The organism is Streptomyces sp. NPDC111802 (assembly GCF_055634335.1).
In genome coordinates this window covers 55009-112679 of record NZ_JBVKCZ010000030.1, presented here as the reverse complement: position 1 = coordinate 112679, position 57671 = coordinate 55009, and the positions used below count along the sequence as shown (strand labels likewise).

General features: G+C 69.9%; 47 protein-coding genes and 1 pseudogene (2 of these 48 only partly in view). 24 read left to right on the top strand and 24 right to left on the bottom strand.

The annotated features are described in order from the left end of the window. On the top strand, positions 1-385 hold the 3' end of the coding sequence (gene hutH, locus ACZ7NC_RS29730) for a histidine ammonia-lyase (RefSeq protein ID WP_471492584.1). The gene continues 1154 nt to the left of window position 1, outside the view; the window shows 385 of its 1539 coding nt (coding positions 1155-1539); its start codon lies off the left edge, out of view; it ends in the stop codon at positions 383-385. Positions 386-439: 54 nt separating this feature from the next. On the opposite strand, the gene ACZ7NC_RS29725 is transcribed toward hutH, so the two are convergent. Continuing rightward, positions 440-1204: a hypothetical protein gene (locus tag ACZ7NC_RS29725; RefSeq protein WP_471492568.1), complete on the bottom strand. Its 765-nt coding sequence runs from the start codon at positions 1202-1204 to the stop codon at positions 440-442. Positions 1205-1246: 42 nt separating this feature from the next. Continuing rightward, positions 1247-1585, bottom strand: a complete 339-nt coding sequence (locus ACZ7NC_RS29720) for a hypothetical protein (RefSeq protein WP_471492567.1) — start codon at positions 1583-1585, stop codon at positions 1247-1249. Between the two features lie 109 nt (positions 1586-1694). Here ACZ7NC_RS29720 and ACZ7NC_RS29715 point away from each other — a divergent pair, with 109 nt between their 5' ends. The 6 genes from ACZ7NC_RS29715 (at position 1695) to ACZ7NC_RS29690 (ending at position 11040) form a co-directional block, all read left to right on the top strand. Then, entirely contained in the window at positions 1695-2048 is a 354-nt protein-coding gene (locus ACZ7NC_RS29715; RefSeq protein ID WP_471492566.1) for a hypothetical protein, read from the top strand. A 221-nt stretch (positions 2049-2269) separates the two neighbouring features. Further along, positions 2270-3514, top strand: coding sequence for a L,D-transpeptidase (locus tag ACZ7NC_RS29710; protein WP_471492565.1), 1245 nt, complete (start codon positions 2270-2272; stop codon positions 3512-3514). 131 nt (positions 3515-3645) lie between these two features. Next, a complete protein-coding gene (locus ACZ7NC_RS29705; protein WP_471492564.1) occupies positions 3646-5088 on the top strand; it encodes an ABC transporter permease in 1443 nt (480 codons plus the stop codon). A gap of 859 nt (positions 5089-5947) precedes the next feature. Then, complete coding sequence (locus tag ACZ7NC_RS29700) at positions 5948-6631, top strand: ABC transporter ATP-binding protein (protein ID WP_471492563.1); 684 nt, start codon at positions 5948-5950, stop codon at positions 6629-6631. Between the two features lie 198 nt (positions 6632-6829). Continuing rightward, the gene (locus ACZ7NC_RS29695; RefSeq protein WP_471492562.1) at positions 6830-10141 is read left to right on the top strand and encodes a S8 family peptidase; all 3312 of its coding nucleotides are present in this window, start codon (positions 6830-6832) and stop codon (positions 10139-10141) included. A gap of 128 nt (positions 10142-10269) precedes the next feature. Beyond that, the gene (locus tag ACZ7NC_RS29690; protein ID WP_471492561.1) at positions 10270-11040 is read left to right on the top strand and encodes a globin domain-containing protein; all 771 of its coding nucleotides are present in this window, start codon (positions 10270-10272) and stop codon (positions 11038-11040) included. Positions 11041-11256: 216 nt separating this feature from the next. On the opposite strand, the gene ACZ7NC_RS29685 is transcribed toward ACZ7NC_RS29690, so the two are convergent. The 3 genes from ACZ7NC_RS29685 to ACZ7NC_RS29675 form a co-directional block, all read right to left on the bottom strand. Continuing rightward, positions 11257-12024, bottom strand: a complete 768-nt coding sequence (locus ACZ7NC_RS29685) for an SDR family oxidoreductase (RefSeq protein ID WP_471492560.1) — start codon at positions 12022-12024, stop codon at positions 11257-11259. A gap of 109 nt (positions 12025-12133) precedes the next feature. Beyond that, complete coding sequence (locus tag ACZ7NC_RS29680) at positions 12134-12517, bottom strand: VOC family protein (RefSeq protein WP_471492559.1); 384 nt, start codon at positions 12515-12517, stop codon at positions 12134-12136. 246 nt (positions 12518-12763) lie between these two features. Further along, complete coding sequence (locus ACZ7NC_RS29675; protein ID WP_471492558.1) at positions 12764-13807, bottom strand: NAD(P)-dependent alcohol dehydrogenase; 1044 nt, start codon at positions 13805-13807, stop codon at positions 12764-12766. Positions 13808-14006: 199 nt separating this feature from the next. Here ACZ7NC_RS29675 and ACZ7NC_RS29670 point away from each other — a divergent pair, with 199 nt between their 5' ends. Together ACZ7NC_RS29670 and msrA are read left to right on the top strand one after the other, a co-directional pair. Continuing rightward, positions 14007-14927 carry a helix-turn-helix domain-containing protein gene (locus tag ACZ7NC_RS29670; protein WP_471492557.1) on the top strand — a complete coding sequence of 307 codons (921 nt, stop codon included), beginning with the start codon at positions 14007-14009 and terminating at the stop codon, positions 14925-14927. Positions 14928-15302: 375 nt separating this feature from the next. After that, complete coding sequence (gene msrA / locus ACZ7NC_RS29665) at positions 15303-15815, top strand: peptide-methionine (S)-S-oxide reductase MsrA (protein ID WP_471492556.1); 513 nt, start codon at positions 15303-15305, stop codon at positions 15813-15815. Between the two features lie 378 nt (positions 15816-16193). On the opposite strand, the gene ACZ7NC_RS29660 is transcribed toward msrA, so the two are convergent. Continuing rightward, positions 16194-17312: a hypothetical protein gene (locus ACZ7NC_RS29660; protein ID WP_471492555.1), complete on the bottom strand. Its 1119-nt coding sequence runs from the start codon at positions 17310-17312 to the stop codon at positions 16194-16196. A 179-nt stretch (positions 17313-17491) separates the two neighbouring features. On the opposite strand from ACZ7NC_RS29660, the gene ACZ7NC_RS29655 reads away from it, so the two are divergent. Then, the gene (locus ACZ7NC_RS29655; RefSeq protein ID WP_471492554.1) at positions 17492-18646 is read left to right on the top strand and encodes a cystathionine gamma-synthase; all 1155 of its coding nucleotides are present in this window, start codon (positions 17492-17494) and stop codon (positions 18644-18646) included. A gap of 21 nt (positions 18647-18667) precedes the next feature. On the opposite strand, the gene ACZ7NC_RS29650 is transcribed toward ACZ7NC_RS29655, so the two are convergent. From ACZ7NC_RS29650 to ACZ7NC_RS29640, 3 genes are all read right to left on the bottom strand, one after another. Beyond that, positions 18668-18916 (bottom strand): hypothetical protein, encoded by a 249-nt coding sequence (locus ACZ7NC_RS29650; RefSeq protein WP_471492553.1) that lies wholly within the window; start codon positions 18914-18916, stop codon positions 18668-18670. Beyond that, positions 18913-19425 (bottom strand): sigma factor-like helix-turn-helix DNA-binding protein, encoded by a 513-nt coding sequence (locus ACZ7NC_RS29645; RefSeq protein ID WP_471492552.1) that lies wholly within the window; start codon positions 19423-19425, stop codon positions 18913-18915. Before ACZ7NC_RS29645 ends, ACZ7NC_RS29650 begins: the two co-directional genes overlap by 4 nt. A 201-nt stretch (positions 19426-19626) precedes the next feature. Continuing rightward, complete coding sequence (locus ACZ7NC_RS29640; protein ID WP_471492583.1) at positions 19627-20133, bottom strand: MarR family winged helix-turn-helix transcriptional regulator; 507 nt, start codon at positions 20131-20133, stop codon at positions 19627-19629. Between the two features lie 163 nt (positions 20134-20296). Here ACZ7NC_RS29640 and ilvA point away from each other — a divergent pair, with 163 nt between their 5' ends. The 3 genes from ilvA to ACZ7NC_RS29625 all read left to right on the top strand — a co-directional run bounded on the left by ilvA (position 20297) and on the right by ACZ7NC_RS29625 (position 23543). After that, entirely contained in the window at positions 20297-21526 is a 1230-nt protein-coding gene (gene ilvA / locus ACZ7NC_RS29635; protein WP_471492551.1) for a threonine ammonia-lyase, read from the top strand. Between the two features lie 182 nt (positions 21527-21708). Beyond that, the gene (locus tag ACZ7NC_RS29630; RefSeq protein ID WP_471492550.1) at positions 21709-22689 is read left to right on the top strand and encodes an ATP-binding cassette domain-containing protein; all 981 of its coding nucleotides are present in this window, start codon (positions 21709-21711) and stop codon (positions 22687-22689) included. Beyond that, the gene (locus ACZ7NC_RS29625) at positions 22686-23543 is read left to right on the top strand and encodes an ABC transporter permease (RefSeq protein WP_471492549.1); all 858 of its coding nucleotides are present in this window, start codon (positions 22686-22688) and stop codon (positions 23541-23543) included. Before ACZ7NC_RS29630 ends, ACZ7NC_RS29625 begins: the two co-directional genes overlap by 4 nt. A gap of 95 nt (positions 23544-23638) precedes the next feature. On the opposite strand, the gene greA is transcribed toward ACZ7NC_RS29625, so the two are convergent. Together greA and ACZ7NC_RS29615 are read right to left on the bottom strand one after the other, a co-directional pair. After that, positions 23639-24139, bottom strand: coding sequence for a transcription elongation factor GreA (greA, locus tag ACZ7NC_RS29620; protein WP_471492548.1), 501 nt, complete (start codon positions 24137-24139; stop codon positions 23639-23641). Between the two features lie 211 nt (positions 24140-24350). After that, positions 24351-24749, bottom strand: coding sequence for a DUF4307 domain-containing protein (locus tag ACZ7NC_RS29615; protein WP_471492547.1), 399 nt, complete (start codon positions 24747-24749; stop codon positions 24351-24353). A 167-nt stretch (positions 24750-24916) separates the two neighbouring features. On the opposite strand from ACZ7NC_RS29615, the gene mca reads away from it, so the two are divergent. Both mca and ACZ7NC_RS29605 read left to right on the top strand, forming a co-directional pair. Further along, complete coding sequence (gene mca, locus ACZ7NC_RS29610) at positions 24917-25777, top strand: mycothiol conjugate amidase Mca (protein ID WP_471492582.1); 861 nt, start codon at positions 24917-24919, stop codon at positions 25775-25777. After that, positions 25770-26027, top strand: coding sequence for a hypothetical protein (locus ACZ7NC_RS29605; RefSeq protein ID WP_471492546.1), 258 nt, complete (start codon positions 25770-25772; stop codon positions 26025-26027). Before mca ends, ACZ7NC_RS29605 begins: the two co-directional genes overlap by 8 nt. 31 nt (positions 26028-26058) lie before the next feature. Here ACZ7NC_RS29605 and ACZ7NC_RS29600 read toward each other — a convergent pair whose 3' ends face one another. After that, entirely contained in the window at positions 26059-29259 is a 3201-nt protein-coding gene (locus ACZ7NC_RS29600) for a tetratricopeptide repeat protein (protein ID WP_471492545.1), read from the bottom strand. Between the two features lie 261 nt (positions 29260-29520). Between ACZ7NC_RS29600 and ACZ7NC_RS29595 the strand changes: the two genes are divergently transcribed. The 5 genes from ACZ7NC_RS29595 (at position 29521) to ACZ7NC_RS29575 (ending at position 38301) form a co-directional block, all read left to right on the top strand. Next, complete coding sequence (locus tag ACZ7NC_RS29595) at positions 29521-31554, top strand: thioredoxin domain-containing protein (protein ID WP_471492544.1); 2034 nt, start codon at positions 29521-29523, stop codon at positions 31552-31554. A 210-nt stretch (positions 31555-31764) separates the two neighbouring features. Beyond that, positions 31765-33042 (top strand): glycosyltransferase, encoded by a 1278-nt coding sequence (locus tag ACZ7NC_RS29590; protein WP_471492543.1) that lies wholly within the window; start codon positions 31765-31767, stop codon positions 33040-33042. Beyond that, positions 33039-34688, top strand: a complete 1650-nt coding sequence (locus ACZ7NC_RS29585; protein ID WP_471492542.1) for an ArnT family glycosyltransferase — start codon at positions 33039-33041, stop codon at positions 34686-34688. Before ACZ7NC_RS29590 ends, ACZ7NC_RS29585 begins: the two co-directional genes overlap by 4 nt. Further along, entirely contained in the window at positions 34685-35887 is a 1203-nt protein-coding gene (locus ACZ7NC_RS29580; protein WP_471492541.1) for a glycosyltransferase, read from the top strand. Before ACZ7NC_RS29585 ends, ACZ7NC_RS29580 begins: the two co-directional genes overlap by 4 nt. Further along, positions 35884-38301, top strand: coding sequence for a galactose oxidase-like domain-containing protein (locus tag ACZ7NC_RS29575; protein ID WP_471492540.1), 2418 nt, complete (start codon positions 35884-35886; stop codon positions 38299-38301). Before ACZ7NC_RS29580 ends, ACZ7NC_RS29575 begins: the two co-directional genes overlap by 4 nt. 2 nt (positions 38302-38303) lie before the next feature. Here the strand turns inward: ACZ7NC_RS29575 and ACZ7NC_RS29570 are convergent, their stop codons facing one another. The 4 genes and pseudogenes from ACZ7NC_RS29570 to trhA form a co-directional block, all read right to left on the bottom strand. Beyond that, on the bottom strand, positions 38304-39032 hold the full coding sequence (locus tag ACZ7NC_RS29570; protein ID WP_471492539.1) for a Mut7-C RNAse domain-containing protein: 729 nt from the start codon (positions 39030-39032) through the stop codon (positions 38304-38306). Positions 39033-39065: 33 nt separating this feature from the next. After that, positions 39066-39695: a TetR/AcrR family transcriptional regulator gene (locus tag ACZ7NC_RS29565; protein ID WP_471492538.1), complete on the bottom strand. Its 630-nt coding sequence runs from the start codon at positions 39693-39695 to the stop codon at positions 39066-39068. A gap of 5 nt (positions 39696-39700) precedes the next feature. After that, a pseudogene (locus ACZ7NC_RS29560) lies at positions 39701-41243 on the bottom strand (DHA2 family efflux MFS transporter permease subunit). A 123-nt stretch (positions 41244-41366) separates the two neighbouring features. After that, complete coding sequence (gene trhA, locus ACZ7NC_RS29555) at positions 41367-42113, bottom strand: PAQR family membrane homeostasis protein TrhA (RefSeq protein WP_471492537.1); 747 nt, start codon at positions 42111-42113, stop codon at positions 41367-41369. A gap of 339 nt (positions 42114-42452) precedes the next feature. Here trhA and ACZ7NC_RS29550 point away from each other — a divergent pair, with 339 nt between their 5' ends. Both ACZ7NC_RS29550 and ACZ7NC_RS29545 read left to right on the top strand, forming a co-directional pair. Next, entirely contained in the window at positions 42453-44276 is a 1824-nt protein-coding gene (locus ACZ7NC_RS29550) for a phosphoenolpyruvate carboxykinase (GTP) (protein WP_471492536.1), read from the top strand. A gap of 316 nt (positions 44277-44592) precedes the next feature. After that, a complete protein-coding gene (locus tag ACZ7NC_RS29545) occupies positions 44593-46326 on the top strand; it encodes an Ig-like domain repeat protein (RefSeq protein ID WP_471492535.1) in 1734 nt (577 codons plus the stop codon). On the opposite strand, the gene ACZ7NC_RS29540 is transcribed toward ACZ7NC_RS29545, so the two are convergent. The 6 genes from ACZ7NC_RS29540 to ACZ7NC_RS29515 all read right to left on the bottom strand — a co-directional run bounded on the left by ACZ7NC_RS29540 (position 46316) and on the right by ACZ7NC_RS29515 (position 52619). After that, positions 46316-46954 (bottom strand): hypothetical protein, encoded by a 639-nt coding sequence (locus tag ACZ7NC_RS29540; protein ID WP_471492534.1) that lies wholly within the window; start codon positions 46952-46954, stop codon positions 46316-46318. The genes ACZ7NC_RS29545 and ACZ7NC_RS29540 overlap by 11 nt on opposite strands. Next, positions 46941-48479, bottom strand: coding sequence for a substrate-binding and vWA domain-containing protein (locus ACZ7NC_RS29535; RefSeq protein ID WP_471492533.1), 1539 nt, complete (start codon positions 48477-48479; stop codon positions 46941-46943). The genes ACZ7NC_RS29540 and ACZ7NC_RS29535 overlap by 14 nt, the downstream gene beginning before the upstream one ends. Then, positions 48476-49645, bottom strand: coding sequence for a toxic anion resistance protein (locus ACZ7NC_RS29530; protein ID WP_471492532.1), 1170 nt, complete (start codon positions 49643-49645; stop codon positions 48476-48478). Before ACZ7NC_RS29530 ends, ACZ7NC_RS29535 begins: the two co-directional genes overlap by 4 nt. Before the next feature lie 14 nt (positions 49646-49659). Then, positions 49660-50721: a hypothetical protein gene (locus tag ACZ7NC_RS29525; protein ID WP_471492531.1), complete on the bottom strand. Its 1062-nt coding sequence runs from the start codon at positions 50719-50721 to the stop codon at positions 49660-49662. A gap of 166 nt (positions 50722-50887) precedes the next feature. Next, the gene (locus ACZ7NC_RS29520) at positions 50888-51310 is read right to left on the bottom strand and encodes an SCO4983 family protein (RefSeq protein ID WP_471492530.1); all 423 of its coding nucleotides are present in this window, start codon (positions 51308-51310) and stop codon (positions 50888-50890) included. 97 nt (positions 51311-51407) lie between these two features. Continuing rightward, positions 51408-52619: a pyridoxal phosphate-dependent aminotransferase gene (locus ACZ7NC_RS29515; RefSeq protein ID WP_471492529.1), complete on the bottom strand. Its 1212-nt coding sequence runs from the start codon at positions 52617-52619 to the stop codon at positions 51408-51410. A gap of 126 nt (positions 52620-52745) precedes the next feature. Between ACZ7NC_RS29515 and ACZ7NC_RS29510 the strand changes: the two genes are divergently transcribed. Both ACZ7NC_RS29510 and ACZ7NC_RS29505 read left to right on the top strand, forming a co-directional pair. Continuing rightward, the gene (locus ACZ7NC_RS29510; protein ID WP_471492528.1) at positions 52746-53534 is read left to right on the top strand and encodes a hypothetical protein; all 789 of its coding nucleotides are present in this window, start codon (positions 52746-52748) and stop codon (positions 53532-53534) included. A 237-nt stretch (positions 53535-53771) separates the two neighbouring features. After that, positions 53772-54701 carry a trypsin-like peptidase domain-containing protein gene (locus ACZ7NC_RS29505; RefSeq protein ID WP_471492527.1) on the top strand — a complete coding sequence of 310 codons (930 nt, stop codon included), beginning with the start codon at positions 53772-53774 and terminating at the stop codon, positions 54699-54701. Positions 54702-54742: 41 nt separating this feature from the next. Here the strand turns inward: ACZ7NC_RS29505 and ACZ7NC_RS29500 are convergent, their stop codons facing one another. Beyond that, the gene (locus tag ACZ7NC_RS29500; RefSeq protein ID WP_471492526.1) at positions 54743-56368 is read right to left on the bottom strand and encodes an N-acyl-D-amino-acid deacylase family protein; all 1626 of its coding nucleotides are present in this window, start codon (positions 56366-56368) and stop codon (positions 54743-54745) included. Between the two features lie 38 nt (positions 56369-56406). Further along, positions 56407-57671, bottom strand: the 3' portion of a protein-coding gene (locus tag ACZ7NC_RS29495; RefSeq protein ID WP_471492525.1) for an amino acid deaminase. Its footprint extends 7 nt past the window's final position; only the last 1265 of its 1272 coding nucleotides appear in the window; its start codon lies beyond the right edge, outside the window; its stop codon occupies positions 56407-56409.

Here is a 57671-nt window from a genome sequence, read left to right as displayed (position 1 = left end):
CGCCCAGTACACGCAGGCGGCGCTGGTGAGCGAGCTGAAGCGGCTGGCCGTGCCCGCCTCCGCGGACTCCATTCCGTCGTCCGCCATGCAGGAGGACCATGTCTCCATGGGCTGGTCCGCCGCCCGCAAGCTGCGCACGGCCGTGGACAACCTCACGCGGGTCCTCGCCGTCGAGCTGTACGCCGCCACGCGCGCCATAGAGCTGAGGGAGGGCCTCGCCCCGGCCCCGGCCTCGCGGGCGGTCATCGACGCCGTACGGGCCGCCGGTGTCCAGGGCGCGGGACCGGACCGGTTCCTGGCGCCCGACCTCGCCGCGGCCGACGCGTTCGTACGCGGTGGGGAGCTCGTCACGGCGGCGGAGAAGGTCACCGGGCCGCTCCGATGACATGGCAGGGGCCCTGTCGTACGACCGACAGGGCCCCGATACGGCACGTGCGGTTTACTTCAGCTTGGCGGCCTGCGCGTCGATGACGGCGGCCGGGACATCGTACGGCTTGTCCGTGATCATCAGGCCGAGGTTCATCGTGTAGTACGTGGCGATCGTGCTGCCGTGACGCACCACCTCGACGTGTGTGGTGGCCACGTCGCCGTCCTCCGCGTCGCTCTTCGCGGTGAACCCGACCGACTCGTCACCTGCTCCGGACGCCTTCTCCGCGGTGATCCCGGTCAGCTTCTGGTCGGTGCCCTGCATGGTGACCGGGAAGCCCCCGGAGCAGTTCTTCACCGCGTCCGACACGGACTTGAACGTCGTCTCGGCGCCGTCACCGTCGTACGAGGAGAGTCCGACGACCGTCAGGGTCATGTCCATCGCGTCGGTGAGCGAGTCCTCGATCTCGCTCTCCGTGAGGTCCTCAAGGGACTTGGAGGCGTTGTCGGTGGGCTTCTTCTTCTCCTGCGTGACCATGACGGCCGCGCTCGATGCCGAGTCGCCCGGTGCCTGGCCGCCCATGGCGTAGGCCAGCGGTGCGCACCGCTCCTCGCCGCTCTTGACCTGGTCCTTGGACTTCGGCAGCTGCTTGCCGGTGGCGTCCACCTTGTAACCCTCGACATCGCCCTGGGCGATGATCGACTTCTTCAACTCCGTGGCGCTGAGGGCCTTTGCGTCAGAACCGCCGGAGTCACCCCCGCAACCCGTGACAAGGGCGAGCGACAGCGCGCTCACGGCAACCGTGGCGGCTACTCGCACGCCCGATGATCTCTTCATGGGCGGACTATGAAGCCCGGGTGAAGGGAGCGTCAAGTCAATTCAAAATCCGAGGCGTTCACGGCGCATCGAGTAGGCGACGAAGCCCGCGCCCACCCCGAGGAAGACGGTCCCGCCGACGATGTACGGAGTGGTGTCGAAGCTTCCGGTGTCGGCGAGCCGGGTGTCGTCCGCCGTGGTGCCGCCCGTACTCTCGGAGGCGGCCCGCGCCTGCTGGGTGACCTGCGTCGTCGGGGTCGCCGACGGGTCCGTTCTCGCCGGCTCATCGCCCGTCGCGTTCGCGGAGGGTACGAACCACAGGGCGCCAAGCAGGGCCCCCGCGGCGGTGGCGGTCAGCAGCGATCGGCGTGCGGTGGACGACGATCGGTGAGCGGCGGACACGGAATATCGATCCCCTTGTGGTGCTGGCGAATTGGCCGTGTGGGGCGATGTTAGTGAAAGTCGCGGGTCACGGGAAAGTCACGGGAGAAATGAGCCGTACGCTCCGGGCATGAGTACTCCAGAAACATCACGTTTTGTACGGCTTCGCGTGGAACTCGTTCTTGAAGTGGACGACGCGGACGCCGTGACCGAGGCCGCCCAGCGGCGGATTGCCGACGACAGCACCGTGCCCGTCGATGAACGGGCACACGCGGAGAGCGCTGTGACGGAAGACACTGCGGAGGCGGTCGCGTATCTCGTCGATCCGTTCGACCTGGTCAGTGAGGTACCGGGGGTCGAGCTCGCGCAGGCCTCCTGGTCCAGCGAACGCATCGAGTACGACCCGGATTCGCCGGACTGGGATATCGACGAGGATGATGGTGAGGAGGACTTCGACGGCGAAGGGGCCGTGCGGGCCGGCTGAGGCGTCTTGGGGAATTCGTGACCCCGGGCGGCAACCGCCGCCCGGGGTTTCGTCGTCTCATGGTGCGCACTGACCGACATCCGCACCACCCGCCCCGGCGGACGTGGTGTGCCCCACACATACATGGGATGTGGAACGGGACGAACCGGTCGTAGCGTTGAAGATCCTTGACGGGGACTCTTGGGGTTTTGGGGATTCGGGAAAGTATGGAGAAGCGTGTGATGACGAACAGTAGGCGGCGCAAGGGCCTGACGGTCGCGTCCGCACTGCTCGGCGGTGTCCTGGTGCTCTCTGCCTGCTCCGGGGGCGACGACGCCTCCGCGAGCGACGGCGACACCTCGCAGGCCAAGGTCGACGAGGCGGCCGCCAAGAAGACCTCCGAGGCCCAGATCAAGATCACGCCAGAGGACGGCACCGACAACGCCTCCATCAACAGTTCCGCCGCCGTCACCGTGAGCAAGGGCTCGCTCACCGAGGTGACGATGACGACGGCCGAGGGCGCCGCGGTCCAGGGCGAGATATCCGCGGACAAGACCAGCTGGAAGCCCAGCGCCCAGCTGGACCGCTCCACGACCTACAAGATCGCGGTGACCGCGAAGGACTCCAAGGGCCTGGAGGCGCACGAGAACGCCTCCTTCACCACGGTCTCCCCGGACAACAGCTTCCTCGGCTACTTCACGCCGGAGGACGGCTCCACGGTCGGCGTGGGCATGCCGGTCTCGATCAACTTCGACAAGTCGATCAGCGACAAGGCGGCCGTCCAGAAGGGCATCACCGTCTCCAGCACCAGCGGCCAGGAAGTCGTCTGCCACTGGTTCAACGACACCCGCATGGACTGCCGGCCCGACGACTACTGGAAGGAGGGCTCGACCGTCACCATGAAGATGGCCCTGGACGGCGTCGAGGGCTCCGACGGTGTCTACGGCGTCCAGGAGAAGACGGTCACCTTCAAGATCGGCCGCAACCAGGTCTCGTACGTCGACGCGAAGACCAAGCAGATGAAGGTCACGCAGGACGGCAAGACGATCAAGACCATCCCGATCTCCGCCGGCTCCCCGGAGAACAAGACCTACGAAGGCACCATGGTCATGTCCGAGAAGTTCAAGGAGACGCGCATGAACGGCGCGACCGTGGGCTTCACGGACGACGACGGCAAGGGCGAGTACGACATCAAGGACGTGCCGCACGCCATCCGCCTGTCCAGCTCCGGCACCTTCATCCACGGCAACTACTGGGGCGCCAAGTCCATCTTCGGCAGCGTGAACACCAGCCACGGCTGTGTGGGCCTGTCCGACACCAAGGGCGCCAACGACAAGGGCGTCGCGGGCTACTGGTTCTACAACAACTCGATCGTCGGTGACGTCGTGGTCGTCCAGAACACCGGCGACAAGACCATCGCGCCGGACAACGGCCTCAACGGCTGGAACATGGACTGGGCGCAGTGGAAGGCCGGTTCGGCCGTCTGACAGCCGCCTCACAGCCAACTGATGCCGCCCCCAGGGGCGGCATCGGTGTTCCGGGGCAGGTCCCAGCCTTCTCATCCATCTCTTATTTCGGCCTTATCCCTTCATCACGCGCCGTGCCTACCTTGCGGCGCATGTTCTTCACCTACCTGAGGCGCGAGCTGCGCCGCCGCAGAAAGGCGGCCCTCGTCGTCGCCTCCGGACTCGCGCTGGGCATCGCGCTCGTCATCGTGGTCAACTCCGTGTCCTCCGGCATGAGCAAGGCCCAGGACAAGGTCCTGCAGTCGCTGTACGGCCTGGGCACGGACATGACCGTCACCAAGGCCGCCGAGCCCGCGGCGAGCAACTCCGAGCGCCCGCGCTTCCAGTTCGACGCGCAGGACGACGGCTTCGACGAGGAGCAGTCCACCGACCGCGTCATGGTCCAGGGCTTCCAGACACTGTCGGCCTCGACCGTCACCGAGGTCGGCGCGCAGAGCGGTGTCTCCGACGTGGTCGGCGGGTTGAGCCTTCAGGTCATCAAGGTCAGCGGGCAGTTCACGCGGGGCCAGTTCCAGCAGGGCGGCGGCCCGGGGCAGGGCGGCGGCACCGGGCAGCCGCGGGGCGAAGTGCGCGGCGGCGGCGCCGACTTCGACGTCAACAACTACTCCGTGTACGGCGCCGATGTCACCAAGCCCGCGCTCGGCCCGCTGACCTCCTCGAAGATCACCAGTGGCCGTACGTTCAAGACGACGGAGACGAACGCCAAGGTCGTCGTCGCCGACACCTCCTACGCCAAGGAGAAGAAGCTCAAGGTCGGCTCGACCGTCACCGTCAAGGGCACCAAGTTCAAGGTGATCGGCATCGCCACGCCCGACAGCGGGGACGCGGCCGCCAACCTCTACATCCCGCTGAAGCAGGCGCAGACGCTCGCCGACGCGAAGGACAAGGTCACCACGATCTACGTCAAGGCGACCGACTCCCAGCGGATCGACTCCGTCAAGTCGGCCATCCAGAAGAACATCTCCGGTATGACGGTGACGACCTCCGCCGACCTCGCGGACACGGTGTCCGGCTCGCTGTCCACGGCGTCGTCGCTGGCGACGAGTGTCGGCAAGTGGCTGTCGATCGCGGTGCTCGTGGCGGCGTTCCTGGTCGCCGGCCTGCTCACCTCCTCGGCCGTCTCGCGCCGGGTGCGGGAGTTCGGCACGCTGAAGGCGCTGGGCTGGAAGTCGGGGCGGGTGACCCGGCAGGTGGTCGGCGAGGCGATCGTCAACGGGCTGCTCGGCGGGGCACTGGGTATCGCGCTGGGTCTCGGGGGCGCGTATGTGGTCACGGCGATCAGCCCGACGCTGGAGGCACAACTCGGTGGTGGCGGCGGCACCGGCGGCGGCCCGGGTGGCGGTGCCTTCGGCGGCGGCCCCGGTCGGCAGACGGCGAGCACGACGCTCGACGTGGCTCTGACGGCACCGGTCAGCCTTACGACGGTCACGCTCGCGGTGGGCCTCGCGGTGACCGGCGGCCTGATCGCCGGCGCCTTCGGCGGCTGGCGCGCCTCCCGACTCCGCCCGGCGGACGCACTACGACGCGTCGAGTAGCCGACGCCGACGCCGACGCCGACTGCGGCTGCGGCTGCGGCTGGGAGCAGACGGGCAGGCGGTCCGACGCGACGGGGCACCGCTCACTCCGGGGGACCGCGCCGACGGCCCGGCGCCCGCAGCTGGGCAGGCCGCGACGATCTGCGGCTGCGCCGACTGTGGCGGCTCGCGGCTTCGCAGGCGGTGGCCGGCGGCTTGGCACGCGGCGGCCCGCAACTACGCAGGCTGCGCCGGTCTGCGGCTTCGCAGGCGGTGATGGCTCGCGGCTTTGCGGACGGCGAAGGCCTGAAGCCACGCGCTGTGATGGCCCGCAGCTATACGGACTGTGGCGGCTCACGGCTCCGTAGACGGTGGCACGCGGCTTCGTACGCGGCGGACCGCAATTACGCAGGCTGCGACCATCTGCGGCTTCGCCGGCGGTGATAGCTCGCGGTTTCCGCAGGCGGCGAAGGCTCGAAGCTACGGGGCGGCGATAGCCCGAAGCCATACGGGCTGTGGCGGCTCGCGGCTTCGTGGGCTGCGACGACCCGAAGCTACGCAGGCTGCGAGAACCCGAGGCCACCCAGACCACAACGACCCGCGACTACCCGGGCCGCAACAACCCGCAGCGCCGGCACCTGCGTTACCTCGCAGCTGAGGCCAACGGGACCGCATCCCTCAGGTGGCGTCGCAGCTAAGGCCAACGGGACCGCACCCCCCATGCGGCGTCGCAGCCACAGCCAACGGCACCGCAACCCCCCCAGGGGCGCGGGGAACTGCGCGACCAGCCCCCACCCACCCGCAGCCGAACACGACTCGCGCCCCCCACCCCCGCCGAACACCACTCGCACCACCCGCGAACCCCACCCAGGAGCCCACCATGTACGAACTCAGAAACGTCACCAAGCGCTACACCCGAGGCAAGGACACCGTCCACGCCCTCGACGGCGTCGACCTCACCATCGCCGACGGCGACCGTCTCGTCATCCAGGGCCCCACCGGCGGCGGCAAGTCCACCCTCCTCCAGATGCTCGGCGCGCTGGACCGCCCCACCGCCGGTGAAGTCGTGCTCGGCGGCACCGACTTGGCCAAGCTCTCCGAGACCCGGCTCACAAAGGTCCGCAGTGAGAACATCGGCTTCGTCTTCCAGTCCTTCAACCTGATCCCGACCCTCACCGCACAGGAGAACGTCGAGACCGCCCTCGTCCCCCTCGGCGTCAAGGCGAAGGAACGGCGCGAACGTGCCGCCGAGGCCCTGACCTCCGTAGGCCTGGGAGAGCGGCTCGGACACCTGCCGTCCGAGATGTCCGGAGGACAGCAGCAGCGCGTCGCCATCGCCCGCGCACTCGTCAAGGAGCCGAAGGTACTGCTGGCCGACGAACCCACCGGAAACCTCGACGAGTCGATGCGCGACGAGATCATGGACGTACTCGAACGCATGTGGAAGGAACTCGGGTTGACCTTCATCATGGTCACCCACGACTCGGCGATCGCGAAGAAGGCCCCACGGCTGGCCACCATCCGCAAGGGCCGGATCACTGTCAAGGAGAACGCGGGGGCGTAACCCGGCGACTGGGTAACGGAGTTCGCGCCGTCGCGTAACAGTCGGCGGGCGCGCTTCTCATCTCCGACTCAACTATTGAGGCGTCTGATCGCCCCTCGGCATACTGCGTATTCCGGGGGGCCGGCGCGCATGCGTACGGGACCTCCCCCGGCCGGGTGAAGGGGGAAATCTCACCCGGACCTTCTGCAAGGGGGAAACTTGCGCAGACAAGTCAAAAGAGTATGCGCGGCCTCTGTCGCCACAGCGGCCGCCGTCGCCCTCGCCGCGGGCATGACCAGCCCGGCGTCGGCGGAACCGGAGCAGCGCCCGGCCGGCGCCGCCGCCTCGCTCACGTCCCCCCACCGCATCACCCTGATCACGGGTGACCGGATCTCCGTCGACTCCAAGGGCCGCGTGGTCGGCCTGGAGCGGGCGAAGGGGCGCGAGCACATACCCGTACAGATACGCAAGGCCCACGGGCACACCCTGGTGATCCCGGCCGACGCGGCCCGGCTGGTCGCCACCGGCAAGGTCGACCAGCGGCTGTTCGACGTCACCGAGCTGAGCAAGTCCGCCACCCGCACCTCCCAGGCCAAGGGCCCCAAGGTCATCGTCGGCTACCAGGGCGCGGCCGCCGGCGCCAAGGCGGACGTCCGGGACGCGGGCAAGCTCCGTCTGACCCTGAAGTCCCTGAACGCGGACGCGGTGCAGACCACGCACCAGGACGCGGCCGAGCTGTGGGACGCGCTCACCAACGGCGACAAGACGGCCTCCGGCATCGCGCACGTCTGGTTCGACGGCGTCCGCAAGGCCAGTCTCGACAAGTCCGTGCCGCAGATCGGTGCCCCCAAGGCATGGGCGGCCGGATACGACGGCAAGGGCGTCAAGATCGCCGTCCTGGACACCGGCGTCGACGCCACCCACCCGGACCTCAAGGACCAGGTGATCGCGGCCAAGAACTTCAGCCCGGCCGCCGACACCACCGACAAGGTCGGCCACGGCACCCACGTCGCCTCCATCGCGGCGGGCACCGGCGCCAAGTCCGGCGGCAAGTACAAGGGCGTCGCACCGGGCGCCGACATCCTCAACGGCAAGGTCCTCGACGACGAGGGCTTCGGCGACGACTCCAGCATCGTGGCCGGCATGGAGTGGGCGGCCGAGCAGGGCGCCGACGTCATCAACCTCAGCCTCGGCGGGCCGGACACGCCCGAGATCGACCCAATGGAGGCGGCGGTCAACAAACTGTCCGCCGAGAAGGGCGTCCTCTTCGCCATCGCGGCCGGCAACTCCGGCCCGGAGACGGTCGGTTCGCCCGGCAGCGCCGAGGCCGCGCTCACCGTCGGCGCGGTCGACGACAAGGACGCGCTCGCGCCCTGGTCCAGCACCGGCCCGCGGGTCGGCGACGGCGGCATCAAGCCGGACGTGACCGCGCCCGGTGTGGCGATCACGGCCGCGTCCGCCAAGGGCAGCCTCATCGAGCAGGAGGTCGGCGAGAACCCGCCCGGCTATCTGACGATCGAGGGCACGTCCATGGCGACCCCGCATGTCGCGGGCGCCGCGGCGATCCTCAAGCAGCAGCACCCGGACTGGAAGTACACCGAGCTCAAGGGCGCCCTGACCGGCTCCACGAAGGGCGGCAAGTACACGCCGTTCCAGCAGGGTTCGGGCCGGATCCAGGTCGACAAGGCCATCAAGCAGACCGTGATCGCCGACCCGGTGTCGGTGAGCTTCGGCGCCCAGCAGTGGCCGCACACCGACGACAAGCCGGTCACCAAGGAGCTGACGTACCGCAACCTCGGCACGAAGGACGTCACGCTCCAGCTCTCCGCGACGGCCACCAACCCCAAGGGCCAGGCGGCTCCCGCGGGCTTCTTCAAGCTCGGCGCGACCAAGGTGACGGTCCCGGCTGGCGGCAAGGCCGCCGTCGGCCTCACCGTGAACACCAAGCTGGGCGGCACGCTCGACGGCGCCTACTCCGCGTACGTCACGGCGACGGGCGACGGGCAGAACGTCCGTACCGGCGCCGCGGTGCAGCGTGAGGTGGAGTCGTACGACGTCACCGTCAAGCACATCGACAAGGACGGCAAGCCGGCCCCCGAGTACAACACCGCCCTCCTCGGCTACGCGGGCCTGGCGACGAACCGGGGCTTCCAGGTGCCGGTCGTCGAGTCCGGCACCACCAAGATGCGGCTGCCCAAGGGCACGTATCTGATGGACGCCTGGATCGCCAAGGACTGGGTGAGCCTGGAGGGCGGCCTCGACTGGGTGGTCCAGCCGAAGCTGAACATCACCAAGAACACCTCCGTGACGATCGACGCCCGTACGGCGAAGTCGGCCGACATCACCGTCCCGGACGCGCAGGCCAAGCCGGTCCTCGTCGGCAGCAACTACTTCTACGAGGCGGCCGGCATCGGCATCGGCGTCGGTATGGAATCCTTCGCCGACCTGCGCATGGCGCACCTCGGCCCGGAGATCCCGAGCGGTCTGACCCAGACCTGGAGCGGCCAGTGGACCAAGGGCGACAAGGCCGAGTACGACGTGGGCACGACCGCCAAGGTCAAGAAGATCCAGGGCAACAAGGTCCGTCACTTCAAGGCGGGCGAGCTCGCCAAGGTGACGAACCACCTGGGTGCCTCGTCCGCCGACAAGACCGGCGGGCTGCTGCCCCTGGGCGTCTTCCCCGAGGACGTCGTGATCGGCACGCCGATCGAGCAGAAGCTGCCGGGCTCACGGACGCTGTACCTGTCGACGTCCGACAAGATCCAGTGGACGTTCGACTTCGAGCAGTACGGCGGCAAGGACGCGGACGGCTTCCCGATCCCGGACGCGTACTACACGCTGGGCCTTCCGCAGACCTTCAAGGCGGGCCAGAGCTACTCGAAGACCTTCAACACGGCGGTCTTCGGACCGCACGTCAACAAGGACTTCGGCCTGTTCCGTGAGGGCAACGACATCTACGGCCTGCTGCCGCTGTTCGCCGACGGCAACAAGCACGCCGGCTCGTCCGACTTCACGGCGGTGACCACGAGCCTCTACCGCAACGGCACCAAGCTCGCCACCAACGACGATCCGCTGTTCGGCGACAAGATGTTCCGGGTCCCGGCCGCCGACGCCGAGTACAAGCTGACGACCTCGGTCAAGCGCAGCGTCAAGGTCGCGGCCGCCTCCACGCGGGTCGACGCGAGCTGGACCTTCCGCTCCAAGAAGTCGACCGCCGACCGGGTCTCGCTGCCGGCCTCCACGGTCCGCTTCAATGCCGTGACCGGGCTGGACAGCCGGGTCGAGGCCGACAAGAAGGTGACGTTCCCGGTCACCGTCGTCGGTGCGGCCGCGGGCGCCAATCTCAGGTCGCTGCACGTCTACGTGTCGTACGACTACGGCCAGACCTGGAAGAAGCTGGAGGTCAAGGACGGCAGGATCACCGTGCAGAACCCGGCGAAGGGGAAGGGCATCTCCTTCCACGCCAAGGTCGCCGACAAGAAGGGCAACAAGTCGACGATCTCGATCTACAACGCCTACTACGGCAAGTAGGAAGCGCTGAGCGAAAGCCCCGCCGGAGGTGTCGCCTCCGGCGGGGCTTTCCCGTGGCCGACGGGACCCGCTTCGAGTGAATTGGCGGAGGACGAGCGTCCGGTCGGATTTCGTGTTTCCGTGAGGCCATGACGGCTCACACGGTCGAATACATCCGGTACCGCATCCCCGAGCAGAAGTCGGCGGAGTTCCTGGCCGCCTACACCCGCGCGGCGGCCCAGCTCGCCGCGTCGCCCCACTGCGTCGACTACGAACTCGCCCGCTGCGAGGAGGACTTCGAGCACTACGTCCTGCGTATCACCTGGACGTCGACGGAGGATCACATGGAGGGCTTCCGCAAGTCGGAGCTGTTCGCCGACTTCTTCGCGGAGATCCGCCCGTACGTCACGCACATCGAGGAGATGCGCCACTACAAGCCGACGGTGGTCCGCGGCGCGGGCGCGGCCGTGCCGACGCTGTACGCCTGGGCGGGCGGGGCCGAGGCATTCTCCCGTCTGACGTCGGTCTTCTACGACAAGGTGCTCAAGGACGACCTGCTGGCCCCGCTGTTCGCGCACCTGGACCCGGACCACGCCGAGCACGTGGCGATCTGGCTCGGCGAGGTCTTCGGCGGCCCGCCCGCCTACTCCGAGACCCAGGGCGGCCACGGCCACATGGTCGCCAAGCATCTGGGCCGCGGGATCACCGAGCCCCAGCGCCGCCGCTGGGTCAACCTCATCCAGGACGCGGCCGACGAGGCGGGCCTGCCGACGGACGCGGAGTTCCGCTCGGCGTTCGTGGCGTATGTGGAGTGGGGGACGCGGCTGGCGGTGTACTTCTCGGGCCCGGACGCGGTGCCGCCGGCGGAGCAGCCGGTGCCGAAGTGGAACTGGGGGTCGGCACCGCCGTATCAGGGATGACGGGGCCTAGGCCGTGTCCGCAAAGTCCCGCCTGCCCCGCGACGCCTGGCACGCTCCCCCACTGCCTTAAGGGCGTGGGAGGTGCCCCCACTCGCCGCACCGGGCGAAGCCCCGAGTACATCCAGTACAAGGGGCTCCGCCCGGCACGCCGAGAGCACGCACCAGACGCCGCGGGGCCCGCCCTCCGGGCGGACGCCGGGACTTTGCGGACACGACCTAGTGCCGCACCGTCTCCGCCAGGAACTCCTCCCACGTACGCTTCCCCACCTCGGCCCCCTCCAGCGTGAGGTTCGCCCCCGCCCGGTACGCGCGGCCCGCCTTGCCGGGGATACGGATCGGCAGGGTGGGGCGGCGGCGCCTTCCGCTGAGGTCCAGATACGGGCGGACCAGGGAGGGGATGTCGTACAGCTTGGGGCCGGTGATGTCGGGGACCAGGCCGGACGGGGTGCCGAGCGTCAACTCGGCCAGGCGGGCGGCCACTTCGCGGGAGTCGACCGGCTGGAGGCGGAGGCCGCCGGGTGACGGGAGGACCGGCAGCCTGGTCATCTGCCGCACCGTCTTCAGCGTCAGCTCGTGGAACTGGGCCGCCCGCAGGGTCGTCCACGGGATCCCGGAGTCGGCCACCGTCCGCTCCGCCGCCAGTTTCATCCGGAGCCAGGCCAACGGGACCCGGTCCGCGCCGACGACGGAGATGTACACGAGGTGGCCGACGCCGGCCCGCGCCGCGGCGCGCACCAGATTGCGGGTCGCCACGTCGTCGCCCTTCGGGCCGCCCGCCAGATGCAGCACCGTCCCGGCGCCCGCCACGGCCGCCTCGACGCCCTCGTCCTTCATCAGGTCGCCGGTGACATGGGCGAGGCCGGGCTCGGGTGCGCGCTCCCGGCGGCTGAGGACGCGTACCTCGTGGCCCGCCGCCCGCAGCAGCGGGACGACGTGGCCGCCCAGGGTGCCCGTACCGCCGGTGACCAGGATCGTCGATGTCATGACCGCTCCGCTCTCATCGTGCTCAGGTGTGCCTGCGCCGGTATGACGCCGGGCGGAGCGCAGATGTGACGGGCGGGCGGGAGCGGATCCGCGGACGGACGCGGGTTCCTCAGTCGCCGCTGCCGTACGGCCTTGTCAGGATCTCCAGGTTGTGGCCGTTCGGGTCATCGAAGTACGTGCCGCGGCCTCCGTCGTTGTGGTTGATCTCGCCGGGCCGGCGGTGGTAGGGGTCGGCCCAGTACGTCAGGCCGGCTTCCCGTATCCGGCCGAAGATCGTGTCGAAGTCGTCCTCCGACACCAGGAACGCGTAGTGCTGCGGGGTGATCGCGCCGTTCGAGTCCACGTAGTCCAGGGTCACACCGTTGGGGATCTCGACCGGGATGAAGGGGCCGTACCGCGGGCTCACCTCCAGGCCCAGGATGTCGGCGAGGAACTGGGCCGACTCCTGCTTGTCGCGCGCGGCGACGATGGTGTGGTTGAGCTGGACGGTCATCGGGGCTGCCTCCTCGTGTGCACGGTTCGGACGTGCTCCGTCGTTCTTCACGCTAGGCAGGGCCGCCGCATGGCACATCGGTCGCAGGGAGGGGGTGGGGCTACTCCTTCGGTACTCCGACCTCGGTCGTCCCGCATTCCGGCCTCGGTCGTCGAGTACCCGGTGAGGGCCCCGGAGCAGTGCGGCTCCGGGGCCCTCGGTCCTCGCGGTGGCCGTGACAGGCCGCCGCGTCAGATCGTCGCCGTGTCAGATCGTCGCCGTGTCGATCACGAACCGGTACCGCACATCGCTGCTGAGCACCCGCTCGTACGCGTCGTTGATCTGGTCCGCGCTGATCAGCTCGATCTCGGCGCCGATGCCGTGCTCCGCGCAGAAGTCGAGCATCTCCTGGGTCTCCCGGATGCCGCCGATGCCGGAGCCGGCGAGGGTCTTACGGCCCATGATCACCGAGAACAGGTTGAGCGCGACGGGCTCCTCGGGGGCGCCGACGTTCACGAACGCGCCGTCCGTCTTGAGGAGGGACAGGAACTGGTCCAGGTTCAGCGGAGCCGACACCGTGGACAGGATCAGGTCGAAGCTGCCGTACAGCTCCTTGAAGGTCTGCGGGTCGCTGGTGGCGTAGTAGTGGTCGGCGCCCAGCTTCAGCCCGTCGTCCTTCTTGCGCAGGGACTGCGACAGCACCGTCACCTCGGCGCCGAGCGTGTGCGCGATCTTCACGGCCATGTGGCCGAGGCCGCCCATGCCGAGGATCGCGACCTTCTTGCCGGGGCCGGCGTTCCAGTGCCTGAGCGGGGAGTAGGTGGTGATGCCGGCGCAGAGCAGCGGCGCGGCGACGTCCAGCGACAGGCCGTCGGGGATGCGTACGACGTACTGCTCGTCGACGACGATCTTCTGCGAGTAGCCGCCGTAGGTGGGCTCGCCGTTCTTGTCGACGGCGTTGTACGTGCCGATCATGCCGCCGCCGGTGCAGTACTGCTCCAGACCGGCCTTGCAGTTCTCGCACTCACGGCAGGAGTCGACCATGCAGCCGACGCCCACCCGGTCGCCGGCCTTGTACTTCGTCACACCCGGGCCGACCTCGGAGACGACGCCGGCGATCTCGTGGCCGGGGACCATCGGGAAGATCGCCTCGCCCCAGCCCTCACGGGCCTGGTGGATGTCGGAGTGGCAGATACCGGCGAACTCGATGTCGATCAGGACGTCGAACTCGCCGACCGCACGGCGCTCGATGGTGGTGCGCTCCAGGGGAGCCTTGGCGGCGGGTGCTGCGTATGCGGCAACGGTGGTCATGCCGGGTTCTCCTTGCGGGGGTTTCGCGCCCGGCTGCCTGCTGGTCCTGCTCGTCCGGGCACGGATCCAGCCTGCCGATTCGGGCGACGACCACCCAGACCTCAGTCGTACGTACGTCCGCTGTGCCTACTACTGGCGGGGACAGGCTGGTATGCGTACGACCGGGAATACTTGAGGCATGGACGAACAGGCCCGATCCATGACAGGACCCGCCGCCGACCCGGCCACCGGGCGCGGGGCCGGGCTGGACCGGCGCGCCGAGCTCAGCGAGTTCCTGCGCACCCGGCGGGCCCGGCTGAAGCCGGAGGACGTGGGGCTCCCGGACTTCGGCCGGCACCGCAGGGTGCCGGGGCTGCGGCGCGAGGAGCTGGCGCAGCTGGCCGGGGTGTCCGTGGCGTACTACACGCGCCTGGAGCAGGGCAACGGGCGCAATGTCTCGGCCGAGGTCCTCGACGCCATCGCGCGGGCGCTGCGCCTGAGCGACGCCGAGCACGCGCACCTCACCCATCTCGCGAAGCCGAAGCAGCACAAGAAGAAGCCCGCGGCCCGCACGGAACAGGTACGCCCGGTGCTACGGCAGCTGCTGGACTCGATCGAGGGCGTCCCGGCGTACATCTCGGGCCGGCGCTCGGACATCCTCGCCTGGAACCGGATGGCGGCGGCGGTCTTCGGCGACTGGGCGGAGCTGCCGGCGAGGGAGCGGAACTGGGCGCGGCTGGTGTTCCTGCGGCCCGAGTACCGCGAGCTGTTCGTGGAGTGGGACCAGAAGGCGTCCGACATGGTCGCCTTCCTGCGCATGGACGCGGGCCGCCACGCGGACGACCCGCAGTTGTCCGCCCTCGTCGGTGAACTCTCCGTCAAGAGCGAGGAGTTCCGACGGCTGTGGGCCAACCACGACGTCAAGGAGAAGGGCTACGGCGTCAAGCGCCTGCGGCATCCCCTGGTGGGCGAGCTGACCCTGAACTTCGAGTCGTTCCGCCTGACCGACGACACGGAACAGACCCTGATCACCTACCACGCGGAACCGGGCTCCCCGTCGGCGGAGGCCCTGCGGCTGCTGGCCAGCTGGGGGACGGACGCGACGAAGGCGGGAACGGGGGCGTCGGCGCCGTCGACGTGACCTGCCTCAGCGGCGGCCATCGCGCCGCGCCGAAGAGCTGCGTGCCGAAAACCCGGACTGGGTCTTCCGCCCCGGCGGCCACTCGGCGGACCTCGACGACATCGGCCACCTCGGTTTCCAGTACGGCCCGGCCGGACAACCGCCGATGGTCAGGGGCATGGACATCGCGCGTACCAGGAACGGCGTCATCATCGAGCTCTACACGTTGGTCACGGAGATCCGTCAACCGTCCTGAGAACCTGCTGCTGAGCCTGACCTCCCAGACACGGAATCGCCTGGAACCCTCGTGCGTTGAGGAGACTGGGTAAGGGATGCCGGTGGTGTGCGAGCCGAGTAGTCCGAGTGATCGAGCTGACAGATATGGGAGGAGCCGGAATGGCTGCGCAGACGCAGAGGGCCGTGCTGGCGGGCGGATGCTTCTGGGGGATGCAGGACCTGATCCGTCGGCTCCCGGGCGTGACGGCGACCCGGGTCGGATACACCGGTGGTGACGTGCCGAACGCGACGTACCGAAACCACGGCACGCACGCGGAGGCCATCGAGATCCTTTTCGACCCCGAGAGGACCGACTTCCGCGCGATCCTGGAGTTCTTCTTCCAGATCCACGACCCGAGCACCAAGAACCGCCAGGGCAATGACATCGGCCTCAGCTACCGCTCGGCGATCTACTACGTGGACGACGAGCAGAAGCGGATCGCCGAGGACACGATCGCGGATGTGGACGCCTCCGGCCTGTGGCCCGGCAAGGTCGTCACCGAGGTGGAGCCGGTCGGCCCCTTCTGGGAGGCCGAGCCCGAGCACCAGGACTACCTGGAGCGTTACCCGGACGGCTACACCTGCCACTTCCCGCGCCCGGGATGGCGACTGCCCACCCGCGCGGAGGGCTGATCACGCGAGTCCATGCGCGGCGGCCTGGGCGAGATGGCGGTGACGCGGACACGCGGCCGGCTCGCGGGCTGCGCTGATCCTCGGCCACGGCGGCCGCCACATCCGTGTGGCAGATCTGACCACCACTGTCATGGCCCGCGCGGGGAGTCCCTCGTACCGGATCCAGGGCATCAACCGCGTGCCGGGGCTGGTCGCGACTGCGGACGTCCCGGCGCCACACCCAGCGCCCTGCCCTGGCAGTACGTCACCTGCCGACTGACCGACGACCTGGTCCAGGTACTGCCGACGCACACCGACTGACAGCGGCCACCGCCCAACGCACGGCCGGGTTCACAGATCCCGTCCGACGTGCCCTCGGCGGCCGCGCCGGTGGGTCGCTCAGTGCGGCAGCGTCGCCGGGCTTCCGCCGTTCGCCTCGTAGCCCGCCACCGCGAGTGCCCGGTAGACGGCGAACTCCGCGGCCGGGTCGGCCGACAGGGTCCACGGCAGGGCGCCGACATGGCCGTCGACGTGTATCAGCTGGTCCATGGCCTCCGCCCAGCGCTCGCCGCGGACCAGGAAGAAGATCAGCAGATGGCGCACGTGCGCCAGCATCGGGTCGTCGGGGCGGGCCGCGTGCACCGCGTACAGCGCGCCGTGGATCGCCTTCGTCACGACCTCGCTCTGGTAGAAGCCGCTGACCAGGTTCACCTCGGGAAGGTGCTCGAACACCGCGAAGAGCGGCATGGCGGCCAGGAGGGAGCCCTGGGGCGCGCGGGCCGCCGCCGCTTCCGCGAAGTCGTACGCCAGCTCGCGCGAGCCGTGCCACTTCTCGCACCAGTAGTGCAGGGCCGCCAGGTGTGCGCCCATGTGGGCCGGGGCGCGGTCCAGGATCCTCAGCCAGAGCTGCTCGAACTCCGGGCGCGGGTAGGCCAGTCCACGGGCCACCGACAGCTCGACGATGTACGGGATCGGGTCACCGGGAGCCAGCAGCGCCGCATCGCCGCACGCCGACCTCGCCTCCTCCATGATGATCCGGAACTCGTCCGTGCCGGGTGTCGCCGTACGCCAGGCCTGCTGTACCAGGAACTCCGCATGCACGGCCGCCCCACCGGCATCCTTGGGCTGCTCCGTCCGCCACACCCGCAGCCACTGGCCGCCCGGCGTCTCACTGACGCCGCCGGGTCGCTGCTGCAGCTCAAGCGCCGCGGCGCCGGCGAAGGCCTGCACACGCTGCCAGCGCAGCTCGCCCTCCGCCTCCGTACCGGCCAGCAGTTGCGAGGCCGCGCGGTAGTCCTGGGTGCGCTGCACCAGGTCCAGGACGTCCAGCAGGTCCTGGTCGGGGCCGGGCATGCGGATGTCCAGCTCCTCCTGCCGTACGAAGCCGTAGTTCGCCGGGTCCGCGGCGTCCGGGTGGCCCGGCGGGACCTGCTCGATCATGCCCCGCCTGCGTCGCATGAACGGCACCAGCACGAAGCCGATCATGAGCGCTGCGATCAGGACCCAGAGAATCTCCATGCCTCCAGCGTTCCAGACGCTCCCGACAATTGGCCAACGAGGTCGGCCGCCCTGTGGAGAAAGGGTTCTGTGGAAAACCGGGTGCCGAGCAGGCGCGACCCCGCCCCGCCGTGCGAGCACGACCTCAGGAAACCCCGTCGTACGGCATCCGCCCCGTTCGCGCACTACGCTCGGTGCCCATGAGCGACAGGCACATCAGTCAGCACTTCGAGACTCTCGCGATCCACGCCGGCAACACCGCCGATCCCCTCACCGGTGCGGTCGTCCCGCCCATCTACCAGGTCTCGACCTACAAGCAGGACGGCGTCGGCGGCCTGCGTGGCGGCTACGAGTACAGCCGTAGCGCCAATCCGACCAGGACCGCCCTGGAGGAGAACCTCGCCGCCCTGGAGGGCGGTCGTCGCGGGCTCGCGTTCGCGTCCGGACTGGCGGCCGAGGACTGCCTGTTGCGTACGCTGCTCAGCCCGGGCGACCACGTGGTGATCCCCAACGACGCGTACGGCGGCACGTTCCGGCTGTTCGCGAAGGTCGTCGCGCGGTGGGGGGTGGAGTGGTCGGTCGCCGACACCAGTGATCCGTCCGCCGTGCGGGCCGCCATCACCCCGAAGACGAAGGTCGTCTGGGTGGAGACCCCCTCCAACCCCCTCCTCGGCATCACCGACATCGCCGCCGTCGCGCAGATCGCCCGGGACGCCGGCGCCAAGCTCGTCGTCGACAACACCTTCGCCACGCCCTACCTCCAGCAGCCGCTGTCGCTGGGCGCTGACGTCGTCGTGCACTCCCTGACCAAGTACATGGGCGGGCACTCGGACGTCGTCGGCGGTGCGCTGATCGTCAGCGACTCGGATCTGGGCGACGAACTGGCCTTCCACCAGAACGCCATGGGTGCCGTCGCCGGGCCCTTCGACTCCTGGCTGGTGCTGCGCGGCACGAAGACGCTGTCGGTGCGCATGGACCGGCACAGCGAGAACGCCACGAAGATCGCCGACATGCTGACCCGGCACGCGCGCGTGACGCGCGTTCTGTACCCGGGTCTGCCCGAGCACCCCGGGCACGAGGTCGCCGCCAAGCAGATGAAGACGTTCGGCGGCATGGTCTCCTTCCAGGTCGCCGGCGGCGAGGAGGCGGCCGTCGAGGTCTGCAACCGCGCCAAGGTGTTCACGCTCGGAGAGTCCCTCGGCGGCGTCGAATCCCTCATCGAGCACCCGGGACGGATGACCCACGCCTCGGTGACCGGCTCGGCCCTGGAAGTGCCCGCCGACCTCGTCCGTCTCTCCGTCGGTATCGAGAACGTCGACGACCTTCTCGAGGACCTTCAGCGGGCGCTCGGCTAGGCCGGGCCCCGGCGGAAGGGCTCACCAGCCCGTCAGCGGTGGAGTCGTCTCGGACGGCGGCTCCACCCACGGGTGGGCCGTCATCGCCCACACCGTGAACGCCACCGTCGCCGCGAACAGCAGCAGCCACATCAGCCGTACGGCGATCCTCCGATGGCGCAGCATGCGGCCACCGCGCCGCACCACCTCCGCGTACAGCTCCGGCGGCACGGGCGGAGGTGTCCGCTCCATGATCCGGCGTGCCGCCGCTTCCCGTTGGGTGCGGTTCATGGCGACGCCACCTTCGCTCCCAGCACCGCCGGAGCGGGCTCCCGGGGCGGATGCAGCAGCGTCGCCGTCGCGCGGTCGCAGATCGTGTGGACGCGCTCCCTGGGCAGACCGAGCAGCGCCGCCACCTGCTCCTCCGCGACCCCCTCGTACAGCCGCAGAACCAGGATCAGCCGTTCCCGCGGGGACAGCCGGGCGAGCGGGCCGTCGGCGTGCGGGCGGGTCCGGCCGAGGACGCCCAGGCCGCCGTACCGGTGCCAAGCGGCCCGGGAGAAGCGAGTGGCCAGATACTGGCGGGCGCGGTCGTACGGGTCCTCGCCACGCAGACGGTCCCAGCACGCGTACGTGTGCGCGAGGGACAGCGCCAGCAGGCGCCTCGCGCGCGGGTTGTCGTCCCGCGGCTCGGCGGTGAGCAGCGTGGCGGCATGCAGCAGCCGCCCGGCCGCGCCCGCGACGAACGCCTCGAACTCCCGGTCCCGGCGGGCGTCCTGGACCGCCCTGCGTCGTCCCACCGCCCCTCCCGCCTGGCCGCGTACTGAGGAACCGGCCCGTTCCCGCACGTGACCGCCGGTCGCGTACAAGGAGGACCCGGTTTCATATGAGGCCAGCGACGGCCCAGGGTCAAGAGTCGGGAGCGGATCACGCGAGCACGCGCGCGTGCCGGTCGCGAGCCGTGGAACGGCGAGCGGAGGGATGGCCACCCTCCAGGACGGTCAGGAGACCGTGTTCGTCTCCGTGCCCGAGATCCCCTGGGCCGCCATGCGGGTGGAGAGCGCGGTGTTGAAGCGGGTGAGCAGCGCGCAGAACGACTCACGCTCCTCGGGCGCCCAGTCGCTTGTCAGCTCGGCCATCAACTGCCGCCGGGACGAGCGCACTTCCTCCAGCCGGGACTGCCCGCGAGGCGACAGCTGCAGCACCACCGCCCGGCCGTCCTCGGGGTGCGAGGTCCGCTTGACGAGCCCCGTGTCGACCAGCGGCGCCACCTGTCGGGTGACCGTCGACGAGTCGATGCCCATGCTCGCCGCGAGCGCCTTGACGCCCATGGGGCCTTCCTTGTCGAGGCGGTTGAGCAGCAGGTATGCGGCGCGGTCCATGGAGTTGCGCACCTGCCCGACCCCACCGAGCCGGGTCTGTTCGGCACGACGGGCGAACACCGCCACCTCGTGCTGAAGCGTGTCGAGCAGACCGCTGTCAGCGACGGTCGTCATGTCCATCGACATGTCAGGTGTTGTGGGCATGGCCGGAGGCTCACTTCATGAAGGGGGTGCTGGGTTGGGGGACAGGGTACGCGGCCCGGACGCGGGGTGTACCGGCGCTGCGCAAACCCATCTCGGTGCTTGGTCACACCAAGGCGTCGCGCCTGTGAACTGCGAGACTTGTGTCATGAGCTACAGCAAGGCTGACTCCTTGCCGCCCGTCACGCTCGACGACGTACGCGGCGCCCAGAAGATGCTGACGGGCGTGGCGCGGGTGACGGCGATGGAGGGCAGCAGGCACCTGTCCCAGCTGGTGGGCGCTCCGGTGCACCTCAAGTGCGAGAACCTCCAGCGGACCGGATCGTTCAAGCTGCGCGGCGCCTACGTCCGTATCGCCGGGCTCCTTCCGGAGGAGCGCGCGGCGGGGGTCGTGGCGGCCAGCGCCGGCAATCACGCGCAGGGTGTCGCGCTGGCGTCGTCGCTGCTCGGGGTGCGCTCGACGGTGTTCATGCCGAAGGGGGCACCGCTGCCGAAGATCAGCGCGACCCAGGACTACGGCGCCGAGGTGCGCCTGCACGGGCAGGTGGTCGACGAGACGCTGGCCGCGGCGCAGGAGCACGCGGCCGAGACGGGCGCGGTGTTCATCCACCCCTTCGACCACCCCGACGTCATCGCAGGTCAGGGCACGGTCGGCCTGGAGATCCTCGAACAGTGCCCGGAGGTGCGCACGATCGTCGTCGGCATCGGCGGCGGCGGGCTCGCGGCCGGCATCGCGATGGCGGTGAAGTCGCTGCGGCCCGATGTGCGGATCGTGGGAGTGCAGGCGGAGGGCGCGGCGGCGTACCCGCCCTCGCTGGCGGCCGGGCGCCCGCTCGCGGTCGACAACCCGGCGACGATGGCCGACGCCATCAAGGTCGGCCGGCCCGGTGACGTGCCGTTCCGGATCATCGGCGACCTGGTGGACGAGGTCCGCACGGTCTCCGAGGACGAGCTGGCCGCGGCACTGCTGCTGTGTCTGGAGCGGGCCAAGCTGGTCGTCGAGCCGGCCGGGGCGAGCCCGGTCGCGGCGCTGCTGAGCGACCCGGACGCCTTCGAGGGCCCGGTCGTCGCGGTGCTGTCCGGTGGGAACGTCGACCCGGTGCTGCTGCAGCGCGTCCTGCGGCACGGCATGGCCGCGCAGGGCCGCTACCTGGCCGTACGGCTGCGGCTGACGGACCGGCCGGGTGCGCTCGCCACGCTTCTCGGGGTGTTGTCAGTGGTGGACGCTAACGTCCTCGATGTGAGCCACGTACGGACCGACCCACGGCTGGGGCTCACGGAGGCGGAGGTCGAGCTGCACCTGGAGACGAAGGGCCGTGCGCACTGCGTCGAGGTCGGCCAGGCCCTGCGCGAGGCGGGCTACACCGTCATCGGCTGAGCCGCGAACGGTCGCGGGGGCGGGCGAAAGCCCAGGTCGGAGGCTCTTTGTCACTCATTCGGGTAACTCCATTGAGAGACGCGATACATCGCGTTATGGTGTGTCTCGTAAATCCGCAGCCGAGCGGAACGAAAAGTGCAAACCTAGGCTTCCCGAAGCTTCCCGACGACGTGGAGACTCATATGCCAGGCGCCATCTATGCCGAAGGCCTGGTGAAGACCTTCGGTGACGTAAAGGCTCTGGACGGTGTCGACCTCGATGTCCCCGAGGGCACCGTCCTGGGTCTGCTCGGGCCGAATGGCGCGGGCAAGACGACGACCGTCCGCTGTCTGACGACCCTGCTGCGGCCGGACAGCGGCTCGGCGGTCGTCGCGGGCATCGACGTCCTCAAGAACCCCGACGCCGTGCGCCGATCCATCGGCCTGTCCGGACAGTTCGCCGCGGTCGACGAGTATCTGACCGGGCGCGAGAACCTCCAGATGGTCGGCCAGCTCTACCAGATGAAGGCGAAGGCGGCGAAGGCCCGCGCGGGCGAGCTGCTGGAGCAGTTCGACCTCGCCGACGCCGCCGACCGGCCCACGAAGACCTACTCCGGAGGCATGCGCCGCCGGCTCGACCTCGCGGCGGCCCTGGTGGTCTCACCGCCCGTGATGTTCATGGACGAGCCGACCACCGGCCTGGACCCGCGCAACCGACAGCTGCTGTGGGAGGTCATCAAACAACTGGTCTCGGGCGGTACGACGCTGCTGCTGACCACCCAGTACCTGGAGGAGGCCGACCACCTGGCCCATGACATCGCCGTGGTGGACCACGGCCGTGTCATCGCCCAGGGCACCTCCGACCAGCTCAAGGCCCGCACCGGCGGCGAGCGCGTCGAGGTCGTGGTGCACCAGCGCGAGGACATACAGGCCGCCTCCGAGGTGCTGCGTGGCTTCGGCAAGGGCGACACCACGGTCGAGGACCACATGCGCAAGCTCACCGTGCCGGTGACCGGCGGTGCCAAGCTCCTCGCCGAGGTCATCCGCGATCTCGACGCCCGTGGCATCGAGATCGACGACATCGGACTGCGCCGGCCCACCCTCGACGATGTGTTCCTGTCCCTGACGGGCCATCTGGCAGAGGCCAAGAACGAGGAGAGCAACGACAAGGAGACCGCGAAGTGAGTGCTGTCACCGACGCCGTGCGGGTCGCGCCGGCCACAAACCCGTTCGGACAGTCCGTCCGGGACTCGATGGTCGTCGCCAAACGCAATCTGATCCGGATGTCCCGGATTCCCGAGATGATCATCTATGGGCTCATCCAGCCCATCATGTTCGTGGTGCTGTTCACCTACGTCTTCGGCGGATCGATGCAGATCGGCAACAGCACCAGTGCCGCCGACTACAAGAACTTCCTGATGGCGGGCATCTTCGCGCAGACCGTCACCTTCGCCACCGCCAGCTCCGGCGCGGGCATCGCCGACGACATGCACAAGGGCCTCATCGACCGCTTCCGCTCCCTGCCCATGGCGCGCGGGGCGGTGCTGACCGGGCGTACCTTCGCCGACCTCGTGCAGACGGCGCTGACCCTGGTCGTGCTTGCCGTGGTCGCCCTGCTGGTCGGCTGGCGGGTGGGGTCGGACGGCAGCACCAACGCGGGCAAGGTGCTGGGCGCCTTCGGCCTGCTGCTCCTGCTCGGCTACGCGTTCACCTGGATCGGCGCCCTGATCGGCATGTCCGTGAGCACCCCCGAGGCGGCCACGTCCAGCGGACTGATCTGGCTCTTCCCGGTCACGTTCATCTCGAACGCGTTCGTGGACACCAGCCATATGACCCCATGGCTGCGGCACATCGCCGAGTGGAACCCGTTCAGTGCCACCGTGCAGGCCTGCAGAGTGCTGTTCGCCAACCCGGGACAGTCGCAGTCGGACGCCTGGCCCATGCAGCACCCGGTGTGGGCCTCACTGATCTACTCGGTCCTGATCATCCTCATCTTCCGCACCCTGGCGGTTCGGAAGTACCGCTCCGCGACCGCATGACAAGACCGGCATGACAAGACCCCCGGCGCCGAGGGGCGGCCGGGGGTTGGTCACGGAAGGGTGGGCCCGCTGGGCCTGCCGGTCCTGGGGTGGGGTCAGCCGTTGTAGGGCTCGGCCTTGAGGATCTTCACCGAGGCCTTCTTGCCGTTGGGCAGTTCGTACTCGGCGTCCTCGCCGACCTTGTGGCCGATCACGCCGGAGCCCAAAGGGGACTGCGGCGAGTAGGTCTCGATGTCGGCGCTCGCGTACTCGCGGGAGGCGAGCAGGAAGGACATGGTGTCGTCCTCGTCACCGTCGAAGGCGATCGTCACGACCATGCCGGGAGCCACCGCACCGTCCGCCGACACCGGCGCCTCGCCGACCTTGGCGTTCTCGAGGAGCTGGGTCAGCTGGCGCACACGGAGCTCCTGCTTGCCCTGCTCCTCCTTGGCCGCGTGGTACCCGCCGTTCTCGCGCAGGTCGCCCTCCTCGCGCGCGGCCGCGATCTTGGCGGCGATCTCCGTGCGCGCAGGACCAGACAGGTACTCCAGCTCGGCCTTGAGCTGGTTGTACGCCTCCTGGGTCAGCCAGGTGACGTTCTCGCTGGTCTGGGTCACAGGTGCTCCTCGTAGGTACTGGGAATACAAAGCATCGCCCTACCCAGAAGGATGTTCCTCCATGGATGGGCGAAACCACGAGCCTAACAATTCAATGGCCGAAGGGGGAGGACATAAGCCATCAGAATCGCATCAACGCAGGTCAGTGCCTACGTATTGCGGACCGATCCGGTCTGTGTCGGCCAAGGTCGGTCGGATTCGGTCGGCCGGATCAGTCGGCGTGGCAGCCGAGCAGCTCGGCCGTCGTCCCCTGGGACGTCGTACGGAGGGTGACGACCTTGTCGATGCGGGTGGCGTCGCCGGCGAAGCGGAAGTCGGCCCGGCCCACCTCGGCGCCGCTCTCCGCCTGGGAGCGCAGTGTGCAGTAGCCGGAGGCGCCGGCGTCCTTGCGGACCTCCAGATGCACCTTCACCGCGTCCTTCGTGGCGTCGAACTCGATCACCTCGGCGCTGATCTTGTTCTGGCCGACGTAGTGATAGGCGAAGTAGCCGATCACTGCCAGCAGCAGCGCCCCGAGGACGGCGCCGACGACCTTGAGCGTGCGGTCGGCGCGGGCGTCCGCGGAGCGGCCGTAGCGGCCCTCGGACAGCCGCGTGCTCGCCGTACTCATGATCGTCCTCTCCGCAGGGCGGGCGGATGTTCCGAAAAGGGGGCCCGCGGCGCGTACCGCGGAATTATCCGCCCCCCGATTCGGTCACTATAGAAGCCGCCGATCGCGCCGGTTCACACCGGGCGCCGACACATGAGGATTGAGTCTTGACTGACCAGCTGCGACTGATGGCCGTGCACGCCCACCCCGACGACGAGTCGAGCAAGGGCGCGGCCACCATGGCGAAGTACGTGTCCGAGGGGGTGGACGTGCTGGTGGTGACCTGCACGGGCGGGGAGCGCGGCTCCATCCTCAATCCCAAGCTTCAGGGCGACAAGTACATCGAGGAGCACATCCACGAGGTACGCAAGAAGGAGATGGACGAGGCCCGCGAGATCCTCGGCGTCAAGCAGGAGTGGCTCGGCTTCGTCGACTCCGGCCTGCCCGAGGGCGACCCGCTGCCGCCTCTTCCCGAGGGCTGCTTCGCCCTGGAGGACGTCGACAAGGCGGCCGGCGAGCTGGTGAAGCAGATCCGTTCCTTCCGTCCCCAGGTGATCACCACCTACGACGAGAACGGCGGCTACCCGCACCCCGACCACATCATGACCCACAAGATCTCGATGGTGGCCTTCGAGGGCGCGGCGGACACCGAGAAGTACCCGGAGGCGGAGTTCGGCCCCGCGTACCAGCCGCGGAAGCTGTACTACAACCAGGGCTTCAACCGCCCCCGCACCGAGGCGCTGCACCAGGCCATGCTGGACCGGGGCCTGGAGTCGCCGTACGGGGACTGGCTCAAGCGCTGGGACGAGTTCGGCATGAAGCAGCGCACGCTCACCACGCATGTCCCGTGCGGCGACTTCTACGAGATCCGCGACAAGGCCCTGATCGCGCACGCCACGCAGATCGACCCCGACGGCGGCTGGTTCCGCGTTCCGCTGGACCTTCAGAGGAAGGTCTGGCCGACCGAGGAGTACGAGCTCGCGAAGTCCCTCGTCGATACCTCCCTCCCCGAGGACGACCTGTTTGCGGGCATCCGCGACAATGCCTGACATGAGCGCAAGCGCAAGCCTGGCAATGACACAGCTCGTCACCCTCGCCAAGGAGGTGGACGAGGACAAGGTCACCCCCGGTGTCCTCGGCTTCATCGTCTTCGCGGTGATGGCTCTGGCGGTGTGGGCCCTGATGAAGTCCATGAACCGCCACATGAGCAGGGTCGACTTCATGGAGGCCCCGGATCCGAAGGCAGACTCCGGGGACTCCGCCGAAGCGAGCGGCGCGGCGAAGCCGAAGCAGGGCTGAGGGGCGAGGGCGCCCAGGGTTCCGGCACCCGTCAGTGCCGGGCCGCTGTGGCCACCCCCATGACCTCCCGTGCGTGGCGGTTCGGCACCATGCCGAGCCGCCAGGCCTGCCATCCCGCCTCCAGGTTCACACCGCGTTCGAGCAGCAGCTGATACGCCTCCACGTAGTCGTCCAGCTTCGCGTCCCGCAGCGGATGGCCGGAGCGGGAGAGCTGGGCCAGTTCCTCCTGAGCGACCGCCGTGCCGACCTCCACGCCGCCGGGAGCGGCGTACGGCAGCAGCGTGCAGCGCAGGAAGCGGGCCCAGTCCTCGCCGCGCCGGTCGCCGTAGGACGCGAACAGGCCGATCGCGTCGTCGCACAACGTCAGCGCCTGTTGCGTACGGGTGTTCCCGGCGTCCACCACCGCCAGCTCCAGGCATGTCCACGCCTCGCCGTGGGCGACGCCGATGCGCTGGAAGTCGGCGCGGGCGTCCATCAGCAGCTGACGGGCGAAGCCGGAGTTCTTCAGCGACCCCGTCTGGGCCGCCCGCTGGTCGCGCGTCACCCGTGCCGAGTGGTGCCGGGCGCACGCCAGGCCGTACACGTCACGCATGCGGGAGAACATCGTCCGCGACCGCTCCAGCTCCCGTACCGCGAGATCCAGATTGCCCGTCTCCTCCAGGGCCTGGCCCAGGTAGTAGAGCGACCAGGCCTCGCCGCGCGCGTCCTCGTTGTCGCGGTGGCGGGCGGCCGCCTGGCGCAGACCGTCCACCGCCGAGGAGGGGTCGCCGGCGACCAGGCGGGCGCGGGCCAGCTGGGTCATGGCCCATGCCTCGCCGCGGGCGTCGCGGGTGCGGCCGTACAGATCCAGGGCCGTCCGCAGCTCCGTCTCCGCCCGTGGCACGTCGCCCATCCGCAGGCCGAGCTGGCCCAGCTGGAAGTTGGCCCAGGCCTCGCCGTGGATCGACTCGCCGGCCCGGTGCAGCGACAGCGACTCGGTCAGCAGGTCCAGGGACTCGGCGATCCGGCCCCGGTCCCGTTCCACCGCCGCCAGCGCGTGCATGGTCCAGGCGCGGTCCGTCGCCAGCTCGGGCGCCGACTGCAGGTCCAGGGCCTCACGGAGTTTCGCGGCCGCCTCGGTGAGGTTGCCCTGGTGGTGGAGGGTGATGCCGAGGGAGCACAGGGCACGGGCCGCGCCCGCGTCGTGCTGGGCCTCCAAGTAGAGCTCGACCACCGAGGTCAGAGTCGTGCGGGCCTTGTCCAGTTCGCCGAGCTGGCGGGCCGCGATGCCGGTGCGCCACTGCACCGAGCGGACCAGCAGCCCCTTGTCGACCGCCTGCGCCAGCTCGCTGATCTCGCCGAGGCGGTAGAGGTCGCCGCGCAGCAGGCAGTAGTCGCACAGGGCGCCTAGGAGGTTCAGCACCGCCGCCTGGTTGGCGTCCTCCGCGTGCCGCAGTGCCGCCGTGATGAAGCTCGACTCGTCGTCCAGCCAGCGCAGCGCGTCGTCCAGCGAGGTGAAGCCGTGCGGGCTGAAGCGGTCCGAGCGGGTCGACATGTTGCCGTCGACCAGGCGCAGGACCGATTCGGCGAGATCGGCGTAGTTCACGATCAGCCGCTCCTGCGCCGCCGTACGCTCCGCGGGCTCCTCCTCGTCCAGGAGGCGGGCCTGGGCGAAGCCGCGGACCAGGTCGTGCAGGCGGTAACGGTTGCCGCGCACATGGTCGACCAGGCCCGACTCGGACAGCGCCACCAGTTGGCGGGTCGCCTCCGCCTCGTCCGTGGCCAGGAGCGAGGCCGCCGCCGCCGCGCCCAGCGAGGCGCGCCCCGCGAGGGCCAGCCTGCGCAGCAGCCGCCGCGCCGCCTCCGACTGGTCCGTGTAGCGCAGCCACAGCACCCGCTCGATCGGCTCCACCGGGCCGTACGCGCCCAGATCGGTGGCCAGTGTGCGCGGTGAACGCGGGCCCAGCGACGAGCCCGCGATGCGCAGCGCCAGCGGCAGCCCGCCGCACAACTGCCGGATCTCGTCGGCGGACTCGGCGTCGTAGGGCCCCGAGGGATCCTGTGCCGCCGCGGTCAGCAGTTCCTCGGCGCCCGCCGCGTCCAGTGCCTCCACCGGGAGCTGGTGCACCCGGGCGGCGAGATCCGCGGGCAGGTCGAGGGGCTCGCGGGCGGTGACCAGGACCAGGCTGTCGGAACGCTCGGGGACGAGGGTGCGGACCTGCTGGGCGTCGGAGGCGTCGTCCAGTACGACCGTGACCGGGAGGCCGGTGAGGTGCTGGTGGTAGAGCTCGCTCAGCCGCTTGACCTGCTGCTGCGCCGATGAGCGCTCACGGAAGAGGAGTTGCTCGCGCGGGGCGCCCAGACGGTTCAGCAGATGCAGCAGCGCGTCTCGCGTCGACAGCGGCGGCTCCTCGGTGGTGTCACCGCGCAGGTCCACCACGCACGCGCCGCGGAACTGGTCCTTCAGGTCGTGCGCGGCGCGGATCGCCAGTGCCGTACGGCCGCTGCCGGGCGCGCCGTGCAGGACGACGACCGTCGGCTTGGTCTCCGTACTCGCTCGGGCCGCCTGCACCCACTGCCGGATGCGGGCCATCTCCTGCCGACGGCCCGCGAACGGGCCCATCGGCTCGGGGAGTTGGCCGAACGACTGCTCCAGCACGCTCCGTCCGCGGGCCGCGGCGCTCTTGTCGGCGCCCCTCAGCCGCGGTGCTGTCTGCTTCGGGCCGGTGGACGCGCTCAGCACCCGCTGCTGATCGAGGAAGGGCCGGATACCGCGTACCTCCAGCGCCGTCAGCCACTGCAGGCGCAGCTGTTCCGGGCCGCCGGGCTGGCCGACGGCGCCCGCGCGGTGGTGCGCGGCGGGCAGATGGGTGCCGGCCACTTTCGCGACGGTGGCCGCCGCGCCGACGACGCCCACGGTGACGCCCGCGCCCATCGCGGTGGTCGCGCCGGTGCCGAGCGCCAGGTCGGACACGACGGCCGCGACCGCGGCGACCCCGGCGACCAACAGCGGCGTGGCGCCGCCCTCGCGCGCGAACCGCTGCCCGAACGTCAGACGGCCGGCGTCCGCCTCGTCCAGCGCGCGCGTATACGCCTCGTACTCCTCGGCCGCCGCCTGCGCCATGGGGTCCAGTGCGCCGCGTGCCCGCGACAGAAGCACCGGCCCGTCGATGCGGCCGCCCGAGCGCCGCACCTCCTCCTCCACGGCCCGAGCCAACAGCCGCTCGGCATCGGCTCGATGGCTGTCCCGCATGGTGACGTCCCCCTCCGGCGGCAATGGCGTTCTTGGTCAAGTGTGCTGCGGTCGGGGCGTTGTGGGGAGAGGGCCGGATGCTCGTGGGCCGTCGTCGGGGTGTGGTGTGTGGGGGTGTGGTGCCTGGAATGGCGGAATGTGTGGCGATCAGGTGGAGTCGCGGCCGAGTATGCGATTGTCGACATATTCGTGTCCGGCACGTGGGCGGACCGCCCCATGTGCTGTCCGGTGTATCGCGGGTACTGCGGCAGGATGGACCCCATGCCGAACCGACTGGCTCACGAGACGTCCCCCTACCTGCTCCAGCACGCGGACAACCCGGTCGACTGGTGGCCGTGGTCGGCCGAGGCCTTCGAGGAGGCCCGCAAGAGCGGCAAACCGGTCCTGCTCAGTGTCGGTTACAGCAGCTGCCACTGGTGTCACGTCATGGCCCACGAGTCCTTCGAGGACCATGAGACCGCCGACTACCTCAACGCCCACTTCGTCAACATCAAGGTCGACCGCGAGGAACGCCCCGACGTGGACGCCGTCTACATGGAGGCGGTGCAGGCGGCCACCGGGCAGGGCGGCTGGCCCATGACCGTGTTCCTCACCCCGGACGCCGAGCCCTTCTACTTCGGCACCTACTTCCCGCCCGCCCCCCGCTCCGGCATGCCGTCCTTCCGGCAGGTACTGGAGGGCGTGCGCAGCGCCTGGACCGACCGGCGGGACGAGGTCGGCGATGTCGCGGGGAAGATCGTGCGGGACCTCGCCGGGCGGGAGATCTCCTACGGCGGGTCCGAGGCGCCCGGCGAGCAGGAGCTCGCGCAGGCGCTGCTCGGGCTGACCCGGGAGTACGACCCGCAGCGCGGCGGATTCGGCGGCGCGCCCAAGTTCCCGCCGTCCATGGTGATCGAGTTCCTGCTGCGGCACCACGCCCGCACCGGGGCCGAGGGCGCCCTGCAGATGGCGCAGGACACCTGCGAGCGGATGGCCCGCGGCGGCATCTATGACCAGCTCGGCGGCGGCTTCGCGCGGTACTCCGTCGACCGGGACTGGATCGTGCCGCACTTCGAGAAGATGCTGTACGACAACGCCCTGCTGTGCCGCGTCTACGCCCACCTCTGGCGCGCCACCGGCTCAGAGTCGGCCCGGCGGGTCGCGCTGGAGACCGCCGACTTCATGGTGCGTGAACTGCGCACCACCGAGGGCGGGTTCGCCTCCGCCCTCGACGCCGACAGCGACGACGGGACCGGCAAGCACGTCGAGGGCGCGTACTACGTGTGGACGCCGCGGCAACTGCGCGAGGTCCTCGGCGACGACGACGCCGAGCTCGCCGCCCGCTACTTCGGCGTCACCGAGGAGGGCACCTTCGAGCACGGCGCCTCAGTGCTCCAGCTCCCGCGGCAGGACGGGCTGTCCGACGCCGGGAAGATCACCTCGATCCGTGAGCGCCTGCTCCGGCAGCGCGCCACACGCCCCGCCCCCGACCGTGACGACAAGATCGTCGCCGCCTGGAACGGCCTGGCCGTCGCCGCCCTCGCCGAGACCGGCGCCTACTTCGACCGCCCCGACCTGGTGGACGCGGCCCTCGGCGCAGCCGACCTCCTCGTCCGGCTGCACCTCGACGACCACGCCCGTCTCGCCCGCACCAGCAAGGACGGCCGGGTCGGCGCCAACGCGGGCGTGCTGGAGGACTACGCCGACGTCGCCGAGGGCTTCCTGGCGCTCGCCTCCGTCACCGGCGAGGGCGTCTGGCTGGACTTCGCCGGGTTCCTGCTCGACCACGTACTCGCCCGCTTCGTCGACGAGGAGTCCGGTGCCCTCTACGACACCGCCGCCGACGCCGAGCGGCTCATCCGCCGTCCGCAGGACCCCACCGACAACGCCGCCCCCTCCGGCTGGAGCGCGGCGGCCGGCGCCCTGCTGAGCTACGCCGCCCAGACCGGTTCCGAACCCCACCGCACCGCCGCCGAACGGGCGCTGGGTGTCGTCAAGGCCCTCGGCCCGCGCGTCCCCCGTTTCATCGGCTGGGGTCTGGCGGTGGCCGAGGCCAACCTCGACGGGCCCCGCGAGATCGCGATCGTGGGAGCGGGCCCCGACGACAGGGCGACAAGGGCCTTGCACCGTACGGCACTTCTGGGCACCGCCCCCGGTGCCGTCGTGGCGGTGGGGACTGCGGACAGTGACGAACTGCCGCTGCTCGCCGACCGTTCTCTCGTCGGCGGTGAACCGGCGGCGTACGTCTGCCGTAACTTCACCTGTGACGCCCCGACGACCGATCCGGAGCGACTGCGCGCGGCTCTGCGGAGCTGACGAGGCGAAACGGAAGCGGAGGGCGTCGTTTCGCACGTCCAAATTGGGTGTGTGTTCGGATAGTTCGCGCTTTCCACCGCACCGTTCCGAAACAAGCTATTTATCGGAAGAGCCCTCGCGCTTCACAGTTCCCCCCTAATCTCTCCACAGTGACGCGACGGGTGTGACTCACCGTCGCGACAGGGGGCATTGGGGATCTGGGGGGATCTGTTGCTGACGTCTGTCTTCATAGCCGTCGTTTCGCTGGCCTTGTTCTGGATGGCGGCTTTCACCTTGTGGTGGCAAATGCACGCGTGGCGTACGCCCGAGGTGCTCGCCTCCACCCGGTTCAGCAGACCGGACGGCGGCGAGCACCGGTCGTTCTCGCTGCTGTTGCCGGCCCGGCACGAACAAGCCGTGCTGGACCACACCATCCAGCGACTGCTGGAGTCCACACACACCGACTTCGAGATCATCGTGATCGTCGGGCACGACGACCCGGAGACCACGGCGGTGGCCGAGAAGGCCGCGGCACGTGATCCGCGCGTCCGCGTCGTCGTCGACACCCACGAGAAGAAGAACAAGCCGAAGGCCATGAACACGGCGCTGCCGCACTGCCGCGGCGATGTCGTCGGGGTCTTCGACGCCGAGGACCAGGTCCACCCCGAGCTGCTCGCCCATGTGGACCATGCCTTCCGCACCACCGGCGCGGACGTGGTCCAGGGCGGGGTTCAGCTGATCAACTTCCACTCCAGCTGGTACAGCCTGCGCAACTGCCTGGAGTACTTCTTCTGGTTCCGCTCCCGGCTGCATCTGCACGCGCAGAAGGGGTTCATCCCGCTCGGCGGCAACACCGTCTTCGTACGCACCGACGTGCTGCGGGAAGCCGACGGCTGGGACCCCAACTGCCTCGCCGAGGACTGCGACCTGGGCGTACGGCTGTCCAGCGTCGGCAAGAAGGTCGTCGTCGCCTACGACTCCGACATGGTGACCAAGGAGGAGACGCCCGGCAGCCTGATGTCGCTGCTCAAGCAGCGCACCCGCTGGAACCAGGGCTTCCTTCAGGTCTACCGGAAGAAGGACTGGAAGCAACTACCCACCTTCGGACAGCGGTTGCTCGCCCGCTACACGCTCACCACGCCGTTCCTGCAGGCCTTCACCGGCCTGATCATCCCGCTGAACGTGGCCATCGCGCTCTTCCTCGACGTGCCGGTGAGCGTCGCCTTCATCACCTTCCTGCCGGCCGTCACCGCGCTCGTCACCTTCGTCTTCGAGGTCGTCGGACTGCACGACTTCGGCAAGCAGTACGGGCTTCGCGTCCGCTTCGTCCACTACGTGAAGCTGGTCGTGGGCGGCCCCTTCTACCAGGTGCTCCTCGCCGGAGCCGCCCTCCGCGCCGTATGGCGTGAGCAGCGCGGCCAGAACGACTGGGAGTTGACCAGCCACGTCGGCGCGCATCTCACCGACGCCGACGTGACCCGCGACCTCCGAGAGGACGTCCCTGCGTGACCTCCACCCTTCCCGTGGTGACCACTCCGAAGGTCCCCACGCAGAGACAGCCTGTCCCTGAAACGCGTTCGACCGGTCGAACGGCCCCGCCGAGCCGGCTCCGTTCCTCCCGGTCCGACCTGATCCTGTGCGGTGCGCTCCTGTTGGCGATCCTCGTCGTACAGGGCTGGAACATCGCCGACTACCCCACCCTCAGCGACGACGAGGGCACCTATCTCGCCCAGGCCTGGGCCGTCCAGGAGGGCCGGGGTCTCGCCCACTACACGTACTGGTACGACCACCCGCCCCTCGGCTGGATCCAGCTCGCCCTGCTCACCTGGATACCCGCCGCGCTCAGCCCCGAGTCGATGACCGTCGGCACCATGCGCGCCGCGATGCTCGTCATCAGCGCGATCAGCGCGGTCCTCGTCTATGTGCTGGGACGGCGGCTGTCCCTGCCGCGCTGGGCGGCCGGGCTCGGCATGGTCCTGTTCGGGCTGTCGCCGCTGTCGGTCGTCCTCCAGCGGGAGATCTTCCTCGACAACCTCGCGGTGATGTGGACGCTGCTCGCGTTCGCCCTCGCCGCCTCGCCGAGCCGTCACCTCTGGCACCACTTCGGAGCCGGGATCGCGGCCGCCACGGCCGTGCTGACCAAGGAGACGATGCTCTTCGTCCTGCCCGCGGTCCTCATCACCATGTGGCGGCACAGCCACCGCGACACCCGTAAGTTCGCCCTGACCGGCGCCGTCACGGCATGCGCGCTGATCGGTCTGTCGTATCCCCTGTTCGCCCTGCTGAAGGGCGAGTTGTTCCCGGGCGGCGGGCATGTCTCGCTGTGGGACGGCATCAAGTACCAGATGACCCGGCCCGGTTCGGGCTTCATCCTCGACCAGGGCTCCGGCTCCTACGGCGTCCTGCAGTCATGGCTCTACTACGACCGCGTCCTCATCATCGGCGGCCTCGCCGGCGCGCTGCTCCTGCTGTGCACCTGGCGCTGGTCGGTCACCGCCCGCGCCCTCGCCGGACCGTCGTTCGCGGTGGCGATCCTCGCCCTGGTGGCGATGCGCCCCAGCGGCTACCTGCCCGCGATGTACGCCATCCAGGCACTGCCCTTCCTCGCCCTCGTCCTCGCCGGAGGTACCGCCTCCGTCGCCCACGCCGTGCTGCGGCGCCGGCGGTCCGAGGCCGAGCACCGGTATCTGACGGGCGGACGGTACGCCCTGGCGGCCGTGCTCGCGATCGCCGCCGGCGCCTATGTCGTCCCGCGCTGGTACGACGGTGACCGCACGGCCGTGACCGCCGACGCCAACGCGCCCTACCAGGCCGCCTCGAAGTGGCTGGCCGACGAGGTGGAGGAGCCCGAGGACACCCGTGTCCTCGTCGACGACGCGCTGTGGCTGGACCTGGTGCACGCCGGGTACGAGCCCGGACGCGGCGTCATCTGGTTCTACAAGGCCGACCTCGACCCGGCCGTGACCAAGACGATGCCGCGCGGCTGGAAGGACCTCGACTACGTGGTCGCCTCGCCGACGGTCCGGCGCGACGCGGTCGACCTGCCCAACGTCAAGGCCGCCATCGAGCACTCGAAGCCGGTCGCCGTCTTCGGCACCGGCGAGGACCGTATCGAGATCCGCCAGATCCAGACAGCCTCCGGAGGCGTTCGATGAGCCAGGAACACACCGCCCCCGAGCAGCTGGGCGATCCGGCCGTGGAGGCCGCCGAGGTGGCCGAGCCGGGCGCCGTCACCATCGTCGTACCGACCTTCAACGAGTCGGCGAACGTACGGCAGTTGCTGCACCAGATCACCGAGTCGGTGCCGTCCCGGCTGCCCTGCGAGGTCGTCTTCGTGGACGACTCCACCGACGACACCCCGCAGGTCATCAAGGAGGCGGCGCAGGACTGCCCGTTCCCCGTCACCGTCATCCACCGCGACGACCCGGTCGGCGGGCTCGGCGGCGCGGTGGTCGAGGGGATGAAGGCGGCCGGGTCGGACTGGATCGTCGTCATGGACGGCGACTGCCAGCACCCGCCGTCCCTCGTCCCGGAGCTGGTCGCCACCGGCGAGCGCGCGAACGCGGGACTCGTGGTCGCCTCCCGGTACATCAAGGGCGGCAGCCGGGCCGGGCTCGCGGGCAGCTACCGGGTGGCGGTGTCGCGGATGGCGACCTGGCTGACCAAGTCCCTCTTCCCGCGCCGGCTGCACGGCATCAGCGACCCGATGAGCGGCTTCTTCGCCATCCGCCGCAGCGACATCGCCGCGGAGGCACTGAAGCCGCTCGGCTACAAGATCCTGCTGGAGCTGGCCGTGCGCAGCCGCCCGCGCGCGGTCACCGAGGTGCCGTTCGTCTTCCAGGAGCGGTTCGCGGGCGAGTCCAAGTCCACGGCGGCGGAGGGGCGGCGCTTCCTGCGGCACCTCGCCGGGCTGCGTACGGCCGACCCGCTGTCCCGCATGGTGGTGTTCGGGCTGATCGGGCTGACCGGCTTCGTGCCGAACCTGGCCGCGCTGTGGCTGATGACCGAGGCGGGGCTGCACTATCTGCCCGCGGAGATCGTCGCCAACCAGTTCGGCGTGGCCTGGAACTTCCTGCTCATCGAGAAGCTGCTGTTCCGCGACCGGCGCATCCACCGCCACTGGGCCGACCGCACCGTACGGTTCGCGCTGCTCGCCAACGCCGACCTGGTGCTGCGCATCCCGCTGATCGCGCTGCTCGTCGGGCAGTTCGGGCTGGCCGTGCTGCCCGCGACCGCGCTGGCCCTGGTCATCACCTTCGTCCTGCGCTTCGTCGGTACCGAGGCGCTGGTCTATCTGCCGAGCCGTCGTTCAGGTCGGCGGCCCGGGAGTCGCACCGCAAGGAGAGCCGTGTGAACAAAAGCAGTTGGGTCAAGCACCGAAGAAGGACCGCACTGGTCGGGGTGGGCGCCCTGACCACCGGTCTGCTCCTCACCTCGCCCCAGTCCGCCTCCGCCGCCAACCTCATCAAGAACCCCGGCTTCGAGACCGCCGGCAGCGACGACATGCCCTACTGCTGGAAGAAGTCCGGCTGGGGCGACAACGACTACACCTTCGAGACGGTGGCCGACGCCCACTCCGGCGGCAAGGCCATGAAGGTCACGCTCACCCGCCGCGTCGACGGCGACCGCAAGGCGCTCATCACCGAGTCCGCCGCGTGCGCGCCGGTCGTCACGCCGGGCAAGCAGTACGACCTGGGGCTCTGGTACAAGTCGACCACCCCCGACACCTCGATCACCCTGTTCCGGCACGACACCACGGCGGGCTGGCAGTACTGGACCGACCTCAAGACGCTTCAGATGGCGGCAGGTTGGACCGAGGCCACGGTCCGCACGCCCGAGGTGCCCGCCGGCACCGACCGGATCGCCTGGGGCGTCTCCGTCTACGGCACCGGCTCCGTCACCTCCGACGACTACACGATGGACCAGGTCGCCGACCCCGTCCCCGACCCGGTGTGCACGGGCACGGCGGAGCAGTGCGCCAACGGCCGCTGGGACGTGCTGCCCACCCGGAACCCGGTCCGCTCCATGCACTCCGTCGTCCTCAACAACGGCAAGGTGCTGCTGATCGCCGGCTCCGGCAACAGCGAGCAGATGTTCGAGGCGGGCACGTTCACCAGCGCGGTCTACGACCCGCAGAACGGCACGTACAAGCAGATCCCCACGCCCAAGGACATGTTCTGCGCCGGCCACGTCCAGCTCGACGACGGACGTGTGCTCGTGATGAGCGGCAACAAGGCGTATCCGGTGCCGGGAGGACACGGCTACGAGGGCTACAAGGACTCGTACGTCTTCGACCCGGTCACCGAGACGTACAGCAGGACGAACGACATGAACGACGGCCACTGGTACCCGTCGGCCACCGTCCTCGGCAACGGTGACGTGATCTCCTTCGGCGGTCTGAAGGAGGACTCGTCCGGCTCGGTCACCGCCGAGCTGTGGTCGGACGCCGAGCAGAAGTGGCTGGAGCTCTGGAAGGTCAACCAGACCTGGTCGTACTGGGGCCTGTACCCGTCGATGATCCTCATGCAGGACGGCCGCCTCTTCTACTCCGGCAGCCATGTCTTCGGCAACAACATCCCGGGCACCGGCTCGGCGATCTACGACTACGGCGCCAACACGGTCACGCAGGTCCCCGGTCTGCGGAACAAGGACGAGCGCGACCAGTCCGCGAGCGTGCTGCTGCCCCCGGCCCAGGACCAGAAGGTCCTCACCATCGGCGGCGGCAACATCGACTCCAACCCGGACGCCAACCGCCTCACCGACGTCATCGACCTCAAGCAGCCCAACCCGTCCTACGTCGCCGGCCCGCCGCTCCCGCAGGGCACCGTCGACGTCGGCGGCGGCAAGGTCCCGCAGACCGGCAACCAGGGCAAGATGTACGTCTCCGCCGTCCTGCTGCCCGACGGCAAGGTCCTGGAGACCGGCGGCGCGCTGCACAACCGGGCCGACCCGGTGTACGAGTCGTCGATCTACGACCCGGCGACCAACACCTTCGACCCGGTGGCGGCCGACCCGGAGGAGCGCGGCTACCACTCCTCGGCCTTCCTCCTGCCCGACGGCCGGGTGATGGCGACGGGCGACAACCCGGGCAACGGCAGCTGGAACCACGACGTGTCGATCTACACCCCGCCCTATCTCCTCAAGGGCGAGCGCCCGACGATCACTTCGGTCATCGACAGGGAGTGGACATACGGCGACACCCAGCGGATCACCGTCGACCGGCCCATCGCCAAGGCCGAGCTGATCCGCCCGGCCGCCGTCACCCACTCCTCCGACCCCAACCAGCGGTTCGTCGACCTGCCGCTGTCGGTGGACGGCAACAACGTCGACCTGAACGTCACGAGCAACCCCGACCTGGCCCCGCCCGGCTGGTACATGCTCTTCGCGGTCGACGCGAACGGAGTGCCGTCGGTGGCCAAGTGGGTCCACCTCCAGGGCCCGGGGGCCCTGAGCGCCACGGACGCCTCGGCGCACGTCCACGACTTCGCCGACAACCTCACGGGCAAGGTTACGGGCCCCGGCAAGAAGCGCACCTCGCAGAAGGTCAGCCCGACCGTCTCCGGCTGCGACCGCCACTACGGCTCCGTCAACGTCTGCGTCCCGACGGACTTCCCGCCGACCGTGAAGGCGACGACGAAGTCCCGCTGCGACTGGCTGAAGAAGAACGACTACGGCCGGCTGAAGGTCAACGGCAAGGACGACCCGCTGCGGCTGGACCCGAACCGGGACGGAATCGCGTGCGGGAAGGGTGATGTGAGCAGGCGTTAGTCTCAGCTCGCGTAGTCGGCGAGGGCGCGCTCCACGATGGCCACCAGCTGTTCGTGGTGCGCGCCCTTCCAGTACGCCCGCCCGCACTGGGTGCACTGCGCGAACACGTCGTACGACCGCTGCGTCCCGCCCTCCAACTGGTCCGCGACCTCCTCCTTGGTGGCCTCCTTGAGCAGGCCGTTGCAGGCGGTGCAGCGGGTCCAGGGGCGCAGCTCGGGGCGGAACCGGTCGAGGATGTCGCGGAGTTGGTCGTCGGGGCGGGTGCTGTAGACATAGGCGCCGGCCCACAGCTCGCGGCGGCGCAGCAGACCTCGGTCACGGCTCAGCATGACCCGCTGCTCGGCGGCCGAGCGGGCGGCGAGCGCCGGGTCGCCGATGTCCGTCGACTCGTAGTCCGTGTCCACGCCGAGCAGCCGCATCCGCCGGGCCAGGGTGCCGAGGTGGACGTCGAGCAGGAAGCGCAGGGGAGCGCCGGGCACCCGCTGGGGGCGCTCGACGGGCCGTACGGTCACGGACTCGCCCGCCGTCGGGACGTACGACACCGGCCTCTCCCGGCCGTCCACGACCAGGGTGCCGACCTCGGTCAGCGGGGTGCCGAGGGACTCGACGACATGGCCGAGGGTCGAGACGCCGTCGGTGGTGACCCGGGCGGCACCGGCCTCGCGTCGTCCGTTGGGCAGGAACACACGTAGCTCGGGCGCGAACCGCACGTGGATCTCGGGACCGTTCACCCGGCCAGGATGCCACGGCCCAGGGCGCGCGCCTCAGGTGTTTTTCGCGGGAAGTCCGTGCTCGATGACCTCCAGGGCACGGTCGAGGAGCTCGTGGAGGTCGTCCTGGAAGTCGTTCTCGGCCCAGTACAGGGTGATCTCCGCGAGGCCGCCGATGAGGGACATCGTGAAGACCCGCACCTCGAAGCTGTCCCGTGCCATGCCGGTGCGCTCGGCGATGGCCTCGCTGAGCATCCGGCCGGTGACCGACATGCTCTCCAGCATCCGGGAGCGCACCGCGGGGACCTGGACGAGCAGGTGCGAGCGCAGCCGGACGACCTCGGACTCCTCCTCCAGTCCGGCGCCGATGGCCAGCTTCATGACGTACCGCAGGGACTCCATCCACGGCTCGTCCGCCGGCCGCTTGCGCAGTTCCTCCAGCAGGATCGGGTCGTACTCGTCCGTGAGGACGATGTCCTCCTTGGTCGGGAAGTACCGGAAGACGGTGGACGGCGACACCTCGGCGCGCTCGGCGATCTGCTCGACCGTGGTGGCGTCGTAGCCCTGCTCCTTGATCAGGGCATACGTCGCGGTGCGGATCGCCATCCGGGTCTTGATCTTCTTCCGCTCACGAAGTCCCAGCTGAGGGCGGTCGGGGAGGGGGAGGGGACGTGCGGGTGTCATGAGGCTCATTGTCGGGCATCGGCCCGCTCGGCAGCCATGTCCGGGGTGTGGGGGACCTCCGCGGCGGGAGTGCCGGGCAGGAACGCCGCCGCCAGCAGCGCGGAGACGAGGGCCGCGATGCCGCACACCAGCAGGACGACGGCCATGCCGTGGACGTACGCGCTGTTCGCGGAGGCCATCAGTTCCGTCGAGCCCGCCCGCTGGGCGACCATGTGCGCCGCGACCACGGACTCCCCGGCGGTGTCGGCGGCCCGCGCGGACAGCCCGGTGACGTCGAGCCGGTCCCGGAACGTGCTCGCGAGCAGGCTGCCGAGCAGGGCGATGCCGATCGCGCCGCCGACCTGACGCAGGGTCATCAGCAGCCCGGAGCCGCTGCCGGCGCGGTCGCGGGGGAGGGTGCCCAGGGCGCTGTTCATCGCGGGGATGAGCGAGAAGCCGAAGCCGAGTCCGGTGATCGAGAGCCACAGCGCGGTGAAGCCGTAGCCCGAGTCGACCGTCGTACGGCTGCCGAGGATCGCGGCGAAGGCCAGCACCACCAGGCCCGCGCTCACCGTGGCCCGCGCACCGAACCGGGCGACGACCGGCGGGGCCGTCCGTGAGGCGACCAGGAGACCGCCCATCATCGGCAGCAGCCGGATGCCGGTGCCGAGGGCGTCGTGGCCGAGGACCGCCTGGAGGTACGGCGGCAGGACGAACAGCAGGCCGGACAGGACGAACATCACCAGGGTCGCGGCGATCGTGTTGAAGAGGAAGCCGCGGTGGGCGAGCAGGGTCATGTCGAGCATGGGGCGCTCGATCCCGCCGTTCGCGCAGCACCAGCGCGGCGATCAGGACGACCGAGGCGCCGAGCATGGCCAGTACCAGCGGGTCGCCCCAGCCGCGCGTGGGTGCCTCGATGATCGCGTAGATCAGTGCGCCGAGGCCGGTCGCGGTGAGCGCGGTGGAGAGGGTGTCGACCTTGGGAGAGGCGGGATCCTTGGTCTCCGGGAGCAGGAGGACGCAGGCGGCGATGCCGATCGCGGCCATCGGGACGTTGACCAGGAAGACCGATCCCCACCAGAAGTGGTTCAGCAGCCAGCCGCCGATGATGGGGCCGAGCGGCAGGCCGAGCGCGGAGGCGGCGGAGATGACGCCGACGGCCTTGGTGCGCTCGTCGGGGCCGAAGAGCGAGGGCAGCACGGAGAGCGCGAGTGGGGTGACCAGCGCGGCTCCGACGCCCATCACCGCACGCGCGGCGATCACCGCGTTCACGTCGCCGGCCAGCGCGCCGACCAGCGAGCCGACGAGGAAGATCCCGAGCCCCGCGATCAGCATCAGCCGCCGTCCGAACCGGTCGCCGAGCAGGCCCGCGGGCAGCATCAGCGCGGCGAAGACGACGACGTACGCGTCCGCCATCCACTGCTGCTGGCCTGTGGTGGCGCCGAGATCGGCGGCCATCGTCGGCAGCGCCACGTTGAGGATCGTCATGTCGAAGCCGAGTGTGAGCATGCTCGCGACGAGGGCGCCGAGCGCCCACCAGCGACGTGCATCTGTAGTGACAGTAACCATGAAATGAGAGTAACTCTCAAAAAGCTGTGACTGTCAATGGGGCTGTCATGTTCTGGAGCGTTCTGGAGCGCGAAAAAGGGCCACGGCTCGGAAGCCGTGGCCCTCGACGGGTTGTGTGGTGGGCTACGCGTGCTGGTACGCCACCAGTGAGATCCCCACGTAGTGGACGACGAACGCCGCCAGCGTGAAGGAGTGGAACACCTCGTGGAAGCCGAACCAGCGCGGTGACGGGTTCGGGCGCTTGATGCCGTAGATCACGCCGCCGGCGCTGTAGAGGACGCCGCCGACGATCACCAGGACCAGCACCGCGATGCCGCCGGAGCGCATGAAGTCGGGCAGGAAGAAGACGGCCGCCCAGCCCATCGCGATGTAGCAGGGCGTGTACAGCCAGCGCGGGGCGCCCACCCAGAAGGCCCGGAAGACGATGCCGGCCAGCGCGGCCGCCCAGATGCCCCACAGCAGCCACTGGCCCTTGGCTCCCGGCAGGAGCAGCATCGTCAGCGGTGTGTACGTGCCCGCGATGATCAGGAAGATGTTGGCGTGATCCAGCCGGCGCAGGATGCCGTCCATGCGCGGGCTCCAGTTGCCCCGGTGGTACAGCGCGCTCACGCCGAACAGCAGACAGGCGGTGAGGGCGTAGATCCCGCAGGCGAGTCTGCCCCGGGGGGAGTCCGCGAAGGCCGTGAGCGCCAGGCCGGCGATGAGTACCGCCGGGAACATGCCGAGATGCAGCCAGCCCCGGAGTCTGGGCTTGATCTCCTCCGTGAGCTGCTGGGCGTGGTGCGCGAGCTGGTGTGGCAAGGAGGGCGCCTCGGAACCGCGGTCGGCGGCCGGCGGATCCGTTGGCGCGTCGGGGACGGGCGCAGTCATGCGGGGCATCGTACCTACGGAACCGTAAGTTACGCGTCAGAGCGGACGGATGAGCGCCGGTAAGTGGCCATCGTCTCACGGGTACCCGGCAGGGGCGCACCAGGGGTGAAGTCATGGTGACGCATCGAAAACATCTCGATGAGTGGCGATGCTCACGCCGCTCACCTGTGACGCCCTCTGGACATATGGGCGGACGCGTCGGATGATCAAATGAGTGCGGTCGGCACCGGATGAGCGCGGAGATCGAAAGCGGATCCCGCCCGCGAAGCATCCGGGTCGTGGCCCCCACGGGGCACACAAGGGCATATTCAGGACAAAATCCCTCACTTAGGAGCAACCGTGGCGCGCGACATCGCGGCTCCCCCCGTCGTCCCCACCAACCACCAGGAGCTGATCTCGTGGGTCAACGAGATCGCTGAACTGACGCAGCCGGACAGCGTGGTCTGGTGTGACGGATCCGAGGCCGAGTACGACCGGCTGAGCGAGGAGCTGGTCGCGAAGGGCACCTTCAAGAAGCTGGACCCGATCAAGCGCCCCAACTCGTACTACGCGGCCTCCGACCCGACCGACGTCGCGCGCGTCGAGGACCGGACCTTCATCTGCTCCGAGAAGGAGGAGGACGCGGGCCCGACGAACCACTGGATGGACCCCGCCGAGATGCGTGAGGTCTTCGCCGGTGAGAAGGGCGTCTTCCGCGGCTCGATGCGCGGCCGGACCATGTACGTCGTCCCGTTCTGCATGGGCCCGCTCGGCTCGAAGCTCTCCGCGATCGGCGTGGAGATCACCGACTCCGCCTATGTCGCCGTCTCGATGCGCACCATGACCCGCATGGGCCAGGCCGTCCTGGACGAGCTCGGCGACGACGGCTTCTTCGTGAAGGCCGTGCACTCCGTCGGCGCCCCGCTGGAGGAGGGCCAGGAGGACGTCCCCTGGCCCTGCAACCGGACCAAGTACATCTCCCACTTCCCGGAGAGCCGCGAGATCTGGTCCTACGGCTCCGGCTACGGCGGGAACGCCCTGCTCGGCAAGAAGTGCTACGCCCTGCGCATCGCCTCCGTCATGGCCCGTGACGAGGGCTGGCTCGCCGAGCACATGCTGATCCTCAAACTGACCCCGCCGCAGGGCGAGTCGAAGTACGTCGCCGCCGCCTTCCCGAGCGCCTGCGGCAAGACCAACCTCGCCATGCTGGAGCCCACCATCTCCGGCTGGACGGTCGAGACGATCGGCGACGACATCGCCTGGATGCGCTTCGGCGAGGACGGCCGGCTCTACGCCATCAACCCCGAGGCCGGCTTCTTCGGCGTCGCGCCCGGCACCGGTGAGCACACCAACGCCAACGCGATGAAGACGCTGTGGGGCAACTCGGTCTTCACCAACGTCGCCCTCACCGACGACAACGACATCTGGTGGGAGGGCATGACGGAGGAGACTCCGGCCCACCTGACCGACTGGAAGGGCAACGACTGGACGCCGGGCAGCGAGACCCCGGCCGCCCACCCCAACGCCCGCTTCACCGTGCCCGCCTCGCAGTGCCCGATCATCGCGCCCGAGTGGGAGGACCCCAAGGGCGTGCCGATCTCGGCGATCCTCTTCGGCGGCCGCCGCGCCACCGCCGTACCGCTCGTGACGGAGTCCTTCGACTGGAACCACGGCGTGTTCCTCGGGGCCAACGTGGCCAGCGAGAAGACCGCCGCCGCCGAGGGCAAGGTCGGCGAGCTGCGCCGCGACCCGTTCGCGATGCTGCCGTTCTGCGGCTACAACATGGGCGACTACATGGGCCACTGGGTCGACGTCGCCAAGGGCAAGGACCAGGCGAAGCTTCCGAAGATCTACTACGTCAACTGGTTCCGCAAGAACGACGAGGGCAAGTTCGTCTGGCCCGGCTTCGGTGAGAACAGCCGCGTCCTGAAGTGGATCGTCGAGCGCCTCGAGGGCAAGGCCGAGGGCGTCAAGACGCCGATCGGCATCCTGCCGGCCAAGGGCGCGCTGGACACCAACGGCCTCGAACTGGCCGACTCCGACCTCGACTTCCTGCTCACCGTCGACAAGGAGGTCTGGCGCGAGGAGGCCGCGCTCGTCCCCGACCACCTCAACACCTTCGGCGACCACACGCCCAAGGAGCTGTGGGACGAGTACCACGCTCTGGTGCAGCGCCTGGGCTGAGAACAGCCCCCCAAGACGCCGCGGCCGGCTCCGATCGTGCCCTGACCAGCAACATCGTCACGGTCGGCCGCGGTGACAGCACCCCGGACCGGCGAGGTTCCGTACAACGGCGTACGGGGCTGTGGGCCTGTCGTGGTCATCCCGTCCGCCCCGATGGGAAGGCCGCGGCAGGCCCTCGCCTGTATTCGCTCACCTGTATTCGCTCGCCCGTACGGTCGCGCCGCCTTGATCGCGGCGTCTTCACCGCTGTTACATGGTCTCCACAGGAGCGTCACTGATCCCAGTGGGCGCTCAATTCAGCCTGTGGGGGGCACAGTTGAATACAGCACACCGTCCCAGACGTCTCGCGGCCACGCTGCTCGCCGCCGCACTCGCCGGGGCCGGCCTGACCGTCGCCGCCGCGCCCGCGGCCCACGCGGCGGCCTCCGAGGCCGTGGCCAAGCTGCCGATCAGCTCGTACTCGGCGCTGGCGGTGGACTCCGCGCACCAACGGGTCTACGTCGCCGACAGCAACATGGGCAGCTACCAGAACCCGGGTCTGATCGCCGTCTACAACTTCCAGGGCGAGCGGATCACCACGATCAGCACCACGCAGCACATCTCCGGCCTGGCCCTGAACGCCGACGGCTCCACGCTCTACGTCGGCGGACGCGAGGTGATCTGGCGCTACGACACCAGCACCTACACCTCCAACGGCCTGTACGTCTCCACCGACACCTGCGGCCGCAGCCTCGCCTACTCGGGCGGGCAGGTGTACTACACGACGCCGTACTCGTACTACACCGCGCAGTGCGACACCACGCTGACCTACCTGGACTCCTACGCCCCGGCCGGCAACACCGTGGCGCGCACCAACTGGCAGGACTACGGCAAGCTCCAGCTGGAGGCCGGTCCCGGTGACCGGATGCTGATGGGCCAGCCGCTCAACTCCTCGGCCACCGACCCGTTCCTGACGGTGTACGACGCCGGCGGCGGCTCCCTGGTCCGCAACGCCGCCCGCCGTTTCGCCGACGCCGACGGCAAGGGCGCCCTGAACCTGAAGGACATGGCGTTCTCCGCCGACGGCAGCAAGGTCGCCGTGGCCGACGCGAGCGCGGGCACCCGGCTGCTGAACACGAGCGACCTGTCCGACGCGGCCGACGGCTACCAGGCCCTGCCCGCCGGTGCCTCCGCGAGCGCGGTCGCCTTCGGCGGCGACGGCAAGTACATCGCGCGCGGCGCCGCGGCCACCGGCTCGACGCCGGACCTGCTGGTGCAGCCCGCCGACCCGGCCGACGCCACCGCCCCGCTGGAGTTCGCCTTCGAGGGCAGCCTCGACGGCGACCGGGTCGCGCCGCGCGGCCTGGAGTGGGCGGCGGACGGCTCCCGGCTGTTCGCGGTCACCACCAACGCGGCCGGCAACCAGTACTGGCTGCACATCATCCAGCCCCCGGCCGTCCAGTACGACGCCCGCTTCACCCGCGGTCTGACCCACAGCCCCGCCCAGGCCGTGGCCGGTGAGCCGCTCGCCGTGCGCGGCAAGCTGGAGCAGGACGGCCCGGCGCCCACCGAGCCCCTGAAGGTCAGGGCGACCCGCACGGATGCGAACGGCACCCACGAGCTGGGCACCTTCACGGTCAAGGAAGACGGCACGTTCTCCGTCCTCGACGAGCCCGACCTCGTCGGCGACGCCACCTACAAGGTCTCCTACCTCGGCGACCTGACCCACCGCCCCGCCGAGGACATCACCACCATGGTGTCCGTCGGCAAGGCGCCCACCTCGATCGCGCTCACCGCGCCCGAGGAGGGCTCGCTGAGCACGGGTGTCGAGATCACCGGTACGTTCACCGCGCAGGGCAAGGCCCTGCCGGACCGGGCGGTCCTCAAGGTCACCCGGACCGACCGGCTCGGCACCGGCACGCTGTCGTCGGTGACGGTCGCCGCCGACGGCACCTTCACGATCAACGACCTGCCGCGCACCCGGGGCGACGCGGACTACACGGTCAGCTGGCCGGGCGACGACCTGCACAGCGCGTCGTCCGCCTCGGCGACGGTGTACGTCAGACGGTAGATCCGCCCGCGGTCCCGTCCCGGTCCTCCAGATACCGGGTGTGCGACTCCTGGCGGCGGGCCTCCGCCTCGCGCAGGCCCGCCGCCAGCTGCTCGGCGTCCTTCTTCAACAGGCCGAGCTGCCGCTCCAGATGCAGTTCCGGGGAGTCGGTGCCGGGCGACATCCGCGTCCACCACCGCGTCCGTACGAAACTGTCGACGGCCTCGGGCAGATCGCGCCGCACGATCCGGGAGAGCACGTGCACGCCCTCCGGATCGTGCGCCAGCAGCTCGGCCACCCAGCCCTTTTCGAGCAACGCGGCCAGCAGCTCGGTCAGTTCACGCAGCCGGGCGGCGGCCGTGACCGACAGCTCGATGTCCGTCAGATAGCCGCGCAGCTTCTCGAAGTCGCCCCGCACCTCGTCCAGTTGGGCCGAGGGGTCCGGGAAGTCGGGCAGCGCGGGCCGCTCCGGCGGGGCGATCAGCGCGCCCGCGCCGTACAGTCCGGCGACCACGACGGGCCAGTACGGACCCGCCACCCCGGTGAAGGTCAGCACGACTCCGGCCAGCCCGCACGCGCTCCCGGCGATGTTCTTGCGGGACTCCAGGTATGCCAGCGCCCTGCCCGGAGCCGTTCTACTGGTAGCCACGGATCTCCTCGAAGGCGCCGTCCAAAGAGCCCTCCTGGGCGTCGAAGAGGCGGCCGCCGGTCAGCTCGGCGATGGACTCCAGCTCGGACTTGCTGGAGTCGCCGAAGAGGATGGGGAAGACGGGCGTCGCCCGCCGCTCGCGGTCCAGGCCGAGGTACCAGGCGTGGAAGTCGGCCGAATCGGCGCCCGCGGTGTTCTCGCCGTCCGTCATCAGCACGATCGACGTGAACGTGTCCCGGTCGGCGCCCAGATGCTCGTACGCCGCCTCCAGTGAGGTGTAGATGGCGGTGTCGCCCTCGGCGGTGAGCGCGTCGGTGTCCTCGCGGATGCCTGCGAGCCCGGCCTTCGGGTCGGCCGGATCCACGACATGCGTGGCCACGCTCTTCACAGCCGACCCGAACGGCATCAGTGTGACCTCCTCGCGCTCGCGGAAGTCACCGGTGAGGTCGGTGAGCGCCTTCTTCAGCTGCGCCAGGCGGTCGCCCTTCATCGAGCCCGAGGTGTCGAGGACGTAGACCGTCCTGGACGGGCGGCGCAGCTCGTTCTCGTACGCGTCGAGCAGTCCGTCGGCGACGGAACGGCTGCCCGGGAAGGGCAGTTCGCGCCGCCGGCCGGTGTCGAGGCCGGGCGCCGGATCGACGGAGGGGACGACCGGGCGGCGATGGGTGCGCTCGGTGATCATCCGCTGGACGTCCTCGGTGCGCAGCGCCTCGGTGAGGCGGCGGACGTCGTCGCGGGTCGCGGCGCTCGTCGACGCGAGGGAGGACAGCGGGTAGTCGGCGGTGACGACGCCGTCCTTCGGGCGGATCACCGTCAGGCCCGGGATGCCCTTGAGGACGGACTCGTAGTTGAGCAGCGCGTCCACGTTCCCGCGCCGCCGGTACGCCGTCGCCAGCCAGCCCGACGAACCCGACGTCAGCTTCTGCCCCGTGAAGAACTCCTTCAGCCGGGCCGTGGCCTTCGTGACGTCCGCGTCGGTGAGCGCGGACTGGGCGCCGGAGAGGGCCGAGGCGACCGAGACGAGGGTGGCGAAGCCGGAGTTGGAGCGGGCCGGGTCGGTCATGCCGTAGGTCAGCTTTCCGTCCTGGACGGCCTGCTCGATCTGCGACCAGGTGACGTCGCCCGGCTTCCAGCCCAGCGAGCCGAGGGCCGTCGTCCTGACCCCGACGGCGACGGGGCTCGACATGACGGGAGTCTCCGAGACGACCTTCCTCGCCACCTCGGGCCGCAGCCGCAGATAGTCGTTGGAGGACAGCCACAGCGCGTCGTACTGCCCGTCCGCCTTCCCCTTCGCCAGCAGCTCCACGGCGTCGAGGGTGCCCATGTAGGTGGGCCGCACCTCGATGCCGGTGTCCTCGGCGATCCGGTCGAGGACCGGGGCCATGTCGCTGAGCTCGCTGGAGGCGAGGACCCGGAGAGTGCCGGGCTGTGGGCCGTCCTGAGGCTTGTCGCCCGCCTTCTGCGACGTACAGGAGGTCAGCAGGGCCACCGCGGCGAGCGCGGCGGCGAGAAGCCGTGCTCTCATCCGAGACCGCCCTCCAACGCGCCCTGTGTGCGGCTGCGCTCCAAGTAGCCGCTCGCGTGCTGCAGTTCGGCCGTCAGGTTCTCCACCGTGGCCGCCATCGCCTCGGTCGCCTGGACCTTGTAGCTGTCGATGGCGTCGAGCGTGCGGTAGATCTGCTGGAAGGCGCCGCGGAGGGTCTCCGCTCCCACCGCCGGGTCGGCGGCGATGCGCTGGATCTCGCCGCTCTGCGTGGCGAGCATCTCGGCGTTGCCGCGAATGAGGTCCTCGGTGGTCCCGCGCAGGGCGTTGACCTGCTCGATGACCTTCTTCTGGTTGTCGAGCGCGGAGGCCAGCATCACGGAGATGCGCAGCGCCGAGACGGTCGTGGTCGCGGCCCGGTCGACGCCCTTGATGAGTTCCTCGTTGTTACGCCGTACGACGTCCATGGCGAGGTAGCCCTGCGCGCACACCGCGAGCTGGGTCAGCAGGTCCTGGTGCTTCTGCCGGACCGGGAAGAGGATGTCGGCCCGCAGACCGTCGGCCTGCTGGGGATCCGCGACCTGGCCGATGTGCTGCTCCACGGCCGTGTCCAGGGCTTCCGTCAGCACGACGTACTCCTGGAGCTTGCCCATGGTCTCCCAGAGCCGTACCCGCTCGGTCTGCAGGGCGGCGTTGTCCCGCCGCAGCTCGTCCTGTCCGCCCCGCAGCGACCCGACGATCTTGTTCAGGGTCCCCTGCGCGGAGGCGTACTTGGCGACGTGGTCGCGCAGCTTGTTGCCGCCGGGCAGCCTGGAGAGGAACTTGCGCCCCTTGGAGGCGGGCAGGTCCCGCGGGTCCAAGTCCTCGACCACCCTCCGCAGCTCGACGAGCGAGCCCGCGACCTGCGACTGGGCGTCCCCGCCCTGGTCGGGCAGGCTGCGGATGGTCCGCTCCAGCATGCGGTTGGACTGGGCGGCGGCGGTACGCATCTCGCCGGCGCCCAGGGCGGTGATCTCGCCGACCTTGCCGGCGAACTCGGGGGAGCGGGCGTCGAGCGCCGCGAGCCCCTCGACGTAGGCGCCGGCCTTGTTCGCCATGTCGGTACGGACGCCGTCGTCGACCGGGACGAGTCCGCCGGCCTTCTCGCGCGGCACGGCGGCCACGGGCTCGGGCGGGGTGAGGACGAAGGTGTCGTCGTTGCTGCTCATGTGCTGTGCCCCCCTTATCCGCGCGCCCGTCGCGCCAGCTCGTGCAGCACCTCGGAGGTGGGCACGGCCGCCTGGTGGACGCCGGTCAGTTCCTGCTTGAGGTAGGTGGTGTCCGAGGCGAACTCACTGGCCTCGCCCTGCGGACGGAACCCGTGCCGGGCCTCCAGCTCGCGCAACTTCGGGTCCGAGGAGAGCAGTTCGGCGACGGCCTTGCCGTTCTCGGTCAGCGGGACGACGGTGTGGTCGCTGTTGACCGTGGTGTCCGGGTAGAGGACGACCAGGTCGTCGGGCTGCTGCCCCTGAGCCAGCAGCGAGGCGACCTGGGACTCGTAGACCACGACGAGCGGGTTGCCGGCACCGCTGACGAAGTCCCGGAAGAGCGCGTCGCTGCCGGACTGCTGGGCGCCCTGCACGCTGATCAGCTTGTGCAGCAGCGGGGCGGCCCGGTCGATCCCGGCGTCGTCGGCGACGACCTTGCCGCCGTTCTCGACGTAGGAGGCGGCGGCCAGATAGAGGGCGCCGGAGTTGGAGGTCTCGGGGTCGGTGCTGGACAGGTAGAGCGTGCCCGTCAACTCGCCGTACTTCTGGGCGCCCTTGAGCTGCTGCCAGGTGCGGTCGTCGCGGGCGGCGTCCAGATACGCGGTCATCTTCAGGGTGCCGCGGTGGGGCTCGTCCAGCGTGGCGAGGCCGTTCGCCGCGAGCACCGCGGCGGCGTTCTTGTGCGCCACGACCACGAGGGGCGAGTAGAAGGGGCGGGGGAGTGTCCCCGTCACCTTGTACTTCGCCGCCAGCGCGACGGCCGGCGCCTGGCTCGACGGGAGCGCGAGGTCGTACCCCTTGAGGTCCAGCCCCTCCATGGCCCAGGACCCGGAGGTCTCGGCCTTCACGGTGTAGCCCTTGGCGGCGAGGGCCTTCACCACGTCGGGATCGGCGAAGAACTCGGCCTTCTCCGACCCGATCACCGCCTGCACGGTCTTCGTTGCCGTGCCGTCCTCACTACTGCGGCCCGCGACGACGGCGACCACCACGCCACCGATCAGCAACACCGCGAGGATGATTCCTGCGATTCGTCTCACGCCGGGGAGAGTGCTCCCGGAATCCAACGTTCCCTGTCAATGGCGGTGAACGGGAGGTGTCGCACCGGTCCCGGTACAACACGCCCTGTGTTTCAGGGGCGCGGACTGAGGCAACCCGGTCCGCGCGTCGCTGCGGGTGCACGCGGACCGGGGCCGTTCAGGGGGGTCAGCCGACGCCGGTGAGTTCCTGCGGCTCGGCCTGCGCGGCGGAGTGCGCGTCCATCCGCTCGGCGGCCAGAATCGCCGCGGCGGTGTCCGCCCGGGAGGCGGCGACGACCAGCGCCCGCCCAGCGAGGGCGTGCGCACGCCGATGCAGTGCCGCGAGCTTCGCCTGAGGGCCGGAGGCCGCCGCGCGGGCGGGCCTGTGTCCCTCCCGCAGCCGGGCCACCTGGTCCGCGAGCCGGTCGGCCGCGATGTCCAGGTCCTCCGAGGGCGCCGTCGCGCGCAGCTCGTCCGTGACGGCGAGCAGCGCGGCGAGGTGGCCGGCGAGCTGGATGTCCAACTCCTCCTCGCGGGAGCGGTGGGGGAAGTCGGTGGTGTTGCCGGCCATCGTGCTGTGGACCGACTTGGTTCGGATCGGTTCGTACATGGGGATGGCCTCCTGTGCGCTGACAGGAAACCATCCTAGCTTAGATTCTGTCTAAAGTTGAGCGGTTCGCAAAAGCGGACGGCCTGTACACGCTGTGTCACGGCTGGCCGTATCCGTCGAGGAACCGCGCGATCCGTCCCACCGCGTCCCGCAGATCCGTGACCGTCGGCAGGGTCACCACCCGGAAGTGATCCGACTCGGGCCAGTTGAACCCGCTGCCCTGCACGACCATGATCTTCTCGCGCCGCAGCAGGTCCAGGACCATCTGCCGGTCGTCCTTGATCTTGAACACCTTGGGGTCGAGGCGCGGGAAGAGATACAGCGCCCCCTTCGGCCGCACGCAGGTCACGCCGGGGATCTGGGTCAGCAGCTCGTACGCGACATCCATCTGCTCCTTCAGCCGCCCGCCGGGCAGCACCAGGTCATTGATGGTCTGCCGCCCGCTCAGCGCGGCCACGACCCCGTGCTGACCGGGCATGTTCGCGCACAGCCGCATGTTCGCGAGGATGGTGAGGCCCTCGATGTAGGAGTCGGCGTGGGCGCGGGGGCCCGAGATCGACATCCAGCCCACCCGGTACCCGGCGACGCGGTACGCCTTCGACATGCCGTTGAAGGTGAGGGTGAGCAGGTCGGGGGCGACGGCCGCGGTCGGGGTGTGGGTGGCGTCGTCGTAGAGGATCTTGTCGTAGATCTCGTCGGAGCAGACGAGGAGGTTGTGCCGCCGGGCGATGTCCGTCAGCCCCCGGAGCATGGCCTTGTCGTACACGGCCCCCGTCGGGTTGTTGGGGTTGATGATGACGATGGCCTTGGTGCGGTCGGTGACCTTGCGCTCGATGTCGGCGAGGTCGGGCATCCAGTCGGACTGCTCGTCGCACCGGTAGTGCACGGCGGTGCCGCCGGACAGCGACACGGCGGCGGTCCACAGCGGATAGTCGGGCGCCGGGACCAGTACCTCGTCCCCGTCGTCGAGGAGTCCCTGCATCGCCATGACGATCAGTTCGGAGACGCCGTTGCCGATGAAGACGTGCTCGACGTCGGTCTCGATGCCGAGGGTCTGGTTGTGCATGACGACGGCCCGGCGTGCGGCCAGCAGGCCCTTCGCGTCGCCGTAGCCATGGGCCGACGACACGTTGCGGAGGATGTCCTCCAGGATCTCGGGCGGACACTCGAAGCCGAACGCCGCCGGGTTGCCGGTGTTCAGCTTGAGGATCCGATGCCCCGCCGACTCGAGTCGCATCGCCTCCTCGAGCACCGGGCCCCGGATCTCGTAACAGACGTTGGCGAGCTTGGTCGACTGGATCACCTGCATGTCCAGGAGCTTACGGCCCGGTAACGCCCCTTGGGCCGTGTTTTCCGACACGTGAGACGTGAGGGTTTGGACCGTTATCGTCGGTAACTGTCCCATGGGCCTCTCCCGTCTCTACAATGCGCGGTCATGTCCAGGCCGTCTGAGCACGAAAACGGGATGTACGGAGCGAACGGCGTGCATCACTCCGCAGCCGCTCCCGCCGCCCCGGGTGCGCGCCGGGAGGAGGCTCCCCCGAACGTGTATCACCCGCATGCCGAGCCGTCTCCGGTGTACGAGGCGTACATCGACCCCGCCGTCGCCCACGGCTGGCAGAACGCCTACGACGAGACGACCGAGCTGCCTCCGGTGGTCGACGGGGCGGACGCGATCCCTGTGGACGGCGGGGTCGACGGCGTCGACCGTGCCGGCGGCTACGACTACGTCTACGAGGACGGCTACGACTACACCGAGGACCCCGGCGAGCGGCGCGGCCACCGCCGAGCCCGGCGCAAGCCCGCCCTCTGGCGTTCGCCGCGCTTCGCGATGGCCGCGGGTGCGGTGGGGGCGGTGTCGTTGGCGGCGCTGATAGCCGGGTTCTCGCTGTCCGGGTCCTCTTCGGAGGGGGGCACGCAGACCGGGGACCGGACGGGTACGACGTCCGGAGACGCGGTGATGCCCGAAGAGCCCTCCGTGGGTACGTCGGCAGGCGCCCGCGGGTCCGACGACGCCGGCTCCTCGCGAAGCCCTTCCCCGGGCGGCTCGGCGAGCCCGACCGCGTCGGACGGCGCCGGCTCCGACGGCAAGACCGTCGAGCCCTCGGGCGACCCGACCTCCACCGCTGAGGCGCCCTCCACGCCCACCACCACCGCGACCGCGCCGGGCAACTCGGACAGCAAGCCCGGACGAGGACAGGGCAGCACCAAGAAGCCCGGTTGAAGGCCGGGCGGTCAGTAGCGCGCACGTCGACTGTGGCGATCTCATCGCCCTCTCGTGAACGTCCTGCGCCGCCCGGCCGGAGTGCCTCATCCGCCGTGATAGAGAAACCCCTACGGCCCGGACTCACGGGTAACCAACTCCTTGTCCGCACCCCCCTCTTGCGTGACAATGCGCATGACAAAAGTGCGGGTGGCCGGAGATTTTCCGGTCACCTTCCTCGTATGAGGGGACCCCCACATGAGAAAACCTCTCGGCGCCGCCCTCCTCGCCCTGGCGATAGCCGGGGCCGGCGCCGCACCCGCGGCCGCGGCTCCCGTGGAGACGGCCCAGTCCTTCGGCAAGGGTGCCGACACCCAATCGGTCACCTCGGTGGTCCGGGACGCCGTCACCTCCACCACGGCGAGCCTCGACCAGGTCCTGAACCCCAAGGCCAGGGCCGTCAACTTCGCGGGTACCGTCTCGCTCAGCAACTGCTCCGGCTCGGTCGTCCGTTTCCCGGCCTCGGAGGACAACGACCCGGCGCTGGTGATGTCCAACGGCCACTGTCTGGAGACCGGCATGCCGGGACCCGGTGAGGTCGTCGTCGACCGGGCCTCCAGCCGGACGTTCGGTCTGCTCAACGCCAACGGCAGCCGGATCGCCACGCTGCGCGCCAGCAAGATCGCCTACGGCACGATGACCGACACGGATGTGTCGATCTATCAGCTCACCACCACGTACGGGCAGATCAAGAGCTCGTACGGGATCAACGCGCTGACCGTGGCCGACACCCACCCGGTCGCCGGCACGGCCATCACGGTCGCCTCCGGCTACTGGAAGCGGCTGTACAGCTGCAACATCGACGGGTTCGCCTACCGCCTCAAGGAAGGCGACTGGACCTTCAAGGACTCGGTCCGCTACACGTCCGCCTGTAACACCATCGGCGGCACCTCCGGCTCCCCCGTCATCGACCAGGCCACCAACAAGGTCGTCGCCGTCAACAACACCGGCAACGAGGACGGCCAGCGCTGCACGGTCAACAACCCGTGCGAGGTCGACGAGAGCGGCAACGTCACCGTTCGCCAGGGCATCAACTACGCCCAGGAGACCTACCAGATCCCCGCCTGCTTCGGCGTCGACAACAAGCTCGACCTGAGCGCGAGCGGGTGCGTGCTGCCCAAGCCGTAGCCACCCATCGTGCGGCGGGTGGTCCTCAGGTCACCGAGGGATCACTTTGGTGTCCTGCGGACCGCCCGCCCCGCCAGTACGTCCGTCCTGCGCCCGTCCTCGATCACGAAACGGCCGTCGACGAGGACGTACGGAATGCCGGTGGGGAGCCTCCTCGGTTCCTCGAACGTCGAGCCCGCCGCCACCGTCCGCGCGTCGAACAGCACCAGGTCCGCCCGGTAGCCCTCGCGGACCAGGCCCCGGTCCGGCAGCCGCAGCCGCGCCGCCGGGCGCGCGGTCAGATGGGCCACGCACTCCTCCAGGGACAGCACCCCCAACTCCCGCACGTAGTGGCCGAGGTAGTGCGGAAACGTGCCGTACGCCCTCGGATGCGGCTTCGTGCCCCGCAGGATGCCGTCCGAGCCGCCCGTGTGGACGCGGTGCCGCATGATCGTGCGGACGTTCTCCTCGTGGCCGACGTGCTGGAGGATCGTCGAGCCCAGCCGGTCCGCCAGGAGCAGCCGGCGCGCGGTCGCCCAGGGGGCCTCGCCCCGCGCGTGGGCCGACTGCTGGATCGTACGGCCGACGAAGTCCCCGAGCGCCGGGTCGCTCACGCCCGAGATCTCGATCGTGTCCCACTCGATGGGCACCCCGTGGCAGCCGTCGGCGCCGATGACCTCCATGTGGTGGCGGATCCGTTCGGCGGTGTCGTCGTCCGACAGACGGGCCAGGATCGCCTCGGGGCCGCCCTCGCTCGCCCAGCTCGGCAGCATGGCGACGAGGGTCGTGCAGCCGGGGGTGTAGGGGTAGGTGTCCAGGCTGATGTCGGCCCCCTCGGCGAGCGCCTTGTCCAGCAGGGACAGCAGCTCCGGCGCCCGGCCCTTGTTCACGCCGAAGTTCATGGTGGCGTGGGCGAGATGGAGCGCGCAGCCCGCCTCCCTCGTCAGCGCCACCATCTCCTCGTACGCCTGGAGCGCCCCGGCTCCGTAGGAGCGGTGGTGCGGGCAGTAGTAGCCGCCGTACGACGCCACCACCCGGCACAGCTCCGTGAGTTCCGTGTCCTTGGCGTACATGCCCGGCGTGTACGTCAGCCCGGACGACAGGCCGACCGCGCCCTGCTCCAGGCCCTCCGCGACCAACTGCCGCATCCGGTCGAGCTCGTCCGGCGTCGCCTCCCGGTCCTCCCAGCCCACGGCGAGCGCGCGGACCGTGCCCTGGGGAACGAGATACGCCGCGTTGACCGCGATGCCGCGGCCTTCGAAGCCGGCGTCGAGGCGGTCCAGGTACTCACCGACCGTCCGCCAGTCGAAGTCGATGTCGTCGCCGGAGCCGTTCCAGCCGGTGATCGCCCGGCGCACCTCCGCCAGCGTGCGGTCGTCGACGGGGGCGTACGACAGACCGTCCTGGCCGATGACTTCGAGGGTGACCCCCTGTGCGGCCTTCGCGCTGTGGTCGGGGTCCCGGAGCAGCGCCAGGTCGCTGTGGGCGTGCATGTCGATGAAGCCGGGGGCGAGGACGAGGCCCTCCGCGTCCAGCTCCCGCCGTGCCTCGGGGCGTTGGCAGCCGGCCGCGGCCGCCTCCTGGACGATCGACACGATCCTGCCGCCGTCCACGACGACATCGGCGCGGTAGGACGGACCGCCGCTGCCGTCCACGACCTCCGCGTCCCGGATGACGAGCTCTTCCACGACCGCCACCTCCCCTGTCTCTAGTGTCTCTAATGTCTCTAGAAGAACGTCCGGATGTAGTCGACGACCGTCCCGTCCGCCTCGGCGACCGGGATCAGCTGCCACTTGTCGAAGGACGTGCACGGGTGGGACAGCCCCATCCCGAGCCAGTCCCCGACCTCCAGGTCCGCCTCCCCGGTCGTCGTCAGCCACGCGTGCTGGTCGGACAGGGCGGTCACCGAGATGCCGGTGGCCGGGCGCTCGGCACCGTCGCGGCGGACCACCTGGGCGAACGGCAGATCGAGGTCGTACGCCGCGTCCCGCTTGCCCGCGTTGACGAAGGCCTGCTCGGGGGTGGGGCGGGAGACGACCTGGGCCCAGAGCCGGAAGGCGGGTTCGAGGGCGCCCTCCTGCGGGACCCGGTTGAAGGGGGTCAGCTTGCGGTAGTGGCCGTCGTCGTGCGAGACATACGCACCGGAGCGGAGCAGCTTCAGTACGGGGGCGGAGAGTTCGGGGATCTCGGCGAACACGTCCGCCACGGCGTCGAACCACGCGCTGCCGCCCGCGCTGACGACGATCTCGTCCAGCCCCGCGAACCGGCCCGCCTTGTCGAACTCCACGGCCAGCGTGACCAGTCGGCGCAGCCAGGCGTGCACGCGCTCGGGACTGGCCTGCGGCACCTCCCCCTCGTACCCCGCGACGCCGACCAGCCGCAGTGTGGACACGGCGGCCACCGCGTCCGCGACCGCGACGCACTCCGCCTCCGTACGGACACCGGTACGGGCCCCTTCGCCGGCCGCCGGCTCGATGACGACGTCCAGCGGGCGGGTGGCCCCGGCGGCCCGGAGGGCGGCGTCCATCTGCTGGACTCCGCGCACGGAGTCGACGTAACAGATGAGACGGAAGGACGGGTCGGCGGCGAGCTCGGCGGCGATCCAGCGCAGGGCGGCCGCGTCCACCAGTTCGTTCGCGAGGAAGATCCGCTCGGTGCCGTACGCCCGCGCCACCCGCACCTGGTGCGGCACGGCGAGCGTGATGCCCCACGCCCCGTGCTCGATCTGCCGCTGGAACAGCTGGGGCGCCATGGAGGTCTTGCCGTGCGGGGCGAAGGCGAGGCCGTGGCGGGCGGCGTACGTCTCCATGAGGTCGAGGTTGTGCTCCAGGCGCTCGGCGGAGAGCGCGAGCACGGGGGTGGCGAAGCCGCCGGTGAAGAGGTTGCGGCGCTGGGCCGTCAGCTCGGCGACGGTGAGGCCGTCGGCGTCCGGGGGGAGGCCCTTGAAGCGGTGGTCGACGCGTTCCTCGGCCAGGCGGGCGAGCGCCTCGT

What these genes read in the sequence shown, in the direction of transcription:
- ACZ7NC_RS29725 (WP_471492568.1), bottom strand. Translation starts at nt 1,204, where the DNA reads ATGAAGAGATCATCGGGCGTGCGAGTAGCCGCCACGGTTGCCGTGAGC.
- ACZ7NC_RS29715 (WP_471492566.1), top strand. Translation starts at nt 1,695, where the DNA reads ATGAGTACTCCAGAAACATCACGTTTTGTACGGCTTCGCGTGGAACTC.
- ACZ7NC_RS29710 (WP_471492565.1), top strand. Translation starts at nt 2,270, where the DNA reads ATGACGAACAGTAGGCGGCGCAAGGGCCTGACGGTCGCGTCCGCACTG.
- ACZ7NC_RS29705 (WP_471492564.1), top strand. Translation starts at nt 3,646, where the DNA reads ATGTTCTTCACCTACCTGAGGCGCGAGCTGCGCCGCCGCAGAAAGGCG.
- ACZ7NC_RS29700 (WP_471492563.1), top strand. Translation starts at nt 5,948, where the DNA reads ATGTACGAACTCAGAAACGTCACCAAGCGCTACACCCGAGGCAAGGAC.
- ACZ7NC_RS29690 (WP_471492561.1), top strand. Translation starts at nt 10,270, where the DNA reads ATGACGGCTCACACGGTCGAATACATCCGGTACCGCATCCCCGAGCAG.
- ACZ7NC_RS29685 (WP_471492560.1), bottom strand. Translation starts at nt 12,024, where the DNA reads ATGACATCGACGATCCTGGTCACCGGCGGTACGGGCACCCTGGGCGGC.
- ACZ7NC_RS29680 (WP_471492559.1), bottom strand. Translation starts at nt 12,517, where the DNA reads ATGACCGTCCAGCTCAACCACACCATCGTCGCCGCGCGCGACAAGCAG.
- ACZ7NC_RS29675 (WP_471492558.1), bottom strand. Translation starts at nt 13,807, where the DNA reads ATGACCACCGTTGCCGCATACGCAGCACCCGCCGCCAAGGCTCCCCTG.
- ACZ7NC_RS29670 (WP_471492557.1), top strand. Translation starts at nt 14,007, where the DNA reads ATGACAGGACCCGCCGCCGACCCGGCCACCGGGCGCGGGGCCGGGCTG.
- msrA (WP_471492556.1), top strand. Translation starts at nt 15,303, where the DNA reads ATGGCTGCGCAGACGCAGAGGGCCGTGCTGGCGGGCGGATGCTTCTGG.
- ACZ7NC_RS29660 (WP_471492555.1), bottom strand. Translation starts at nt 17,312, where the DNA reads ATGGAGATTCTCTGGGTCCTGATCGCAGCGCTCATGATCGGCTTCGTG.
- ACZ7NC_RS29655 (WP_471492554.1), top strand. Translation starts at nt 17,492, where the DNA reads ATGAGCGACAGGCACATCAGTCAGCACTTCGAGACTCTCGCGATCCAC.
- ACZ7NC_RS29650 (WP_471492553.1), bottom strand. Translation starts at nt 18,916, where the DNA reads ATGAACCGCACCCAACGGGAAGCGGCGGCACGCCGGATCATGGAGCGG.
- ACZ7NC_RS29640 (WP_471492583.1), bottom strand. Translation starts at nt 20,133, where the DNA reads ATGTCGATGGACATGACGACCGTCGCTGACAGCGGTCTGCTCGACACG.
- ilvA (WP_471492551.1), top strand. Translation starts at nt 20,297, where the DNA reads ATGAGCTACAGCAAGGCTGACTCCTTGCCGCCCGTCACGCTCGACGAC.
- ACZ7NC_RS29630 (WP_471492550.1), top strand. Translation starts at nt 21,709, where the DNA reads ATGCCAGGCGCCATCTATGCCGAAGGCCTGGTGAAGACCTTCGGTGAC.
- ACZ7NC_RS29615 (WP_471492547.1), bottom strand. Translation starts at nt 24,749, where the DNA reads ATGAGTACGGCGAGCACGCGGCTGTCCGAGGGCCGCTACGGCCGCTCC.
- mca (WP_471492582.1), top strand. Translation starts at nt 24,917, where the DNA reads ATGGCCGTGCACGCCCACCCCGACGACGAGTCGAGCAAGGGCGCGGCC.
- ACZ7NC_RS29605 (WP_471492546.1), top strand. Translation starts at nt 25,770, where the DNA reads ATGCCTGACATGAGCGCAAGCGCAAGCCTGGCAATGACACAGCTCGTC.
- ACZ7NC_RS29600 (WP_471492545.1), bottom strand. Translation starts at nt 29,259, where the DNA reads ATGCGGGACAGCCATCGAGCCGATGCCGAGCGGCTGTTGGCTCGGGCC.
- ACZ7NC_RS29595 (WP_471492544.1), top strand. Translation starts at nt 29,521, where the DNA reads ATGCCGAACCGACTGGCTCACGAGACGTCCCCCTACCTGCTCCAGCAC.
- ACZ7NC_RS29580 (WP_471492541.1), top strand. Translation starts at nt 34,685, where the DNA reads ATGAGCCAGGAACACACCGCCCCCGAGCAGCTGGGCGATCCGGCCGTG.
- ACZ7NC_RS29565 (WP_471492538.1), bottom strand. Translation starts at nt 39,695, where the DNA reads ATGACACCCGCACGTCCCCTCCCCCTCCCCGACCGCCCTCAGCTGGGA.
- trhA (WP_471492537.1), bottom strand. Translation starts at nt 42,113, where the DNA reads ATGACTGCGCCCGTCCCCGACGCGCCAACGGATCCGCCGGCCGCCGAC.
- ACZ7NC_RS29535 (WP_471492533.1), bottom strand. Translation starts at nt 48,479, where the DNA reads ATGAGAGCACGGCTTCTCGCCGCCGCGCTCGCCGCGGTGGCCCTGCTG.
- ACZ7NC_RS29530 (WP_471492532.1), bottom strand. Translation starts at nt 49,645, where the DNA reads ATGAGCAGCAACGACGACACCTTCGTCCTCACCCCGCCCGAGCCCGTG.
- ACZ7NC_RS29520 (WP_471492530.1), bottom strand. Translation starts at nt 51,310, where the DNA reads ATGTACGAACCGATCCGAACCAAGTCGGTCCACAGCACGATGGCCGGC.
- ACZ7NC_RS29515 (WP_471492529.1), bottom strand. Translation starts at nt 52,619, where the DNA reads ATGCAGGTGATCCAGTCGACCAAGCTCGCCAACGTCTGTTACGAGATC.
- ACZ7NC_RS29510 (WP_471492528.1), top strand. Translation starts at nt 52,746, where the DNA reads ATGTCCAGGCCGTCTGAGCACGAAAACGGGATGTACGGAGCGAACGGC.
- ACZ7NC_RS29505 (WP_471492527.1), top strand. Translation starts at nt 53,772, where the DNA reads ATGAGAAAACCTCTCGGCGCCGCCCTCCTCGCCCTGGCGATAGCCGGG.